Raw genomic sequence first — 56052 nt, 5'->3', positions numbered from 1 at the left:
CGTGCAGGAGCGCCTGCTCGCCCAAGCCACGCAGGCCGTGCGCCAGTACGTCGACCCGGCCTGGCAGGGCGAGGGCATGGACCTGCTCAACTCCGCCTTCCGCGGCGCGGAGCCGGCGGCCATCTTCGACCGGGCGCTGGCCCGCCTCACCCCCACCGAGGACACCGTCGCCTACTTCAAGGACCTGTTGGAGCGCTCCGACAATCAGGAGGTGCGCTGGCTCGCGCTGACCACCCTCATCGCCGCTGGCGCGCTGCCGCTGTCCGCGGCAGACGAGGAGCAGGACAACACCTCGGAGGGTGCCATTTCGAGGTTGCGCGCGAAAGCTGTCGTCGATAAGCGGTGGGCTTGGGACACGCTGGTCAACGAGGATCTGACCAACCTCGAAGCCCGCTACCTCATGGACGGGCTGACGTTTACTTACGACGGCCTCGAGGGACTCACCGACGAGTACTTCCGCGCCGCGCCCGCGCTGTGGGACCGCCTGACCAACGAGATGGCGCAGCGCACCCTCGAGGGCATGTACCCGAGGTGGGATGTGACCGCAGGTGCCGTCGACAAGGCGAATGAGCTTCTGCTTAGCGACGCCCCTGCCGGCCTCAAGCGCGTCGTCGCCGAGGGCCAGGACCGCATCGCCCGCGCGGTGCGCAACCGGGAGGTCGACGCCACGGCAAACTAGAGTTTCGCCAGCGCCTGCTCGAGGTCGGCGATCAAGTCAGCCTCCTCCTCAATGCCCACGGAGATGCGCACGAGCTCGCCCGGCACCTCGAGAGCGGAGCCCGCGACGGACACGTGGGTCATGGTGGCGGGGTGCTCAACCAGGCTCTCCACGCCGCCGAGGGATTCCGCCAGGCAGAACAGTGTGGTGGACTTACAGAATGCCTTAGCCTGCTCGGTGGTCTGGAACAGCACGGAGACCATGCCGCCGAAGCGGGTCATCTGCTTCTTGGCGGTCTCATGCCCCGGGTGGGACTCCAAGCCCGGGTAGCACACGCGCGCGACCTGCGGTTGGGCGTCCAGGAACGCTGCCACGGCCTCGGCGTTGTCGCAGTGCTTGTCCATGCGCACGGCGAGCGTTTTCAGGCCGCGGCCGGTGAGGTAGGTGTCGAACGGCGAGGGGTTCGCGCCCACCCAGCCGAAGAAGAAGCGCAGCTGCTCGTGGAAGCCGGGCACGCGCGCGTCGTCGCCGCAGACGATGCCGCCGACGACATCCGAGTGGCCGCCGATGTACTTCGTGGTGGAGTGCACCACTACGTCCGCCCCCAGGTCGAAGGGCTTTTGCAGGTACGGGGAGGCGAAGGTGTTGTCCACCACCAGCGTGGCCTGCTGCTTCACCCCGGCGATCGCTTCGATGTCCACGATGTCCAGCATCGGGTTCGTCGGTGTCTCCACCCAGATGACCTTGGTGTTGTCTTGCACCGCCGCGGCGACCTCGTCCGGGTTGGTCATGTCTACCACGGTGTTTTCCACGCCCCACTGGGTAAATACCTGCTGGATCAGGCGGTAGGTGCCGCCGTAGGCGTCGTTGGACACCACGATGTGGTCGCCGGGTTTGAGCAGGACGCGCAGGATAACGTCGATAGCCGCCATGCCCGAGGAGTACGCCACGGCGTACTCGGCGCCCTCGAGCGCTGCCACCGCCTTCTCCAGCGCGGTCACGGTGGGGTTCCCCACGCGGGTGTACTCGTAGCCGCCGCGCAGCTGCGCCAACCCGTCCTGGGCGAAGGTGGTGGAGGCGTAGATCGGCGTGTTGATCGGCCCGTAGAGGCTATCGGGGTCGTATCCGGCATGGATGGCGTCGGTGGCAAATCCAGTCATGCCCCCAGACAGTAGACCAAGCTGTCCATTCAGCGCGCATTTTTATGCACTAGACTCGTGCTCCGATGAATGCTCAAACCACACAAAAAGACACGACCGAGAAGGTCGATGAAGCCGTCACCGGTGTGACCAACTGGTGGAACAACCCTGACACGCATGAAATGTTCATCGAGCGCCCGTTGAAGATTCTGCTGATCCTCGTGGTCGCGCTGATCTTAAGTTGGCTGGCGCGCGGCATCATCCGCCGAGCTACCCGCCACGGCATCGAGCGCACTCCACTGCTCTCCACGGCGGCGGAGGACACCCCGCAATACCGCGCGCAGGAGGCTCGCCGCCAGCAGCGCATGAAGACCCTGGGCAACGTCGGCCGCTCCGTGGCCGCGATTGTGATCTGGACGTGGGCGGCGCTCGCCGTGCTGGACCAGCTCGGTGTGAACGTGGCCCCGCTCATCGCGTCGGCCGGTGTGGTCGGCGTGGCCATCGGTTTCGGCGCCCAGTCGCTGGTGAAGGACTTCTTCTCCGGCATGTTCATCCTCATTGAGAACCAGTTCGGCGTGGGCGACACCATCCAGGTCGGCGACGTCGTGGGCGACGTGGAGGAAATGTCGCTGCGCATCACCACCATCCGCGACATCGACGGCGCGCTGTGGCACGTCCGCAACGGCGACATCGACCTGGTGGGCAACCACTCCGCCCGCTTCTCCACGGCGCGGTTGCAGATCCCGGTGTCGCTCATGGCCAACCCGGACAAGGTCTCGCGCGTCATCGAGGATGCCGCCACCGCTGCGTGCCAGGACCCGGAGGTCCGCGACCTTGTCATGGGCACCCCGCAGATGCTGGGCCCCAGCGAGTTCAACCCGACCTACGTGTCCTTCCGCCTGGCCGTGCAGACGATGCCGGGCGAGCAGTGGACCGTGGCCCGCCACATGAATCACCGCATCCTCGCCGCGCTGCACCAGGAGAACGTGGTGCTCACGCCGATGGATTCCGTGCTGGTACAGAACATGGAGAACAATGGATAACGAGCACACGCTGTACGACGCCGTCGGTGGCGAGCCCTTCTTCCGCCGCCTCGTCGACGGGTTTTACACCCAAGTCAAACGCGACGACCTCATCGGCCCGATGTACCCGGACGACGACTGGGAGGGCGCGCAGAACCGCCTCCGCTGGTTCCTCGCCCAGTACTGGGGCGGGCCGCGCACCTACCAGGAGCAGCGCGGCAACCCGATGCTGCGGCGGCGCCACTTCCCCTTCCCCATCGGCGAGGCGGAGGCGGACCGCTGGTTGGAGCTCATGGGCAACTCCATGGAGCAGTTTTCTGACGACGAGCTGCCGCCCGCCTACCGCGCCCAGATGTGGAACCACATGCAGCGGGTTGCCTACATGATGATCAACCAGGGCCCGCGGGCTTACTAACTAGAACAGCAGGTTCGGCCTGCTACTGCGGTAGACCGAGCCGAACGGCGCGTCCAGGCGCACCCAGCTGCCCGCGGTGGCCACGCGCAGGTGGCGGGGAATCTCCGCGGGGGCCTCGAAGCCGGGGATGAGGCCGAGCACGGTGCAGGCGAAAATCATCCGCATGGGGATCTCCACCGGCTGGTTGCTGTCCGCGTCGGCGGTGAGCACCACCCCGTCGAGCAGGGATCGCGGCGGGCCGGCCGGGCCGGAGAACTGCCGGGCGAGGTTGCGCCCCTCGCCCGCTAGGCGCCGCGCAACCCCGATGGGGATATCTTCGCGGGCGGTGAACCCGCTCGCGGGCGGCAGCGCACCCGGCCAGGCGGCGTCGCGGGCCGGGCCCACCTCGGTGCGGCCGTCGCGCAGCGCCTCCAACATGTCCTGAGCTGAGACGGCGGCGCCGGGGTGGGTGGTGGAGCCCAAGGTACGTCGAGAAGCGATGGCGTCGAAGGGGGTGGTGACAAAGACGTCGAGCTGCCCCTCACCCACCTCCTGGATACGCGCGACGGCCTGGGTATCGAGCGCGAGGGCGCGCGTGAGCAGCGCGATCAGCCCGCGCGCACCCTCATCGATGTGAACTTCGACCACTTAATCCCCAGCAGTCTTGGAGAGGATGCCGATCTCTTTCTGCGTGATCTCGCGCGGAGAAGTCGTGGTGGTGTCCACCGTGACCTGCACGCAGTCGATGACGCAGCAGACCTTGCCCTGCGCATCCTTGATTTCCTGGCGGGTGGTGAACGACGTGTTGCCCACGTTGGCTACCTGCGTTTCCACCGTCACCTGCGTCGTGCTTGGCAGGATCGGGCGCACGTAGTCCACCTCGAGGCGGCGCACGAACACCACGAATTCGTGGCCCTGCGAGTAGAAAAACTCCTGCGCGAACGCCAGCCGCGCCTCCTGGGCGAGCTCGATGTACGCGGAATTGGTCACGTGCCCGTAGCGGTCGAAGTCGCCCCAGCGCACTGGGATCGTGTGGATGTGAACGTTGTCGGCCATGAGTGCTCCTAGCGGGTGAGCTTGCGGTGGGTGACGCGGGACGGCTTCGCCGCCTCCTCGCCGAGGCGCTCGATCTTGTTCGCCTCGTAGTCGCCGAAGTTACCCTCAAACCAGAACCACTTGCCTTCTTCCACGTTGCCCTCCCAGGCCAGGATGTGGGTGCACGTGCGGTCCAGGAACCAGCGGTCGTGCGAGATCACCACAGCGCAGCCCGGGAAGTTCTGCAGCGCGTTTTCCAGCGAGCCCAGCGTTTCCACGTCTAGGTCGTTGGTGGGCTCGTCCAGCAGGATCAGGTTGCCGCCCTGCTTCAGCGTCAGCGCCAGGTTCAGGCGGTTGCGTTCACCGCCGGAGAGTACCTTCGACGGCTTCTGCTGGTCCGGGCCCTTGAAGCCGAACGCGGACAGGTAGGCGCGCGAGGGCATCTCGTTCTGGCCGACGTGGATGTAGTCCAGGCCGTCGGAGACGACCTCCCAGACGGTCTGCTCCGGGTCGATGTTCTCGCGGTTCTGGTCCACGTACGAGATCTTCACCGTCTCGCCGACCTCCACGGAGCCGGAATCGGCCTCCTCCAGGCCCACGATGGTCTTGAACAGCGTGGACTTGCCCACACCGTTGGGGCCGATCACGCCGACGATGCCGTTGCGGGGCAGGGTGAACGACAGGTCGTCGATAAGCACGCGCCCGTCGAAGCCCTTGTCCAGGTTTTCTACCTCGACGACCTTGTTGCCCAGGCGCGGCGGGGTCGGGATCTGGATCTCCTCGAAGTCGAGCTTGCGGTACTGCTCGGCCTCTGCCGCCATCTCCTCGTAGCGCTCCAGGCGGGCCTTGTTCTTGGCCTGGCGGGCCTTCGGGGAGGAGCGGACCCAGTCCAGCTCCTTCTTCAGGCGCTTCTGCAGCTTCTGGTCCTTCTTGCCGGCGACCTCGAGGCGCTCAGCCTTCTTCTCCAGGTAGGTGGAGTAGTTGCCCTCGTACGGGTAGAGCTTGCCGCGGTCGACCTCGCAGATCCACTCCGCGACGTTGTCCAGGAAGTAGCGGTCGTGGGTAATGGCCAGCACCGCGCCCGGGTAGGTCTGCAGGTGCTTCTCCAGCCACAGCACACTCTCCGCGTCGAGGTGGTTAGTGGGCTCGTCCAGCAGCAGCAGGTCCGGCTCGCTCAGCAGCAGCTTCGCAAGCGCTACTCGACGCCGCTCGCCACCGGACAGGTTGGTCACCGGCGCGTCCGACGGCGGGCAGCGCAGCGCCTCCATAGCCTGCTCAATCTTGGAGTCGATCTCCCACGCGTCGGCGGCGTCCAGCTCCTCCTGGAGCTTGCCCATCTCGTCCATGAGCTCGTCGGAGTAGTTGGTCGCCATCTCCTCGGCGATCTCTTCGAAGCGCTGCTTCTTCTCAAACAGCTCGCCGAGGCCTTCCTCGACGTTGCCGCGCACGGTCTTCTCCTCGTTCAGCGGCGGCTCCTGCAGCAGGATGCCCACGGTCGCGCCCGGTTGGAGGAACGCCTCGCCGTTGTTCGGCTGGTCAATGCCCGCCATGATTTTGAGCAGCGACGACTTGCCGGCGCCGTTCGGGCCCACGACGCCGATCTTGGCGCCGGGGTAAAACGCCATGGTGACGTTGTCCAGGATGACCTTGTCGCCGATGGCCCGGCGGACGTTTTTCATCGTGTAGATGAACTCAGCCACTACGATTCCCCTTTGTTGGTGAGTGCGGAGGTAAATGCCGCACTTAGGGTACATCACGCGGGCAAGTGCCCCGCCGACTCCGAGGAAGCATTCGGCGCGGCGGGGTGCCCGTTCAGCAGGGGCGGTTTAGAAAGGGGCGCCGCGTTGAGCCGGAGCTCCGGCAAGCTCCTCCTCACCTGCCGAATCGGCGAAGCTCGGTGCGTCGTCGCCGCGGCGGAAGTCCTCGGCGCTCATGCGGCGCTCCTGCGCGGGATCCTCGGGCAGTGCGTTCCAGCCGTCCTGCGGCTCGGCGCTGCCGCGCCCCACGTTCTGGTTGGCGTTGTCGCCGTTGAGCTTCTTGTCCAGCGCTTCGGCGTCCATCACCTTGGGGGGTTCGTGGCCGTCGATCGCGTTGCTTGAGACGGTCGCTCGCACGGAGTTGACCTGGAAACGGGACATGTCGAAGCCGATGTGGCGGGCCTTCATTTTCACGCGCGAGCGCATGATCGGGCTGCCGTCGTCTGCCTTTTCCTCCCAGTAATCGTGGACGAGCTTGCCTACGACAACGACCGGGAATCCCTTGCGTAGCGACGCTCCGGCGTTGACCGCCAGAGCCCCCCAGCATTCGACGTCGACGTAGAACTGGTTGAAGTCCTCCCACTCTTCCTTCCCGTTGTTGTCGACTTTCCTGGTATCGGAGGTGGCGACGCGGAAGCGCAGCACGGTGCTGCCCGAGTCGAAACGCTTGAAAAACGGCTCTGCGGTGAGGTTGCCGATCACGGTGTAGTCAATATTGGCCATTGGTTCAGGCCCCTCTCTGTGAGTGTGCGTGTGGTGTTCAGGTGAGGGGGCGAAGCGGTCGTCGCTAAGCAAACGCCCCCTGCACGAGCAGAGTCGCACGAAACAAACAGAGAAAAAAGACCTCGGGCGAATTGTGGATAACTGAACCTGAGAAATTCACAATCCGCAGCTAGCGGCCCCTAAATTGCGCGAGCATCTCGTTGTACCGGCGCCATTCTTCGTCGTCGGATTCGTCCGCGAGACGGTCGGACTCAACCGTCTCCGCCTTGTCTTCGCGCCACCACCGCATGAACAGTTCGCCGAAGACGATCACGAGCGGGAACGAACCGGACGCCCAAGCGATGCCCCCACCCGCCTTTTGCACGTCCAGCAAATCCGGGTGCCACGGCAGGTCCAGGGAACGGTAGAACTCCTCCCCCATCACCGAGCCAAGCTGCATGAGGTAGACCCCCATGAACAGGTGGAACGGCATGGACACCCACAGCCAGAGCAGACGCACCTTGGCGCTCGGGCGGCCAGCAATCTCGTCGGGGCCGATGAGCTCCCAGAAGTAGAAGTACCCGGACAGGAGGAACACGGCGTTCATGATGACGTGGCCAGCGTGCTCCGAAATCATGAGCTCGTACAGCGGCTCGATGACGTACATGGCGTAGAAGAACACCAAAAACTGGATGGTGGACACCGGCGAGAACGTGACCACGCGTAAGAATTTCGAGCGCTGGAAACTCTCCGCCCACAGCCGCGGGTTGAACTCTCCGGCCGGGTAAGCCGCACGTACAAGGGTCAGCGGCGCGCCGAGCACCAAGAACACCGGCACGCCCATGGACAGGATCATGTGCACCGTCATGTGCGCGGAGTATGAGGCGGGCATATGCATGCCAACCCCGGAGCTCAGGGTGACAACAGTTGTTGCGCAGCCCAGCAGCCACCACACGGTTCGGCCCACAGGCCAGCCCTCCACCCGGCGCACCAGGTGCAGATAATAGACGGCCAACAACACCGCAATGGCGCTAAACAGCAGCTCCGGGCGCCACTGCGTGAGCCAGTTGGACCAGCTCAGCGGCTCGTGCAAGTTGTAGCCCATCTGGATCTGCATGCGGGTCAGGTTCGGGTCCAGCGGTGGCGGGGGCGGCGTGCGGCCGAGCGTGACAGCCAAGCCGGACACGGCCGCCATGAGCAGCACCTCCCCCGCGGCCAAACGCGTGAACGCACCTGAACGGGAGCCCAGCTGCGGGATGGTGCGCTCGCGGTGGATAAAGCCGATGAGGCCGAGGACGATAATGCCGGCGGTTTTGACAATCAGCACCCAGCCGTAGGCGTACTGCGTCAGATCCTCCAGGCGCACCCGCACCAGGGCGTTGATCACACCCGAAACCGCCATGGCCACGATGGCGAACAACGCTATCCGCGAGTACCGGCGGGTAGCGGCGGCAAGGCCGGGGCCACGTCGTAAAGCATGCGCCACCAGCGCCATTAGCCCGCCGACCCAGAGCAGCATGGCCACCAGGTGCCAGATCAGCGAATTCGTGCCGTAATCGTGGGCGCCGCCGGTCGCGGAGTGGCCGGTCAGCGCAATCGGCATGATGACCACGATCGAGCCGATGAACAGCGCCACCTGGGACCACCAGCTGGTCGCCGCGTAGCCGCCCACGGCAACAGCTGTGGCGAACGCGGCGACGATGAGCCACACCCGCGCGTCCGCCACCTGGTCTAACGCCTGCGACCACGCCGCGGCCTCGAAAAGAACCGTGCGCAGCGGCTGGCCGGAGACGTCGGAAAGCACCAGCGGGATCATCGCCAGGCCGATCAGCGCAACCCCCGCACTCGCGTGGGCGCCGGTGCGCGAGGCGATGTGCCCGTCCACAGTCAGGCGCGCGCCGTTGAGGTCGTCGCCCTGCTGCTTCGGCGGGATGAGGAAGGCGGTGAGCAGAAACGAGCCCGCCGCCAGCGCAATGAGCAGCCACGCCACACCACGCAGCGCCGGAAGCCCGAACGTGGTGGCTAGCCCGGGGTCCGGGATGCCCAGCTCCGCGAGCGAGCCGCCCGAGAACGCCTCTCCCACCGCCCCAGCCACCACGGCCGCGACGGCGAGCGCGGCCAGATACAGCGGCCACGCGGGGGAAACGGTGCGTTTGCTGGCAGGTGCAGTCATGTCGCTTACCCTACTTTCGCGCTGGGCCGAGCCATAACTACAATGAGCGGGCATTGCCTCCATAGCTCAGTGGATTAGAGCATCCGGTTTCTACCCGGCTGGTCGCGGGTTCGAATCCTGCTGGGGGCGCTTTCCATTTCCCTGGTCAGACGGGGTTTCAGCAAACTCGACCATACTCGCAACGTCGCCTGTTCGAGAACGCCAACCCATATGTCGGAGCTGGTTCCTATGCTGGCACCATCAAAGTTCACCCCAGTTGCACAACAACTATCAGGCACGCTAGCGTTGGCCATGGACGCACTATGGTGCTCCACTTCCGAGGCTCGTGCGAAAGCACGAGCTTTCGTGTTTGAGAGGCAGAATGTACATCGGCTACTTCGACGAGTTCGGCCACAACGGCGCCTACATCTCGCGAAACGACCCAAGCTATAAGACCCACCCTGTATTCGGGATAGGCGGATTCATCATTCCAGCCCACAACGTCCGTCAACTGTCAGGGACATTCCGCCACATCAAGGAGACAGGGCTCAAGGCCGAAATCGACGCCAAGGTCATTGCTAAGGGTAAGCGGGTCGAGGAGTGGGAGAAGAAAGGTGCGACTCTTCTCACCACACAAAACGTACAGCGATATACGGAGGTGCGATGGATGATCAACCGTCTCCTTCGCAAACTCGAAGACCTCGATGCCAAAATAGTGTTCTACGGGCAAGAGAAGCCACGCGGGTCGAACGATGCGACTGGAGAAAACGAATCTTCACGGTACGACCACGCTATGAAACAGCTCATCCAGCGCGTCAATTGGTCGCTACCCGAGCACGAACGGCACATTTTAATCCTGGACAAGCAGGGCCCCAAGGAGCGAATGGAAATCTTCGCAGCTTGCGCAGCCTTTATGTTCTCCCATCAAGATGCTGACAAGCTCCTCGAACCACCGCTGGAGGTGGAAAGCCACCTCTACCAAACGGTGCAGTGCGCCGACTGGATCTGTGCACTTCTTGGACGTATCGCCGGTTTCAAATATGACCCCGGCTTCGAAGAATTCCAGTGGGCTGTGAAGTACTTCGGCAACCGAATCGCACCAGTATGTAGCCCACATAGCAAAATCCGCGCTGCCGGCTCCGGCAAAGACGTCTATCCGAATCACCTCGGCAGCTTCCGCAAGTGCTTCGCTGCCGATGAGATCCCCGCCAGCGACCATGACTTGGACGCTCTAAAGGCCAAGTTCAACCGTTGACGCCACCCATCTGCACGGCCCTAATCCTGCTGGGGCGCTTTCGTTTCCCTGGTCAAGAGGGGTTTCCTGCAGCGGTTGTTCGATCGCACCTACAGTGGGACGTACACGTTTGTGAAGTAAGGAGGCCACACCATGGCTGAAGAGAAGAACTCCCCGGTCGACGAAGACAGCATCAACAACCTCTCCGACCCGGACGCTGACGCGTCCGTGCAGGAAACCGGCGAGGACAACGACTTTGAAAGGGACGGGAAGAACTAATGGCTGACAACATCGACAGCAACGTTTCCGACAGCACCGAGTCCGAGCTGGACAAGCTTATCGACGCCGGCACCGCCCGCATCGGCAACGCCCCGACCAACTTCAGCTCTGTGGACGACTTCGAAAACGCCGAGGACGAGACCCTTCAGACTGGCTCCGGCCACAAGGACGAGCACCCGAACACCGAAGAGCGCACCGACCAGGTAGAGGGCACCGTCCGCGACGGTGACGTCTCCGGCGAGTAGCCCGAACACGACGCGGACCTGCTCCTGCCTGCTCCTGCCGGCCTGCCAGGTTCCCACGGCCCTCCGCATCAAAGCGGCGGGCCGTTTTGCGTTCCGCGGGCGCTTTCTGTGGGCCGCTAGGCCCGGGTTTTGTACGAACTTACATAACCAGCCGCTTATAACCCCCTGACCAGCGGGTTCAATATCTGACATGCGTTCAAGTTGTTAACTTGCACAAAACGGCTCCGTCCCATAACCCGATTTGGAACGACCATCTCACTGTGTGATACATTCAATCCACTCAATGGGAGCCTCCTCCCACACAGTGGAACGCAAAGGACGGGACATGACAACGAGCGTCGAACACGGCTCAATACCCCAGCCGGCGGCACCGGCCGCGATTAGGGAAACCACTCCAGAGGAACGCCGTCGCGTCCGGCTTGCCTCCACCATCGGCACCACGATCGAGTTCTACGACTTCTACGTCTACGCCACCGCCGCCGTGGCCGTCTTCCCGTTCCTCTTCTTCCCCAAATCAGAATCCAGCACCGTCGCGCTGCTGTCCTCCTTCGCTACGTTCGGCCTCGCCTTCATCGCGCGCCCGCTGGGCTCGGTGCTGTTCGGCCACTTCGGAGACAAGGTGGGCCGCAAGGCGACCCTGGTCGGTGCGCTGCTGACCATGGGCATCGCCACATTCATCATCGGCCTGCTCCCCACGTACGCAACCGCCGGCATCTGGGCCCCGGCGCTGCTGGCGCTCATGCGCTTCTGCCAGGGACTGGGCCTAGGCGGCGAGTGGTCCGGCGCAGCGCTCCTTTCCACCGAGACCGCCGCGAAGGGCCGGCGCGCCTGGGCCGGCATGTGGCCGCAGCTCGGCGCACCGTTCGGCTTCTTGCTGGCTAACGGCCTATTCCTCATCCTGGTCACCACCCTCGGCCACACCACCGGCGACTTCGAGGGTGCGTTCATGCGCTGGGGTTGGCGCATCCCCTTCTTGCTGTCCGCCGTCATGGTCATCATCGGCCTGTGGGTGCGCCTGCAGGTGGAAGAGACGCCGGTGTTCCAGCACGTGGAGCAGAACGATCAGAAGGCGGCGTCCCCTCTTGCCGAGGTGTTTAAGACGGCCTGGAAGCCGCTGATCCAGGGCACGTTCATCATGGTCGGCTGCTACACGCTGTTTTACCTGGTCACCACCTGGTTCCTCTCCTACGGCATCGGCTCCGCGGAAGAGGGCGTCGGCCTGGGGATCGCCTACCCCACCTTCCTGAAGCTGCAGCTCGTCTGCATTTTCGGCTTCATGCTCGGCATCCCGGTCTCTGCGCACCTGGCGGACACCTACGGCCGCCGCCCGACGCTGGGGCTGACCTCCGCCGCGATCATCATCTACGGGCTGTGTTTCAAGTGGCTGCTCAACCCAGAGACGTACACCACGACCTCGCTCGGGATCTTTCTGTTTATCGGCATGATCCTGATGGGCTTCATCTTCGGCCCGATGTCCGCGATCCTGCCGGAGCTGTTCCCCTCCCGCGTGCGCTACACCGGCTCCGGCATCGCGTACAACGTCGCTTCCATCTTGGGCGCCGCCGTCGCGCCGTTCATTGCAACGGCCCTGAGCGCGAGATACGGGCCGCAGGCGGTGGGCTTCTACCTGGTCGTTGTCACCGTCATTTCCCTGGTGGCCATCATTTCCGCGCCGGAGACGAAGGACCAGGAGATGCACGAGATCTAAGGCCCGGCGCGCGCACGATTTCACATTAGCCAAAAGCAATACATCTCCTACCCGCGGGTTTATAGCTGCACGCCCGTCCGAAATGTCAAATCGTGCGCACCCCCTTGCTTTCCTCTCCGGAAAGTGCCACACTTGCCCATATGGCAAACAACCCGATCTCCCAAGAAGAGGCTCGCGCTGCCCTCGCGCAGATCGACGGGATCGAGCACGAAACCCAGCGCAAACACATCCCGACGTGGGTTTACGCGATCCTCGGCACCAGTGTCGGCATCATGTTCGCCGGCACGATCATCGGCTGGAAGTACTGGTGGGTGCTGTTCGTGCTCATTGTCATCGCCTGCATCGCGCTGGCCATCTGGGACAACAAACGCAACGTACGCCCGAGTATGAAGCAGCCGATCCAGGAGGATCCCAAAACCAACTGGGCCGCCGCTCTCGCCCCATTTCTCGCCATGTCGCCGATCTGGTTCGTCCCAGAAGGAAGCGTGGTCGGTGGGGTGATCGTCGGCGTGGTCGTCGCCATCGTGTTCACGGCCGTGATGGTCTACGGGGAAAAGCGCCGATGAACGCCTCTGCCATCGACCCCGTCATTCACCCCCTGGCCAGGTTGAAGATCTGCGCGGCGTTGTATCACGCTGGCGCCGTCGAGAAGCAAACCTCCCGCCATGAGATGCGCTTCGGAGCCCTGAAGGACAAGGTGGACCTGTCGGATTCGGCGCTGTCGAAGCAGCTGGACAGGCTGGAGGAGCACGGCTACATCACGCGCTTCCGCGAGTACGGCTCGTCCCGAGCGAAGGACACGGTGTGGGTCACGCTCACCGCAACCGGCGCGCAGGCGTTTGAAGGCCACACGGCCGCGCTGCGCGAGATCGCGGGCGGGTAGATTCGAGCCCATGAGTTTTCCCGCACCCGCACCCGGCTCATTCGCGCTGATCACCGGCGCGAGCCAAGGCATCGGCGAGGCGATCGCACGCCAGCTCGCCGCCGAGGGCCACAACCTCATCCTCGTAGCCAGGCGCCAGGAAGTGCTGCAGCAGCTTGGCGACGAGCTGTCGCACGCCCACGGCATCGATGTCGAAATCTTCGCTGGGGATTTGTCCAAGCAGCGCGACGTCGACGCGTTAGTGCAGCACATCCAAAACCGCACGGTGTCTATCTGCGTCAACTCAGCCGGTATCGCCAGCTTCGGCCCGTTCATGGCCCAGGACTGGGGGTACGAGACCAACCAGTTCAACCTCAACGCCACTGCGGTGTTCCGCATCACCAAGGCCGTGTTGGACCAGATGGTCCCGCGCGGCGAGGGGGCGCTGTGCAACGTCGGTTCCGCGGCCGGCAACCTGCCGATTCCGAACAACGCCACCTACGTGTTCACCAAAGCCGGGGTAAACATGTTCACCGAGGCATTGCACTACGAGCTGAAGGATTCCGGCGTGCACGTCACGCTGCTCGCCCCGGGCCCGGTGCGCGAGGCGTACATCCCGGAAGAAGAGCAGTCCATCGTGGATAAGGTCGTGCCGGATTTTCTGTGGACCACCTACGAGTCCTGCGCCGCCGACACCATCAACGCGATGCGCAAGAACCGCCGCCGCATCGTGCCCGGCCCGCTAGGAAAGGCCATGGATGTGGTCTCCAACTACGCCCCGCGCGGCGTGTTACCGCCGATCATGGGCAAGTTCTACGCACAGATGGGAGAGGAATAAATGGACATTCCCGCCAAAGACAACCGCATCGTCTGGGTGGACTTGGAGATGACGGGGCTCGACCCCGCCCGCCACGTCATCGTGGAGGTCGCTGCCCTGGTCACCGACGCCGAGCTGAACATCATCGACGAGGGCGTGGACCTGGTTGTCCACGCCACCGACGCCGAGCTCGCTGAGATGGACGATGTTGTCACGCAGATGCACTCCGACAACGGGCTGCTCGACGACATCAAGGCGTCCACCGTCAGTCTCGCGGAGGCGGAGGATGCGGTGCTCGCGCTCGTCGAGAAGCATTGCGACCCTGCGCATCCCGCGCCGCTGGCGGGCAACTCGATTGCCACAGACCGCACGTTCATCCGCGCGCAGATGCCGCGTCTCGACGCCGCGTTGCACTACCGCATGATCGACGTCTCCACGGTCAAGGAGCTGTCCCGCCGCTGGTTCCCCAAGGCCTACTACAACCAGCCGCAGAAGGGCATGGCGCACCGGGCGCTGGCGGATATTGTGGAGTCCATCCGCGAGCTGGACTACTACCGCCGCGCCGTCTTCGTGCCCGCCCCCGGGCCGGATTCTCAGACCGCTGCCGACGCCGCCTCAGGCGCAACCGACGCCTACCAGCCGTTTTTGTGAAAGCACCGTGAAGGGCTAAGGTAGATCCCGCTGCAAAGCAGCGATGGTGGCTGTAGTTCAGCTGGTAGAGCACCAGGTTGTGATCCTGGGTGTCGCGGGTTCGAGCCCCGTCAGCCACCCCAAAGATGCCCCGTAACCTGCCCAAACAGGTTGCGGGGTTCTTCCGTTCCGGCGGAATGCGCGGAATAGTTCGCGCGCCTTTCGCGTTGCGAGGCGCATGACTTCCGTCTTTAATTCCCTGGAACTCGGCCGCCTGACCCTGCAAAACCGCATCGTTATGGCTCCGCTAACGCGCTCGCGCGCGGGGCGCAACGGAGTGCCCACCCAGTTGCACGAGACGTATTACTCGCAGCGCGCCTCGTTCGGCCTCGTCGTCACCGAAGGTGTCTTCCCCACGGTCACCCGCCGGGCCTTCCCCGGTCAGACGGGCATCGACACCCCGGAGCAGATTGCCGGGTGGCGGCGCGTCGCCGATGCTGTGCACGAGGCCGGCGGGCGAATCTTCATGCAGGTGATGAACGCCGGGCGCCTGTCCCACGCCAGCCTGCAGGAGGGGACGCAGCCGGTCGCGCCGTCCGCGGTGGCGTCTGGCACGGCGGTGCGCGACTTCGAATCGCGTAAGGACTGCCCGGTGCCGCGCGCACTGGACACCGATGAGCTACCAGGCATTATCGACGAGTTCCGCCACGCCGCCCGAAACGCCATCGACGCCGGGATGGACGGCGTGGAAATCCACGGCGCGAACGGCTACCTGCTGCACGAGTTCTTGTCACCGAATTCGAACCTGCGGGAGGATGCCTACGGCGGGTCCCCCGAGAAGCGGTTCCGGCTCGTGGAAGAGATTGTGCGTGCGGTGGCGGACGAGATCGGGGCGGATCGCGTGGGTATCCGCCTCTCCCCGCAGAACAACATTCAGGGCATTGAGGAAGTGGATGCGGCCGACGTTGTAGCCACCTACGGCGGGCTGCTGGACGCCACCGCCGACCTCGGCCTCGCCTACGTCTCATTCATGCACGCAGAGCCCGCGGGGGAGGTGATGACCGATCTGATCGGTCGCGCCCGCGCGAACGGTCGCACGCGCGTCATCCTCAACCATGGCTTCGGCCACCTCACCGACCGTGAGGCGGCCGAGCGGCTGGTGCAGCACGGCGATGCCGCCGTAGTGGGCCGGCTGGCAATCTCGAACCCGGACCTGGTGCGCCGCTGGAAGGAGGGGCTGCCGGTGACCGCACCGGACGAGTCGACCTTCTACACCGGCGGGGAGAAGGGCTACACGGACTACCCCGTGTACACTGCCGAAACCCACGCTTAAGGGTAGAGCGGCTCCTCCGAACCACCGGAGCGCTGCTCCCAATCGAGGTTCCAGTACCCCAGGCCGTCGTAAGGCGTGAGCGTGCCGCCGGCGGTGTTCTTCACCACCACCGGGTCGCCGCGCTTGACGTAGTTCTGGAACCACTGGGCGTTGTCGTAGGACGCGTTGATGCAGCCGTGGGACTGGTTGTAGCTGCCCAGCGCGCCGATCGCCCACGGGGCGGAGTGGACGTAGATGCCGGAGTAGGACAGCTGCGTGGCGTAGTCCACGGGCGTGACGTAGCCGCCGGCGTCCAAGGCGAGGCCGTACGTGCGCGAGTCCATGGTCAGCTTCTCGTGCTCGTCGCCGACGACGTACGTGCCGCTCGGGGTGTCGTGGACGTTGTCGGTGCCAAGGGAGACGGGGAATTCCTTCACCAGCTCCCCGTTGGCGTAGACACGCAGCATCTTGTCGGCGTTGTCGATGACCGTTTCAACCTTGTCGCCGATGGTGAAGTTCGTCTCCGAATCCTGGGCCCCGTACAGGCCGTTGCCCAGTTTTTGGCCGTAGAGGTTGACCTTCACGCTGACGTCGGTGCCTGGCTCCCAATATTCCTTGGGCCGCCACCGCAGCTCGTACGGGTCAAGCCAGAAGAACGCGCCGTCGGTGTCGTTGGACGTTGTGACCTCAATGAGGTCCTCGACGGCCTTAGTGTCCTTGATGGCGCTGTCGAAACGGATAGTCACCGCTTGAGCGACGCCGACAGTGGCGCCGTCGAGCGGCCCAACGTACGCGTTCACCGTCGCGTCCGGCGAGAGGGTGGTGAACGTGGACACCACCTTCTGCCCCTCGGTGTCGCGGGCCTCCACAGTGTAGGTGCGCCCGTAGCCCAGCGGCTCGGTGGTGGTCCACTCGGATTTGTCCGCGTTAAACTCCGCCTCGACCTCTTTTCCGCTTTCGTTGGTCATGGTCACTGAGGCCAGCCCCGCGGATGACGACACTGTCACCGGATCGACGGGTTCCACACCCGTTTCCCCGTTGGCCACGTTGATCTGTGGCGGGCGCGGCATGTCCTTCTGCGTCGTGGTAGCCGAAGTGGTGTGGGCTGCGGGCTCGAGGCGCCCGCCGTCCCCAATCGTGCACGACGCCAGCAATGCCGCAACAGCTACCAGCGCGAAACCGCGCACCACTCGACGGTGACCCAATGCCTACCCCTCACATGACCAGGTACGTTCAATTCCCAACACTGTATCCCCTTAACGCCGAAAAACCACTATCCTCGCCAGGAGCCGTAACACCTCATGCTTCACGACGTTTTCTCGCCCCTGACCTGGCGATTTCACGCTGAGCAGCGTCGGTGCTAAAGTTTCTCCTCGTTGCCGAGAGCAACGGAAACAACCAAATACGCGCCATTAGCTCAATTGGCAGAGCAACTGACTCTTAATCAGTGGGTTCGGGGTTCGATTCCCTGATGGCGCACCAAAAGGCCCGGTCGGGGTGATATCGCAACCCCGACCGGGCTATTTTACGTTTGGTGGCCAAAAAATGGCCGAAAAGACATCGCCCCCCATCGAACACGTCACACGAAGTTGGACAATCACCCCACTCCACCCCGCCTGAGAGTAGGCTGAACCCTATGAATACAGCGCTTGTTATCGTGGACGTGCAGAACGATTTTTGCCCCGGCGGAACCCTGGCCACCGCGCGCGGCGACGAAGTGGCGTCGAAGATCGCCGAGCTCATATCCACCGCGGACAGTCGCACCCAAGAGTACGACTGCATCGTGGCCACCCAGGATTGGCACATCGATCCGGGCAGCCACTTCTCTGAGCAGCCGGATTTTGTCGATTCCTGGCCGGAGCACTGCGTGGCCGACTCATACGGCGCGCAGATTCGCGGTCCGGTGAAGACCGAGCTGATCGACCAGTTTTTCAAGAAAGGCCACTACTCTGCGGCTTACTCCGGCTTCGAGGGTGTCAACGAAGGCGACCAGGGGTTGGCTGAGTGGCTGCGCGAGCAGGGGATTACGCACCTCGACGTCTGCGGCATCGCGACCGACCACTGCGTGCGTGCGACGGTGCTGGACGCCCTGAAGGAGGGCTTCAAGGTGCGGGTGCTGCGCGGAATGTGCTCGCCTGTGGACGACAAGCGCGGCGCCGACGCCCTCCAGGAGATGATGGACGCGGGCGCCGAGCTGGTCTAGTTCGGCGTGTAGCCGAGCAGCTCTTCCATCTCCCCCATTTCGGCGGTCTGCACGTCAACCATTTCCTGCGCCATCTCCCGGAGCGGGGCGTAGGCTCCCCGGTCGATCTCATCCTGGGTCATGTTGATCACGTGCGCGTGGTGGAAGTGCATCATTTCGAGGAAGGCTGTGCGAAGCTCGTCGCCAGACAGCGAAGCAAACTCGTTGAGCTGCTCCGGGTGGAACATTCCGTTAGCGATGTGTTTGGAGTGGTGTTCCATATCTTCCTGGATGCCCCACTCGTCGGCCCAGGTGCGCATCTGCGTGTTCTCGCGCTCCTGGCCGTCCTTGATGCGCTGAGCGAGGTCGCGCACCTGCGCGTCGTCCACGTCCGAGGCCAGCAACACGTCCGACATCTCGATGGCCTGCTCGTGGTGCGGCACCATCATGCCGAGGAAGTGGACGTCGGTGTCGTTGTAGTCGGCTTCCGCGGAGGCTGCGGTTTCCTCGTGCGATGTTAGCGCTGCGCGTAGCGACGGCCCCGCGACCGTGAGGATCAATGCGAGCGCGGCGATGACAGCGAGTGCGATCCACAGAGGCTTCTTGCTGGGTCGCATCTCCTCAAGTTCATGGTCTGGTTGATGATCCACCATTGATATTCCCTTTCTTCTCAACGTGAGCGTACCCCGCCGGGCGCCCGCGCAATGGCATATCGACGAAAACCGGCGCCCCGCACACTGTGCAGGACGCCGGTAGGCATTCCGGTTCCTAGTACGCCGGCGCGTCGCCGTACTGCTCGCCGGAGCCGGGTTCCTGGGGCACCTGCGGTGCAGCCGGTGCCACCGGTTCAGCAATGGTGATGATGTTGTCGGCGTAGCCGAGCGCGCCACCGACAAACTGACCGCCGCAGGTGATCAGGACCAGGCGGTTGGGGCCGGTCGAGTCGTTGACCTCCGGCGGGAAGTCCGACCCCTTGGGCAGGCGGTAGGGCGCCTTGCTGACGCGGAAGGTCTGCGGTGTGCCGTCGATGTAGATCTCGAACTCGTCGCCGACGTTCATGTTCGCAAACCGCGCTGCGTAGCCGGCGCCCTGGCCCTGGTAGTTGATGTGGCCGGTGATCACAGAAGATCCGACGGCACCATCCGCGCCCGGCACTGCGGACGCCGAGTACCAGCCAAGGCGCGACACATCCGACGGCGGGATGAGCGCTCCGGTGTCAGTCAACTGGACCGGATCGACGGCGGCGATATCCCCGCCGACGCTCATCGCCATCCCCTCGAAACCGACAAACTGGCCCGGGGCGGGCTCGTACGGCACCTCCTGCGCGCCTTCGGGATCGACGTAGCCACCCTCCGTCGGTACAACCGGCCCGTCGGCTTTCGTGGACTCCGGGGCTTGAGACTCTTCCGGTGCGGTGGCTGAAGGTTCCTGCGCCGTCTCTTCCCTGTCGGAGTCGTTGCGGAAGTTGTAGATCGCCAACTGAACGAGCACGAGCGCGATCGCAAGCACTGCGATTGCAACCCACCACGGCCTGCGCTTGCGCTCTGCGGTCTCGTCGGCGACGTCGGCGTGAGATTCCAGCGCGTACTCGGAGTTGTCGGGCGTGTGCTCCGGATCCGGGTCCGAAGCGCCGGAGGGGACGATTGTGGACATCTAGGGGGTTCCTTAGGTCGTCGATTAGCGACGTGCCAGCAGCTTCTGCAGCTCCTTGAGCTCGCTCTTGCGCTTGCGGCCGTTGTAGGCCTTGATGCCGATCAGCGCAGCGACACCGACGACGATGCCGCCGATGACCTTCTGCACCTTCTCGTCCTGCAGCCAGCTGGCTGCCTGGTCCTTGGCATTGCCCGCGAGGTTCGACGGGTTGGTGCGGTCTGCGAGCTCATCGAGCGTGGATGCGAGCTGGCCGCGGGTGCGCTCGAGGTCGCGTTCGATGTCGTGGATGTCACGTGCCATTGGTGTAGTGCTCCTCTATCGGAAAGTTTGTCTTACTCGGCGTTTCACCGTCGGTGATCCAGCCTAGTGTAAAACGGGGTGGCATGACTGACTCCATTCGCCTTGAGACGGGCGACACCGCCCCCGCTTTTGAGCTGCTCACCGACCAACACGAAACCGTCTCCCTGGCCGATTTCAAAGGCTCGCGCGTGATCGTCTACTTCTACCCGCGCGCCAACACCCCGGGCTGCACCACCGAGGCGTGCGACTTCACAGAAAACTTCGATCAGTTCGACGGCGCCGGCGTGAAAGTCATCGGCATCAGCCCCGACAAACCGGAGGCACTGGCGAAGTTCCGCGCCGACCACGACCTTGGCGTGGAGCTCCTCTCCGACCCGACCAAGGACACGCTAGAGGCCTACGGCGCATTCGGCGAGAAGAAGAACTACGGCAAGGTCGTCCAGGGCGTGATCCGCTCGACGTTCCTCATCACTGTCGACGACGCCGGCCGCGGCACCGTCGAGCAGGCCCAGTACAACGTCAAGGCCACCGGCCACGTGGACCGCATCCTGCGCGACTGGGACATCTAGGAGCTATTGCTTAGCGACGCTCAAGGCCCCGCGCTCTCCCCTTCCACACGGAAGTTGAGAACGCGGGGCCTTAAGGTTTGCCCGCGCCACCGGGGGCGACGCGGGCGCGTTACTCGGCCTTAGATGTAGGCCGGCATATCCGCTTCAAGAGCGGTGCCGCCGGACGGGATCTGCTTGATCTCGCCACGCGGGCTGTCAGCCGGGACCGGCTGACCGGCCGGCTTCGGCGCCTGGCCCGCCGGGGCGGACGGCGCCGGGGCCGGAGCAGGCTTGGACGGGACCGGCTGCGGAGCAGGCTTCGGAGCCGGCTTCGAGGAGCCACCGCCACCGCCGAGCAGAGCCGGGATCAGACCCAAGCCCGGGATGAGCAGCAGCCACTTGAGCTTGTCCTTGTCCACGGAGCTGCCCTCGTCCGAAGTGCCGCCGTCGGACGGCACCGGAGTGGTGGTCGCCGGAGTGGTGGTCTCAGACGGCACCGGAGCCGGGGTGGTCTCCTCAGTGGAGGTACCCGGGGTCTCCTGCGACGTGGTCGGCGGGACGCCCTCGGAGGTCTTCACCGTCTGGTACGAGTCGTTGATGTCCTTGTGCTCAGCGATCTCGTTGTCGTCGGAGTAATCGTCCGGAGTGTTGCCACCCTTCGGGTTGTCCTTGCCGTTGCGGTCAACCTCGGTGGAGGTCAGCGTCTCGAAGGCAACTGCCGCAATTACAGCGCCCTCAGCGTTGGTCACCGGGATATCCACGTTGATCTCGCCGAAGGTGTTCTCCGGGGTGAAGGTCACGGACTGCGTACCCAGGACACGGCCCTCGGAGTACGGCGCCTTGTCCCCGACACGCTCGATCAGCTGTGCGGTTGCGGTGTAGGTCTTGCCCGGGACCAGGCCCCAGTACTTGACCGCGTCGCGGACAACCGCACCGTTGACTACCTCAGCGCCGTTGGCGAAATCTGCGTTGGTGGACACGCCCGGGTTCTGAGGAAGTTCGCTGCCTTCGCTGGTATTCGGGGAGATCACGGTCTGCGCGGCATCGTTGATGTCGCGGTGCTGTGCAATCTCGGCCGGAACACGGTTGCCTTCCGGCAGCTCGTTGCCCTGAACGTCGACCTCGGTCGAGGTGAGGCGCTCGAAGGCGACAGCGGCGTAGACAGGCTCCTTGACCCAGGAGGAAACGGTGATGTCGACATCGACCGCACCGAAGCCGTTCTCAGAAGCGGTGAACCGCTTCTCGCCCTGGCCGATCACGGCGCCGTTGTACTTGGCAACCAAATCCGCGGTCAGCGTGTAGGTCTTGCCCGGAACCAGGCCGGAGTAGCGGACGGTGTCAACGATCGTTGCGCCAGCGACGACCTCCTTCGAACCAGTTGCGAAGTTGGCGTTGGTGCCGATGGCCGGGGCGCCCTCGAAGACCGGCGGGGTACCCGGGGTCTTCGGGCTGCGCACCGTCTGGTTCTGGTCGTCGATGTTCTTGTGCTCAGCGATCTGGTTGTCGTCGGAGGTGTCACCCGGGGTCTCGCCACCCTGCGGGTTGTCCTGACCGTCGCGGTTCACCTCGGTGGAGGTCAGCGTCTCGAAAGCAACCGCGGCGCGAACCGGGGTGTCAATGCCCTCGTTGACTGCAATCTCCACGACAACGGAACCGTTGCCGGTCTCCGACGCGGTGAACGTCTTCGTGCCAGTACCGATAACGGACTCGCCGTAGGCGTTCTTGTCCGCCAGGTTGTTGAAGGCATCCTTGCTCACCAGCTCAGCGGTCAGCGTGTAGGTCTTGCCCGGGACGAGGCCCTGGTACTTGACCGTGTCGTTGACCACTACGCCGGACTTCACTTCCTTCGCACCGCCCGTGAAGTCCGCGGTAGTGCCGATCTGCGGGTTCGGGAACCACACCACCGGCGGCACGACCGGGGTGGTCGTGGACGACGGCACAGTCGGAGTGGTTTCCTTGGACGGCTTCTCCGTGGTCGACGGCTGCGCCGGGACAGTCTCGGTCGGCTGCGTCGGCTCGGTCGTCGGGGCCACAGGGGTCGTGGTCACGCAGTGCTCAGGCAGCGTGGTCGCCGGAACCGTGGACGGAGCAACCGTCGTACCCGGCGCCGTGGTCCCCGGCACCGTGGTGCCCGGAACGGTCGAACCCGGCGTCTCCGGGGTACCCGGGACCGTGGTCTCGGGAACCGTGGTGCCCGGGACAGTGGTCTCCGCAACGGTGGTACCCGGAACCGTGCTCACCGTGGTCACCGGCACGCACTTGTCCGGTGTGGTGGACGGCGCAACCGGGCTGGTCGGCGTGGTGGTCGGGGTCTTGACGACCTCGAATGTCTGCGCCTTATCCTTCGGATCCTTGTGCTCAACAACCTTGCGGTTGTCCTTCGACGGATCCTTCGGCTCACCATTCGGATCAGTCGTCGGCTGGTCGTTGCCGTCGAGCGGGATCGCCCGCTCGTACACGACGTACGTCGCACCCGGGATCAGCTCGGTCAGCGTGCCGAAGTCGACGCTCGCCGTACCATTGCCGTTCTCCGCAGCCACAACGTTGGTGGACTTCACCTCGGTCACCGGGGTGACCTTCACAACCTCGCCCGCCTCGTTGAACTCGACGTGCTGCAGCTGGCCCTCGAAGCGGTACTTGGTACCCGCGACAAGGCCGGAGTAGGTGATCTCGTCGGTCACCTTCAGGCCGTTGTTCACGTCCTGCTCGGTCACGGTCACCGGCTTGCCATCGACGATGGCCTGGCCGTTCACCGTCACCTTGGTGTCGATCTTGCCCTCAGGGTTCGACGGCACCAGCGGCACCACCGGGGTGCTGCTCGGAGCAGTCTCGCTTGTCGACGGCTCCGCCACCGGCGTCGTCGCCTCAGTCGTCCCCTCAGTGGTGGTTACCTCGGTGGTGGTCGTTTCGGTGGTCGATTCCTCGGACGTCGTCGGCGTCGGAGTGGTCACCGGACCCTCGACGGTCTGGTTGCCGTCGTTGATGTCCTTGTGCTCAGCGATCTTGTTGTCGTCGCTGCGGTCCTCCGGGGTGTTGCCACCCTGCGGGTTGTCCTTGCCACCACGGTTGACCTCAGTGGAGGTGAGCTCCTCGAACGCCACTGCGGCAGCGACGGGCGTGGTCACATCGTCGTTCACCGTGATGGTGACGTCGACGAAACCGTCGGTGGTCTTCGGAGTGAAGGTCTTGGTGCCCTCACCCAGGACGCGACCAGCCCGGTAGGAACCCGCCTCGCCGAGACGCTCCATCAGCTTCGCGGTGAGGGTGTATTCCTTGCCCGGAACCAGGCCCTTGTACTCAACAGTGTCTATGACCTTGTTGCCAGCGACAACCTCAGACGAGCCATTAGCAAACTTAGCGTTCGTCGCGATGCTCGGCTCGAACACCGTACGGACCGTCTGGGCCTCGTCGGCGATGTCCTCGTGCTTCGCGATGTCGTGCGACTTCTTGCCGTCGGTGTCCTCGCCCTGCGCGTTCACCTCGGTGGAGGTCAGGCGCTCGAACGCGACCGCAGCCTGGACCGGCTCCGTCACGTTCTCGTTCACGGCGATCTCAACCTTGACGGAGCCGTTCACCAGCTCGCCCTCGGTCCCTTCTGCCTTGAAGGTCACGGCACCGGTACCCAGGACGCGCTTCGCATCCTGCTTATCGACGAGCTTCGCGTCCAACGTGTAGTTCTTACCCGCAACCAGCCCGTAGTACGAGACCGTATCTACGACCGTGGCGCCAGCGATGACCTGCGACGCGCCGTCCTTGAACTCCGCACGGGTGCGGATCTCCGGGTTCGGCTTGAAGCCCTGCTTCACCGTGGTGGTCACGGTCTCAGTCGGGACAGTTGCCGTCGTCGTCGGGGTCTCCGTCACCGTGACGGTTGGAGCGGTGCTGGTGACCGTGGTACCCGGCTGCGTCTCAGTCACATCAGGCTGAGTCTCAGTCGTGGTCTTACCCGGCTGCGTCTCAGTCACATCAGGCTGAGTCTCAGTCGTGGTCTTACCCGGCTGCGTCTCAGTCACATCAGGCTGAGTCTCAGTCGTGGTCTTACCCGGCTGCGTCTCAGTCACATCAGGCTGAGTCTCAGTCGTGGTCTTACCCGGCTGCGTCTCAGTCACATCAGGCTGAGTCTCAGTCGTGGTCTTACCCGGCTGCGTCTCAGTCACATCAGGCTGAGTCTCAGTCGTGGTCTTACCCGGCTGCGTCTCAGTCACAGTTGTGGTATCTCCTGGGACAGTGGTGGTCACAGTCGGCGCGGTGACCGTAACAGTCGGAGTAACAGTTACTGACGTGACGGGTGGTTGAGGGGGAACGTCCGACGACGTAGGTGAACTAACGGGCGATGAAGAAGGCACCACCGTGGTTGGGGGCGGGTTGAGACCACCCCCGTTAGGCACGATAACGCGTTGGTAGTTGTCATTGAGGTACAACACTGAGTAGTTGACTGGGACTGATTTCGCCTTTTCTGCTCGGATGTAAGCAGCTAGGTCTTTACCGACGCGAGTATAAAAATCCCTTGAATCCGCATTGTCTGACCCCAGCACGCCCGAGGTCTGGCTTCTGATGTCAGGATACCCTGACAGCTCGAGTAGAGCGAGGTAGATGAAAGCCAGACCGTCGTTACCTGAAAAGTCATACTTATCGCCTTCATAATCCCGAGCAGGCAATTTTCCAGCCTTAAGGGCCTCGTCCGCAAGTGCGTTCGCCTGCTTCCTCAAGTCAGAGGGATTATCCGAGGTAAAGGTATTAACGATCCAACTGAGGGCTTGCTGGTTCTCCAGACTTACATCTGCCAGGAAAGTTGAATCAAGAGACCAATTGGCCTGCCTTTCAGCCTCTGTCCCCTCTGGGTTGTTCTTGTGGGGCTCCAGACAGAAGCCACCGAAGCCAACCTGGGTTTGCGCGTTCGCCCCCTTCTTCAAAGTGAAGCCAACTCCACCCGAGTTCGACATGATTGGAAAAAGGGAAGAGAGAGTGTTGGTCGGATATGCAGGGAACCCGATAGGCTCTCTAGCGCCACCGAAGGTTACTGATTGCGCTTCCGCCTTCGGCGCCGGCACCGCGATCATCGCGATTGCCAGCGCGATCGACGCGAGCAGGGAGACAAACACCCCCCACCACGATCTCGATTTACTTGCTGTCACCTGTCCGCCTTTCTCTCGGTGAGCGGCCCAACGCCGGCTCGGTTGATCACGTCAAGCACCACCCCCGCGACACGACTCGCAGGCAGGGATTTGCCAGTGCAAATATAAGACAACAACAGGGTGGGGGCAACCGCGAAATAGCAGGTCGCGGGCACACGTTGCCAAAACAGAGCAAACCTGTGCTTCTCTTACCTAGAGAAAGACAATTACCCCCTCTGCCCTGCATCAAACAGACAAGTCTTCGCTTATATGTTAAACCGCCCAAAAACTCTCAGGTACATATAAATAGGCCCGCTACCCCCAAGTGGTGCGCCCGGAGAGACTTGAACTCTCACGCCATAAGGCACTGGAACCTAAATCCAGCGCGTCTGCCAATTCCGCCACGGGCGCCTAGCTGTTGGATGGTACACGGCAGGATGCAAACTTCAGAAACTGAGAACACGCACGGTTATCCAACTTTCGTTTGGTTTGGTGGGCCCAGCGGGTACAGTGAGGCGTGTGACTGACACACCGAATGCTGGGGGTATTGGGCAGGAAGGGATGACGGAGCCGTCGAAACGCGAGCGCGTGCGCGTGCGCTGGTGGCACATCGTGTTGCTCATCGCGGCGGCGGTGACGTGCCTGCTGCTCGCGCGGTGGCAGTGGCACCGCTACCAGTCTGGCTCGGGGACGTTCCAAAATCTGGGTTACGCACTGCAGTGGCCCTGCTTCGCCGCCTTCTTCGTCTACGCTTACCGCGCAGGCTTGCGCATGGAAAACGAGAAAATCGACGCGGAGAACGCGGGCCTGACGATGGATGACCTGTACGAGGCGGACCTGGCCAAATACGGCAAACCCAAGGAGCACACAGAGATCGACGCGGACTTTCTGCCCTCCCGCCCCGAGATGGGCGTGGACGAGTTCAACGAGCTCGTCGCACCGCGCCGGAACACGAACACTGAAGGTACTGAAAGGTAAAAGTGAGTTAGCATGACGCAGCCCACCCCGCAGGCCCAGCCCAATCAAGCGCCGAAGATCCACCCCGAACGCCAGCGCCGCGTGAAGCAGGCGCTGCAGCTTTTCACCTTTGCCGCATGGCTCACCGGCGTGCTGTTTCTGCTGCTATGCCTTCGCATGATCATGCAGTACGGCTTCGACATGGATGTCAGCTACCTGTCCTGGGTTGCGCGCGTGCACGGGTTCGCTTTCATGGGGTTCCTGCTGGCGTCGTTGAACTTGGGGTCGAAGGCCCGCTGGTCCACCGCAACGTGGATCACCACCGCGATTTCCGGTGTGGTGCCGTTTATGTCCTTCGTTGTCGAGGCCAAACGCCGCAAGGAAGTGAAGGAAACGTTCCAGCTGTCCTAATGAACACGAAAAGGCCCGGCAGGTGCATCCTGCCGGGCCTTTGCTTTTGCTGCGCCTACTTCTCGCCCGTCTTGGTCAGCACCATCACGCCGACCTTCTCAGCCTGCCCGTTGTCCGGGCTCAAGGTGAGGGTGTCGCCGCTGCGCTCGGCGTTGTACTTCAGATCCTGGTGGGTCAGCGGATCCTCGAGCTTGAATTCTTTGTCGTCGCGCAGGCAGTTCGCCTCGTTGGTTTCACCGTCGGTCTCGGTCATCTGCCAGTCGCAGTCCTTGCCGTCGATAGTGATGGTGGCGTGGCCGCCACCCTTGCCCTCCTGGGTGGCGGTGATGTCGCCGGACCATGTGCCGTCAAAATCGCCCTTCTGGCCGCAGCCGGTCAAAAGCGCGCCGGAGGCGAGGACAGTTCCTACAAGTGCAATCGTTTTCTTCATTCTTCCACTGTAACGAATTGCGTCACTGCAGCGCAGCCAGGTGCGGAGCCAGCGCACGTAGCGCCTTGCCGCGGTGGGAGCGGGCGTTCTTCTCCTCGGCGGAAAGCTCCGCGGACGAGCGGCCGTCGGCGTCGGCGGGCTGGAACAGCGGATCATAGCCGAAGCCGTTCTCGCCGCGCGGCTCCCGCAGCAGCTCGCCCTCCCAGCGGCCCTCCGCGGTGTACTCCTCCCCTCCCGGGGTGGCCAGCACGCAGCAGGAGACGAACGCGGCGCGACGGTCGTTGATATCCGCCATCTGGGCGAGCAGAAGATCATTGTTGGCCTGGTCGTCGCCGTGGGTGCCGGACCAGCGCGCAGACAAGATGCCCGGCATGCCGTTGAGCGCTTTCACCGTCAGGCCCGAGTCGTCCGCCACGCACGGCAAGCCGGTGGCCTTTGCCCCGGCGCGGGCCTTGAGCAGTGCGTTTTCTGCGAAGGTTAGGCCGTCTTCGACGGGGTCGGGGTACGGCGGAGCGTCGTGAAGCGAGACCAGCTCCACGCCCTCAATGTTGAGCTCGCGCAGCACCTGCTCGAGCTCGCGGACCTTGCCCTGGTTCCGGGATGCGACGAGGATCTTTACCATCCCAGCGCCGCCTTCTGCGCCGCGATGAGCTCCTCGCAGCCCTTGGCGGCCACGTCCAGCATCTCGCCGAGCTGCTCGCGGCCGAATAGGCCGTGCTCGCCGGTGCCTTGGATCTCCACGAAGTTGCCGCCCTCCTGCATCACCACGTTGAGGTCCACCTCCGCGCGGGAGTCTTCCTCGTATGGCAGATCCAGGCACACGTGGCCGTCGATGATGCCGGCGGACACGGCGGCGATGGGCTTAAGCAGCGGCTCGCCGGGGACCACGCCGCGGTCTTTGAGCACCGCGACAGCATCCGCGAGCGCGACGTACGCGCCCGTGATCGAAGCGGTGCGGGTGCCGCCGTCGGCTTGGAGCACATCACAGTCGAGCTGGATGGTGTTTTCACCGAGCTGGCTCAAGTCCACCGCGGCGCGCAGCGAGCGGCCCACCAGGCGGGAGATCTCGTGGGTGCGGCCCTTGACCTTCCCCTTCATGGATTCGCGCGGCATGCGCTCGTGCGTAGCGGACGGCAGCATGGCGTACTCGGCGGTGAGCCAGCCCTCGCCAGAGTCCTTCTTAAAGCGGGGCACGCCTTCTTCCACGGAGGCGGTGCACATGACGCGGGTGTTGCCGAACTCCACGAGCACGCTGCCCGCCGGGTTGGAGGTGAAGCCGCGAGTGATGCGCACGGGGCGCAGTTCATCGAAGGCGCGGCCGTCAAGGCGCGAAAAATCAGTCATGCGCCCAAGGGTAACGCAACCGCTACACGTCGAAGGTGGCGCCGGCGACCCCGAGCACGATCTCGCCGTCGAACTCTGCCCGGGCCGCAGTGAGCACCTCTTGGGGGTCGATCCACGGTTGGATGTGCACCAAAACGAGCGTTCTCACGCCAGCTTCCCGCGCGATGCGGCCTGCTTCCCGGCCGGACAGGTGCATGCCTGCCGCCTTGCCCTCGGAAGTAGCGCCCCAGGCGGCTTCGCAGAGGAAAAGGTCGGCGTTGCGTGCGGCGTCGATAAGCGTGGGCGTCCACCCGGAGTCGCCGGAAAACGTCATCACCTTGCCGGCAGAGTCCTCCACGCGCAGCGCGTGCGACTCCTGCGCCGGGTGAACCACCTCGAACGGCGTGATCGTCAGTCCGCTCACGTGCTCCGGCTGCCCGGCGCGCCAAGCGGTGAACTCGAAGGTGTCGGAAATGTCGTCGACCTCGCCCGGCGCGTCCGCGCTCATGCGGCCGAAGTGCTCCGGCGCGTAGGAAGGCCCGATCAGGCGGTGGCGCTGCGCCGCCGGGGCTGTGGGGTGGTAGCGCCGCCACACCAGCAGCGACGGAAAATCGGAGCAGTGGTCCGCGTGGAGGTGGCTGAAGATAACGTGCGCAGCGGCGGGGTCGAACCGCTCCTGCATCGCCGCCAGCGCTCCCGGACCGAAATCCATCACAACGTCGGTTTCACCCGGCACGGAGATGACGTAGGAGGAAGCTGGGTTACCGGGCGCGGCGAGGCTCCCAGAACACCCGAGGATGGTCAACTGCATGGATTCACTCTGCCACGGATGGGCGGGAAATTCCTACTAAAAACGCCAACTACCCTACCCGCGGCCCACCGCGTGCACCGGCGGTGCCAGGAAGCGGCGGGCCAGCGCGTCGAAAGTATCGGGGTCGCCGGTGGATTCGAAGATGTGGGTGGGGGCGGAATCGCCGTCGTGAAGCATCTCGCGCTCGGTGAGCACCCGCAGCACATCCTTGGAGGTCTCCTCCGCAGACGACACGAGTGTGACCTCATCGCCCACCGCGATCTGGATGACGCCGGAGAGCAGCGGGTAGTGCGTGCAGCCGAGGACGAGCGTGTCCACGCCAGCGTCGCGCAGCGGCGAAACGTACCCACGGGCCACCTCGAGGACCTCCTTGCCGGAGGTCTTGCCCTGCTCCACAAAGGGCACAAACTCCGGGCACGCGGCGGCCGTGATCTCAAGGCCCGGATGGATGGAGAAGAGATCCTGGTACGCGCCCGAGTTGATGGTGCCTTGGGTGCCGATGACGCCGATCTTGCGGTTTCGCGTTGTGGCGATGGCGCGGCGCACCGCTGGCTGGATCACCTCGATGACCGGGATATCGTACCGCTCGCGGGCGTCGTGCAGGAACGCCGCGGTGGCGGTGTTGCACGCGATAACGAGCATTTTGCAGCCGCGTTCCACCAGCTCGTCGGCGATGCGCTGCGAGTGCGCCCGTACGTCCGCGATGGGTTGGGGGCCGTACGGCCCGTGGGCGGTGTCGCCGATGTAGATCAGGGATTCGCCCGGCAGCTGGTCCATCACTGCGCGGGCGACGGTCAGACCGCCGACCCCAGAGTCGAAGAGCCCGATGGGAGCGTTGTTGCCGGAGTGAGTATCCACGCCGGACATACTATCCCTGCCTGCGCGCCTGCTTCTCAAGCGCTTTGGCCTGCTTCTTCGCCACCAACTCCGGTGGGTCGTCTGACGTGATCATCATGCCTGCGATGAACCCGCCCACAGCCCCGAACAGGTGCGCCTGCCAGCTCACGCCCTCCGTGCCCGGGAGCACGCCGTAAATTAGGCCGGAGTAGAAAAAGCCGAGGGTGACGCCGGTGAGGATTTGGTTGAGCGAACGGTTGAAAAAGCCGCGCACAATCAGGTACGTCAACCACCCGTACACCAGCCCCGAAGCGCCGATGTGGTTCGTGCCCACCCCGCCCAGCAGCCAGGTGCCCAGGCCGCCGATGACGACCACCAGCGTGGTCACCTCCCAGAACACGCGCTTGCCGGAGTACCCCACCAGGTACGCAAACAGCGCGCCAGGCAGCGAGTTGGACACGATGTGCTCAAGGTTGGCGTGGAGCAGAGGCGAGGTGACAATGAACGGCAGACCAGAAGGATCGAGGGGGTGGATGCCGAACGCCTGCAGCCACGGGAAGAAGAATTCGAGGATGAACACCGCCCAGATGACGGCGAGGAAGCCGCCTGCGAAGCGCAGCCCCGTCTTGCGCTGGGCTTTTCTTTTCGACGTCCTCCGGCGCCCCTGCCCCTGGTCCTGCCCGTACGGTTGCGGCGTGGCGTACGGGTTATAGGGCTGCGGTCCGCCGAACGCCGGCGGTTGTTGATCCGGGTGGGAGAACGGGCGCTGGAAGGGTTTGCCGTACCCCGGTTGCCCGGTTTGGCCGTAGCCCCAGCCCTGCGGGGTGCTGTTCTGGTTGCTCATCGCCGTTGGAGTCTAGCCGGTCTGCCTCTACCGGGCGCAGCGGTAACGCCACCGAGCGCGGAGGGGGCCGAAGGAACGTCGATACGCCTTAGCCCATCAGGGCATCAAGTAGGGAATCCTGGCAGAACGCAAGCCAGTCGACGAGGCGCTGGCGGTCCTCGCGAGCGGCCTCGCTGCCGGAGTCGTCCGCGGAGGCGTAGAGGCGCATGTCGTTGAGCGCGGCGATGAATTGGTGCGCCTCGCCTTCCTCAATGGTTACCTCCACGCCGCCCGTGGGGCCGAGCGCAGCGTTGACCACCTGCAGATTCACCAGCTTGGCGCGAATGATGTCGTTCTCGTGCAAGCTGCGCAGCAGCCCGTTGTCGCCGTCGAACTCCTCGTCGCCCTCGCGCTCGAAATCGGGCAGCAACCTTGCCAGACGCGGATCCTGCGGCGCCTCGGTGTGGCCGGTGGCGACGCCGAGCATCTCCGCGAACTCGTCCTTCGGGGCGGACTGGGCGCGCGCGATGAGCGCCTCCGACACCGTGGCGGTCAGGTCGCCGATCACCTCCCGCTCCATCGGGTCGAAGACCGTGGTGTACTTCGGCGTCGAGCGCATCAGGCCCTTTTTCTTGCGCCAGGGCTGCATAAAACTCCCCCTACCCTGCCTGCTGCATCGTGGCCCACAGGCCTGCGGTGTGCAGCTTCTTCACGTCGGTTTCCACCTTGTCTTTCTCGCCCGAGGAGACCACGGCCTTGCCCTCGGTGTGGACCTGCATCATCAGCTCGGTGGCCCGCTTGCGGTCGTACCCCAGCACGGTCTGGAACACGTAGGTGACGTAGCTCATCAGATTCACCGGGTCGTCCCACACGATGCACAGCCACGGCAGGTTCTCGCTCGTGGCCACCTCGACGTCGACGGACTCATCCAACTCCGGGGTTGCCAGCGGCGAACCCATGCGCTGGGCGCGCTCGCCCGCAGGAAAATCGGCTGAGGAAAACATGTGCACCACCTTACCTTCTCGGGCCGGAAGGGTACGCTGTCTCACCATGAACGAGACTCTCACCCACTCCACCGGCACCCGTGGCTCGACCGCATTTTTCACGGATATGTACGAGCTGACCATGCTCGACGCTGCGATCAAAGACGGCACCGCACAACGCAATTGTATCTTCGAGGTCTTCGGCCGCCGCATGCCCAACGAGCGCCGCTACGGCGTGGTCGCGGGCACGGAGCGGGTGTTGGATGCGATTACGAAATTCCGTTTCACCCAGGACCAGCTGGATTCAGCGGAATTCCTATCGCCCGAGGCGCGTGAGTACCTGGAAAACTACAGGTTCTCCGGCCAGGTCGACGGCTACCGCGAGGGCGAGCTGTACTTCCCGTATTCGCCCCTTATGACGGTGCGCGGCACGTTCGCGGAGTGCGTGATCTTGGAGACGGTCATTCTGTCCATCCTCAACTCGGACTCCGCCGTCGCATCGGCGGCGTCACGCATCGTCTCCGCCGCGGATGGGCGCCCGATCATCGAGATGGGGTCGCGCCGCACCAACGAGCAGTCCGCCGTCTCCTCGGCGCGCGCGACCTACATCGCCGGTTTCAACGCCACCTCGAACATGGAGGCCTCGCTGCGCTACGGCATCCCCGCCTCAGGCACATCCGCGCACTCGTGGACGTTGCTGCACGTGGACGAGGACGGCAACCCCGACGAAAAGGCCGCCTTCCGCGGCCAGATCGAATCCTTGGGCGTGGACACCACCTTACTGGTGGATACGTACGACATCACCAAGGGCGTGGAGAACGCGCTCGAGGTCGCCGGCACCGAGCTGGGCGGCGTGCGCATCGATTCGGGCGATCTGGGCATCGTGTCGCGCCGCGTGCGCAAGCAGCTGGACGAGGCCGGCGCGTTCAACACCCGCATCATCGTCTCCTCAGACCTGGACGAGTTCGCCATCGCGGGCCTGCGCGGAGACCCGGTGGACGGCTTCGGCGTGGGCACCTCCGTAGTCACCGGCTCCGGCGCCCCCACCGCGGGCCTGGTGTACAAGCTGGTGGAGGTGGACGGCCACCCGGTGGCGAAGCGCTCCTCCGGCAAGGTCACATACGGCGGGGGCAAGTCTGCTCTCCGCGCCTACCGCTCCTCCGGCGTTGCAGTCGGCGAAGTGGTGCACCCCCTCGGCCTGGACGTGCCGCGCAAACCGAACCTGGACTACCGCGAGATGACGGTGCCGCTGATTCGGGACGGCGAGATCGTGGACGGCCAACCCAGCATCGAGGAGATCCGGGAGCTGCACGCCGCCGCCCGCCGCACCCTTCCGTGGGAGGGTCTCGCGCTCTCGCGTGGCGAAGTGGCCATCCCCACCAAGTTCGTCGGCTTTCCGGAGCCCACCGAGTAGGCCGTGGCTACAGACGAACCTCTGAGCCAGTCCACCGCCGACCTGCTGGAGGCTGCCGTCGACGCGCTCGGCGGCGCCCGCCGCCCCGGCCAGGTGAAGATGGCCGAGGCCGTGACCGCAGCGCTCGACTCGGAGCGCCACCTCGCCGTGCAGGCGGGCACCGGCACCGGCAAGTCGCTTGCGTACCTTGTCCCGGCCATCCGCCACGCGCAGGCGAACGGCACCACCGTGGTGGTGTCCACGGCGACGATCGCGCTGCAGCGTCAGCTCGTCGATAGGGATTTGCCCCGGCTCGCCGACGCGCTCGAGCCGCTCTTGCCTCAGCGCCCCACCTTTGCCATTCAAAAGGGCCGCAACAATTACGTGTGCCTGCACAAGCTCATGCTTGACGACGCACCTTCGGAATCCCTCATCGAGGAAGAAGACCTATCCTGGCTGGGCAAACACGTCAAGCGCGTGGCCGAGTGGGCGCAGGACACCGAGACCGGCGACCGGGACGATCTGGTGCCTGGCGTGCCCGATATGGCGTGGCGCCAGGTGTCCGTGACCTCCAACGAGTGCCTCGGCGCCGCACGCTGCCCGCACGGGGAGGAGTGCTTCGCGGAGATCGCCCGGGAGCGCACGAAAGACGTGGACGTGGTGGTGACGAACCACGCGCTGCTGGCCATCGACGCGCTGGCGGACGTGGCTGTGCTGCCCGAACACGACGCGGTGATCATCGACGAGGCGCACGAGCTCGACGGCCGGATCACCTCCGTGGCGACCTCGGAGATTTCCGCCCGCGCGCTGGCTATGGCCGCCCGCCGCGCCGACAAGTTGGGGCCGGCCCGCGAAACCTTGGAGGACGTCATCGACGACTTCACGGCCGCAATCGACCTGGAAGCACCGGGCCGCTGGGAGACGATTTCGGAGCCTGCACGCGGGGCGTTCGCCGCGCTTCGCGACGCGCTGTGGAAGACCCGCACGGGCATCGCCGACGCCCCACCAGGCGAGTCCGAAAACGACCCTGAGAGGTTCGCCGAACGAGCAAACCTGAAAAACCACCTGGAGGACCTGCACGACGCGGTGGTGCGCATCCTCGAGGTGTTCGACGAGCCAGACCCCGCCAAACACCACGACGTGGTGTGGCTGACCCGCTCGGAGCGCTATGGGGACTCCGTCTCCGTCGCACCGCTGTCCGTGGCGGGCCTGCTGCACGAGAAGCTCTTCGGCGAACACACCGTCGTGCTCACCTCCGCCACCCTTACCGTAGGCGGCAACTTCAACGCTATGGCGGCGTCGTGGGGCCTGCCCAAGGGCAGCTGGGACGGGCTGGATGCCGGCACGCCCTTTGACCCTGCGAAAGCTGGGATCCTGTACACCGCCAAGCACCTGCCTACCCCGGGGCGCGACGGCTTGCCGGCGGAAACGCTCAACGAGATCGAGGAGCTGATCACCGCCGCCGGCGGCCGGACACTCGGCTTGTTCTCTTCGCGCCGCGCCGCCGAGCAGGCCGCCGAGGCGATGCGTGCCCGCCTCCCCTTCGACATTCTGCTGCAAGGCGAGGACTCCACCGGCGCGCTCGTGGACGCGTTTGCGAAGAACGAAAACTCCTGCCTCTTTGGCACCCTCACCCTCTGGCAGGGAGTGGATGTCCCGGGCAGTGCGTGCTCGTTGGTCATCATCGACCGCATACCGTTCCCCCGCCCAGACGACCCACTGTTGCAGGCCCGTTCGAACGCCGCAGACGCTGCGGGCCGCTCCGGGTTTATGGAGGTCTCCGCCACGCACGCGGCGCTGCTTATGGCCCAGGGCGCCGGCCGTCTCCTGCGTTCGGTCACCGACCGCGGCGTTGTCGCCGTATTGGATAACCGGCTGGTAACCAAACGCTACGGCTCATTTATCCGCCGCAGTTTGCCGCCGTTCTGGGACACCACGGACCCCCAGGTGGTGCGCGGGGCGTTGCGCAGGCTGGTGGCTAAGCGATAGCGACGGCGGTGGTGGAGCCTGGTGCAACCTCAGTGAACCCTGCATCGCGGACTGCTACCGCCCCTGGCCTCGCCGCAAGCGCGGCAAATTCGGCGTTGGGCAACTCCCGGACGTTCAGCGGGTACCCCGACTCCGCCCAGTGGTACCCCCAATCGGTATCCCGGGCCGCCGCGAGCAGCATTGACGCGTGCCCCACTTGCGCTGCGGCCTTGCCGGCGGACATGCCAAGGGAGGCATCTAGCGCGATTAACGGCTCGCCGTCGACAATGGGCAGCTCCTCCCCCGGCTCAAGCTCCGTGCCTTTTATCTGGAGCTTGGCTATCTCGTGCGGCACCTCAGATACCGCCGATGGAACAAATGCGCGTACGGCGCCAACCGTCACGCCGGGTAGCGCCTGGACGTCGTCCCACGCCTTATTACGGGCGCGACGAGCCACTTTCCTAATACGGTGCGAGTACCACTGATCCAGCGCCTCGCGCCAGAACCCGTCCTCCCCGGCCCGCGGATCAAGGCAGACTGCTACAGCGGCCCGGGCCGCGTCGCTGAGGACTTGGTTGCGCAGCGGCGGGTCCTGCTTTGGCAGGTTGATCGCCAGCTGCATCGCTTGAACAGTCTGGGGGTCCTGCGGATCCTCCGTGCGCGCTTTGTAGTCCCCCGACACGCGTAGGCGGAGCAGCTCGTGCGCAGATGCGAAATTTTGGTCAACCACCGCGCCCACGCTACTCCTCCGGCAAACCCCGAGGAAGAAGAAAACCCCCGCCGGAGCGGGGGTGTCCTTCAGGAGGCCAGTGAGGCGCAACTAGCTCGTGGTGCGAGCGTTGCCCTCTGCGGCGGCGAACTCGTGGTTGCCTGCCTTGCCGGAGTCGTGGTGGCCAGCGTGCGCCTCGCGGCGCAGGGTCTCCACCATGTGCGGGTAGTGCAGCTCGAACGCAGGGCGCTCGGAGCGGATGCGCGGCAGGGCGGTGAAGTTGTGGCGCGGCGGCGGGCAAGACGTTGCCCACTCGAGGGAGTTGCCGTAGCCCCACGGATCATCAACAGTGACGATCTCGCCGTAGCGCCAGGACTTGAACACGTTCCAGATGAACGGCAGGAAGCCGATGCCCAGGATGAACGCGCCAACCGTGGAGACCTGGTTCAGCAGCGTGAAGCCGTCGGTGTCCAGGTAGTCAGCGTAGCGGCGCGGCATACCCATGTTGCCCAGCCAGTGCTGGACCAGGAAGGTCATATTGAAGCCGACGACGGTGAACCAGAAGTGGATCTTGCCCAGCTTCTCGTCCAGCATGCGGCCCGTCATCTTCGGGAACCAGAAGTACACGCCAGCGGTGGAGGCGAACACCACGGTGCCGAAGAGGGTGTAGTGGAAGTGCGCAACCACGAAGTAGGAGTCGTGCAGGTGGAAGTCCAGCGGCGGGGAGGCCAGCATGATGCCGGTCAGACCACCGAAGAGGAAGGTGAACAGGAAGCCCGTGGCCCACAGCATCGGGGTCTCGAACGTGAGGTGGCCGTTCCACATGGTGCCCAGCCAGTTGAAGAACTTCACGCCGGTCGGGACGGCGATCAGGAACGTCATGAAAGAGAAGAACGGCAGCAGAATCGCACCGGTGGCGAACATGTGGTGCGCCCACACAGCCATGGACAGACCAGCGATGGCGAGGGTTGCAAACACCAGGCCGATGTAGCCGAAGACCGGCTTACGGGAGAACACCGGGACGATCTCGGAGATCACGCCGAAGAACGGCAGGGCCAGAACGTACACCTCGGGGTGGCCGAAGAACCAGAACAGGTGCTGCCACAGAATGGTGCCGCCGTTAGCGGTGTCGTAGATGTGGCCGCCCAGCAGACGGTCGTAGAGCACACCCATCGCCGCAGCGGTCAGCAGCGGGAAGATCATCAGGGCGATGATGGAGGTGACGAAGACGGTCCAAGTGAACACCGGCAGACGGAACATGGTCATGCCCGGTGCGCGCATGGTGATCACGGTGGTCAGCATGTTCACCGCGGAGGCGATGGTGCCGACACCGGTAGCGCCCACGCCGACAACCCAGAGGTTCGCCGACACGGACGGGGTGTGGACTGCGTCAGCGAGCGGCATGTACATGGTCCAGCCGAAGTCGGCCGCGCCGCCCGGGGTGACAAAGCCGAGGAGCATCGCGACGACGCCGACGGTGGTCACCCAGAAGCCGAACGCGTTCAGACGCGGGAAGGCCACGTCCGGAGCGCCGATCTGCAGCGGCAGCACGTAGTTGGCAAAGCCCCAGACAATCGGGGTACCGAACGCAAGCAGCATCACGGTGCCGTGCATGGTGAACAGCTGGTTGAACTGCTCGTTGGACAAGAACTGCAGGCCCGGGCTGAAAAGCTCGGCGCGGATGAGCAGCGCCATCAATCCGGCCACGAAGAACCAGATGAAGGACATGATGATGTACATGATGCCCAGTTCTTTGTGGTCGGTCGTGGTGAGCTGCTTGTAAATTTTCGAGCCCTTGCGGGCGTTGCCCGTGGGCTCAGGGCGTGTCGGCGGGACGTAGTTGTCCAGCCGCGGTGCCACAGCGGTCATCTGATCCTCCTGACTACAGCAACCGCACCTCCTCCAGCGCAGGCTGATGGGAGGCACAGTTGCCACGAGTGATACCGGATCAGCATAACGCTCCACACATTGTTTTTCCAGCCTCTCGCCATGGTGCCCCCGTGCGGGGTCAAAGCACCCCGCGCCGGCACTCGTGTGACGCGTGAGCATGCGTGTGGTCACGGCACCAGCGAACACACGCAAGCCCCGGCTCGTCGGGGCGAGCCGGGGCTTGGATAGCCGGATGGACGTTGAGAAGCTATCGCCTAGAAGTCCCAGTCGTCGTCCTGGGTGTCCTCCGCGCGTCCGATCACGTAGGACGAACCGGAGCCGGAGAAGAAGTCGTGGTTTTCGTCGGCGTTCGGCGACAGTGACGCGAGGATGGCAGGCGACACCTTGGTCTCATCCACCGGGAACAACCCCTCGTAGCCGAGGTTGTTCAGCGCCTTATTCGCGTTGTAGCGCAGGAAGCGCTTCACGTCCTCGGTCCAGCCGAGTGCATCGTAGATGTCCTCGGTGTACTGGTTTTCGTTCTCGTACAGGTCGTAGAGCAGCTCAAAGGCGTAGTCTTTCAGCTCTTCCTTGCGCTCCTCGCTCTCGCCGCGCAGCGCCACCTGGTACTTGTAGCCGATGTAGTAGCCGTGCACCGCCTCGTCTCGGATGATCAGGCGGATGATATCGGCGGTGTTGGTCAGCTTGGAATGCACCGACCAGTTCAGCGGCAGGTAGAACCCCGAGTAGAAGAGGAAAGACTCGAGCATCACGGAGGCGATCTTGCGCTTCAGCGGATCGTCACCCGCGTAGTAGCTCATGATGATCTTCGCTTTGCGCTGCAGGTACTCGTTTTCCTCGGACCAGCGGAAGGCGTCGTTGATCGCCGGGGTGTCCGCAAGTGTCATGAAGATGTTGCTGTACGACTTCGCGTGCACGGACTCCATGAACGCGATGTTGGTCAGCACCGCCTCCTCGTGCAGGGAGGTCGCATCCGGCAGCAGGGACACGGCACCAACCGTGCCCTGGATGGTGTCCAGCAGCGTCAGGCCGGTGAACACGCGCATGGTGGCCTGCTTCTCCTCGTCCGTGAGGGTGTTCCAACTCGGAATGTCGTTGGACACCGGGATCTTCTCCGGCAACCAAAAGTTGCCCGTCAGGCGCTCCCACACCTCTAGGTCCTTGTCGTCCGGGACGCTATTCCAGTTGATAGCTTTCACCGGTTTTGTGTGGGACTCCAGGTAACGCGCGTAATCCTCAGTCATGGCGACCATCCTACTTCCGTGTCAACCAACACGGCGCCCGTGGAGGGCCGCCCGCGAGCAATGACATAGAGGCGTTCAGGCATGGCCTACACTACCCCGGTACACACGCAACCGTCGTTTTATAAAGGAGGTCTCGCCGTGGCTGATGCGAGCGGTCATCGGTCCTCTGAGCCCTTGCTGTCCTCGATCTTGGACACCCTCGGCGAGGAGATCGTCTCCGGAAAGCAACCTGAGGGCCATACGTTTACGTTGCACGACCTGTCGGAGCGATTCGGCATCTCCCGCACTGTGGCCCGGGAGGCCATGCGGGCGCTGGAGCAACTTGGCCTGGTGTCTTCGTCGCGGCGCGTGGGTCTGCGGGTCCTGCCGCAAAGCGAGTGGAACGTCTTCGACCACTCGGTCATCTCCTGGCGTCTGCGCAGCGAAGAGCAGCGTCCGGCGCAGCTGGCGTCGCTTCGCGATCTGCGCGATGCCATCGAGCCCGGCGCCGCCCGACTGGCCGCCACCAACGCCACCGAGGAGCAGGCTCGCCGCCTGGAGCAGCTCGCAGACCGCATCGTGGAGCTAGCCGGCCAGGATGCGGGAAACTCCGACGCCTTCCAGGAGGCGGATTTGGAATTTCACGCGGTCATGCTGGAGGCGTCCCGCAACGAGATGTTCATCGCGCTGACCCAGCCGATCATGGACATCATGAGCGGGCGTGCGCTCTACGGCATCATGCCGGACGACCCGCACGTGGACACCATGCAGATTCACGTGGACCTCGCCGCCGCGATCTCGCGCGGCGACGCGGATGCAGCAGAAGACGCTTCTCGACGTCTCCTTCGGGGCGTGAACGACTTCATGGAGATGTAACCCGCGCGCCAACTGTGGGCACACCGGCCGCCACTGCCCTACAGCATGCAGGAAACGCAGCCGTCGATCTCCGTGCCCTCCAGCGCCATCTGGCGCAGGCGGATGTAGTACAAGGTCTTGATGCCCTTGCGCCACGCGTAGATCTGCGCGCGGTTGATGTCGCGGGTGGTCACCGTGTCCTTGAAGAACAGGGTCAAAGACAGGCCCTGGTCGACGTACTTCGTAGCCACCGCGTACGTGTCGATGATCTTTTCAAAGCCGATCTCGTAGGCGTCTTTGAAGTAGTCGATGTTCTCGTTGTCCATGTGCGGCGCCGGGTAGTAGACGCGGCCGATCTTGCCTTCCTTGCGGATCTCAATCTTGGACGCGATCGGGTGGATCGACGACGTGGAGTTGTTGATGTAGGAAATCGATCCGGTGGGCGGCACCGCCTGCAGGTAGCGGTTGTAAATACCGTCGCGGGCGATGTCTTCTTTCAGCTGCGCCCACTCCTGTGCCGTGGGTACCGCGATATCGGAATTCGCAAACAGCTCTTTGACCTTGTCGGTCTTCGGCTGGAAGTCCTCCGGGTCATACCGGTCGAAGAACTCGCCGGTGGCGTACTCGGACTGCCCGAAGTCGGCGAACGCGGTGCCCTTTTCCACAGCGATCTTGTGCGAGGCGCGGAGGCATTGGTACATCACGGCGGCGAAGTACGCGTTGGTGAAGTCCAGGCCTTCCTCCGAGCCGTACTCGATGTGCTCGCGCCCCAAGTACCCGTGCAGGTTCATCTGGCCGAGGCCGATAGCGTGGGAGGCGTTGTTGCCGTCGCGCACCGGCGGCACGGATTCGATGGAGGTCTTGTCCGCCACCGCGGTCAGCGCGCGGATGGCGGATTCCACCGTGCGCGCGAAGTTGTCGGAATCCATTGCCATGGCGATGTTCAGCGAGCCCAGGTTGCACGAGATGTCGTGGCCGGTCTCGGCGTACGTCAGGTCTTCGTTCAGCACGGACGGCGAGTTGACCTGCAGGATCTCCGAGCACAGGTTGGACATGTTGATGCGACCGGTCTTCACCGGGTTCGCGCGGTTCGCCGTGTCCTCGAACATGATGTACGGGTAGCCGGACTCGAACTGGATCTCAGCGATGGTCTGGAAGAACGTGCGCGCGTTGATCTTGGACTTGCGGATGCGCGGGTCTTCCACCATCTCCTCGTACTTTTCCGTCACCGAGATGTCTGCAAACGGCACGCCGTAGACGCGCTCCACGTCGTACGGGGAGAACAGGTACATGTCGTCGTTGCGCTTGGCCAGCTCGAAGGTGATATCCGGGATGACCACGCCGAGCGAGAGGGTCTTGATACGGATCTTCTCGTCGGCGTTCTCGCGCTTGGTGTCCAGAAAGCGCATGATGTCCGGGTGGTGGGCGTTGAGGTACACCGCACCGGCGCCCTGGCGCGCACCCAGCTGGTTGGCGTAGGAGAACGAATCCTCCAGCAGCTTCATCACGGGGATCACACCGGAGGACTGGTTCTCAATGTGCTTGATGGGCGCGCCGGATTCGCGGATGTTGGACAGCAGCAGCGCGACGCCGCCACCGCGCTTGGACAGCTGCAGCGAGGAGTTGATGGCGCGGCCGATGGACTCCATGTTGTCCTCGATACGCAGCAGGAAACAGGACACGAGCTCTCCGCGCTGCGCCTTGCCCGCGTTGAGGAACGTTGGCGTGGCCGGCTGGAAACGGCCGGTCATGATCTCGTCCACGAGCGCGGACGCGAGCTCCTCGTTGCCGTCCGCGAGGAAGAGTGCGGTCATGGACACGCGGTCTTCGAAACGCTCGAGGTAGCGGCGCCCGTCGAAGGTCTTCAGCGTGTAGGAGGTGTAGTACTTGTACGCGCCGAGGAAGGACTTGAAGCGGAACTTGTAGGAGTACGCGCGTTTGAACGTGTCCTTAATAAAGGACCAGTCGTACTTCTCAATGGTGTCCGGCTCGTAGTACTTGTTGGTGACCAGGTAGTCGATCTTTTCTTCCAGGTCGTGGAAATACACCGTGTTCTGGTTGACGTGCTGGAGAAAGAACTGGTTCGCGGCTTCGCGGTCTTTGTCGAACTGGATCTGCCCGTTTTCGTCGTAGAGGTTCAAAAGCGCGTTCAGCGCGTGGTAGTCCAGCTGGTCATGCTCGTTGACCGGCGCCGGGACATTCTTACCCAGGGTCTGGCTTGTCACTTTGTGTCCTTCGAGATTGTTCGTTTGTATTTACCGGAGTATTTCTCGCGCAGTCTGGCTAGCCGCTCGGCTTCGTCCGGGGTGCCACGCCTATCGACGACCTCCGGTCCCCCACGCAGCCCCAACCGCCCAGCGTGTTGGGTGAGTTGGCCGCGCACGTGCGCAACGTCCTCGGCCGAGCCCATGAGCTCGAACCTGTACAGATACGGGACTTTACACTTGTCGGCGATAACCTTCCCGGCAAGGCAAAAATCGGCACCGAAGTTGGAGTTTCCGGCGGCGATGACACCGCGGATCAAGCTCCGGTTCCCCTCGTTGTTGAGGAAGCGGATCACTTGCCCGGGAACCGGCCGCGAGTTGCCGCCACTTACACTCGCGCCGCCGCCGTACGTGGGGCAGATGAGGACGTACGGCTCGTCGACGGCGAGTTCGGGGTCTGCCCTGCGCAATGGGATGCGCCGGGACGGGAGGCCGAGCTTCTCCACAAACCGCTTCGTGTTTTCCGTCGCGGAAGAGAAGTAGACCACCAGCATGGCCGCTGCCTTTCTTCGTGTTGAGTTTTCGAGCGTGGGGCGCCGCCCCCACTGCGGGCGCGGCGCTTACGCGGCAGCGACGAGCCCCTTGATGCGGTCCGGACGGAAACCGGACCAGTGCTCGCCGTTGGCTTCCACGACCGGGGCCTGCACGTAGCCGAGGGCCATCACGTAATCGCGGGCTTCGTCGTCGAGGGAGATGTCGACCGTGGTGAACTCCAGCCCGGCCTTGGTCAAAGCCTTCTCGGTCGCCTTGCACTGCATGCAGGCCGGCTTGCTGTAAAGGGTGATCGACATGGTTCTCGCGCTCTTTCTCTACGGGTTTCCGATGGGGATTCAGAGGATTTCTTTTCGTCCTCGGCTCCCCCGGGGCAACACCAAGAAACACTATACCTTGGGGGAAATATCGGCAACCGCTACTACATGTAGTAGTTACACGGCTGGTATTCCCAGGATAAGGTCCGGGAATGACCTACATGTAGTTCAAACGTAAACACCGCCCTGCTCCCACCGGTGTAATTCGGGGAACGTGAGCGGGAGGGCGAAGCTGGCGTCGAAAAGCGAAAAGCCCCGCCACCAACCGGTGACGGGGCAGGATTCGCGCTTAGCCCTGGCGAGCCTTGAAGCGGGGATCCTTCTTGTTGATCACGTAAACCTTGCCGTTGCGACGCACAACCTGGGCGCCCGGCTTGTTCTTCAGCGACCGAAGCGACTTGCGGACCTTCATCGGGCGCTCCTTTCTGCTCGGATTACCTGCAATTAGCGACGCACGGCGGGCTGCCGGGTCGCAACACGGGGGTAAATGTTACACACCACCCGCCCTGAATCAAAACCTCCTACCATGATCGCCATGCAGTCTGACATCATCGCCGCCCTCGGCGTGGCACCGACCATTGACCCGGACACCGAGATCGCCCGGCGGGTGCAGTTTCTCGTGGACTACCTGGACACCACCGGCGCGAAAGGCTACGTGCTGGGCATCTCCGGCGGGCAGGACTCCACGCTCGCCGGGCGCCTGGCGCAGCTGGCGGTGGAAAAGCGCCGCGCGGGCGGGGGCGACGCAACGTTTGTGGCGGTGCGCCTACCCCACGGCGTGCAGGCCGACGAGGACGACGCACAGCTGGCGCTGCATTTCATCCAGCCCGATGAGACGGTCACGGTGGACATCGAGCCAGCCACTACCGCCATGGCGGGGGCTGTGGCGGACGCGCTGAAAACGGACGGCCTCGGCGACTTCAACAAGGGCAACGTCAAGGCGCGGATGCGCATGATCGCCCAGTACGCCATCGCCGGCGAGCGCGGCCTGCTGGTGGTGGGCACGGACCACGCGGCGGAGAACGTCACCGGGTTCTTTACCAAACACGGCGACGGCGCCGCCGACCTCGTGCCGCTGGCCGGGTTGAACAAGCGCCAGGGCGCCGCGCTGCTCGCGCACCTCGGCGCCGACCCGCGCCTCTGGGAGAAGGTCCCCACCGCGGACCTGGAGGAGGACCGCCCGGCGCTTCCCGACGAAGACGCGCTCGGCATCACCTACGCCCACATCGACGACTACCTGGAAGGCAAGCAGATCCCCGCAGAGGCCGCCGAACGCCTCGAGCACCTGTGGCGCATCGGGCAGCACAAGCGCCACCTGCCGCCGGGCCCGAACGACACCTGGTGGCGCTAGCCCACCCCCCGCAGGGTCTCCTCAGCCGCGCGCACAAGCGCCGAGCCGTAGGACGGGCCGTGCGTCCACGCGTGCACCGCCAGCGGGTGCAGCTGGTGCACCGCGATGCGCCGCTGCCAGTCGCGGCCGAGCGATCCCCCGGCGTCGAGATAGCCGTCGACAATCGCGCTGAGGTGCGGAGCGCCGAATAGTTCCAGCATCGCGATGTCGGTCAGCGGGTGGCCGCCGTGCGCCGCCGGGTCGATAAACCGCGGGCCGTCCGGGCTGAACAAAAGGTTGCCGGCCCACAGGTCGCCGTGGATGCGGGCGAGCGGCGCGTCCTCGTCTTCTTCCACAAGCGCATCGCACGCCTGCTTGACCGCGTCGAAACCGCCCCCACCCAAGTTCCCCGCCTTCACCGCGTGTTCGGCGAAGGGAAGCACGCGCTGCTCCACGTAGAACGGCGCCCAGTGCCGCATTGGCCGGCACTCCTGCCGCCGCGTCCCGATGAAGTTCGGACCATCCCACCCGTGCGCCGGGGCGCCGAACGCATCCGCGCCCATGGCGTGGATAGCCGCCAGCTCGCGCCCGGCGGCGCGCGCGGCCTCCACGGTCGGGCGGGCGGACTCCACCCGCTCGATGGTCAGGGTGTTCGCGTCCTCGTCCACATCGATCACCTCCACCACCGCATTCGACCCTTCGCGCAGCCAACGCAGGTACGCCGCCTCGGCCGCCGCAGCCCCGGGCGCGCTGCCATGCTTCACAAACACCTCAGACATCGATGCCCTCCAATTCCAACAAGTAGCGTTTCGCCTGAACACCGCCACGGTAGCCGCCGAGCTGCCCGTCGCTGCGCAGCACCCGGTGGCACGGAATGAACAGGGGCAGCGGATTAGTCGCGCACGCGCTGCCCACCGCGCGCACGGCCTTCGGGTTACCCACCGCCCGGGCCAGTTCTGCGTAAGTGGTGGTCCGCCCGTACGGCACCTTCGCCAGCTCACGCAGCACCAAGCCGCGGAACGCCGTGACGCCGCGCAGGTCTAGCGGAACGGTAAAATCCCTGCGCTCGCCTGCGAAATACTCGGCCAGCTGCTGGGCGGCTGCGGGGTAGTCCGAAGGTGCGTCGATAGGCAGGGGCTCCCCTGCAAAGCACACCCGAGAAACGCCCGCGCCACCACCCACGACGCGTAGTGCCCCAATTGGTGAATCCATGCCACCCCACGATACGAAAAACTGCCCGGCATATGCGGCCGGGCAGTGTTCATTGGTGGAGCTAACGGGATTCGAACCCGTGACCCCCACACTGCCAGTGTGGTGCGCTACCAACTGCGCCATAGCCCCGTTGCGGCGGCTGCGCCACCACAAAGAATATGTAGTTGTTAAGTGGAGCTAACGGGATTCGAACCCGTGACCCCCACACTGCCAGTGTGGTGCGCTACCAACTGCGCCATAGCCCCTTGGATAACTCACGTAAATATACAGCCGAGGACGAGGGCCTCCAAATCCCCAGCGATTGTGCGCGGTACCACGCAAAACCGCCCCATCCCTTACTGCGGGATGAGGCGGCGGGTAACTCAAGCGTTAGAGCTGGGAGAGGGTCTCCGGCCAGTCGTCGCGCTTGCCCTGGATGTCCTCGATGTCCTTGCCGTCCACGAGCACACGCGGGGTCCACGCCTCGCCGGTGTTGTCTTCCTGGTACTTGCGGTTGTTGTCGCCCATGCGCTTGGCGGTATCCACGTACTTGCCGTCGCGAATGTCCTGCACCGCTTCCTTCGACGCGCCGTACTCGGCCGCCATGTCGGCGAAGCCGTCGTTGTCGTACTTGTTGTACGCGGACTGCTGGTTCTGGAACAGGTAGTCGCGGATAGTGAATGCCTGCGCGATGTCGCCGTGGGCGAACATCGCAAGCTCAGCGGCGAGAGCCTCGGTGGAGTGGCCGACCTGACCGTTATCCAGTGCGGTCATCGGGCGCAGGTCCACGTTGATCTGGCCCGCCTTGAGCTTTTCCATCATTGCCTCATCGGAGGCGATGTGCAGGTCCGCACAGTGGGTGCACGAAAAGTCCTCGAACAGTTCGGCGGTCTTCGCGTCCTTGTTGTCGCCGGTGAGGTGGATGATGTCCTCGTCCTCGTTCCATGCGACGTTGATGCCTGTGGTGTCGAACAGCTCTTCCTGCTTCGCGGCGCTGCGGTTCTCGCGGCCGTTGAAGACGATGAGGCCGATCACCAACAGAGCGATGGCAATGACAGCGACGACGGCCCAGATGAAGGCCGCGCTACCCTTCTTGTTCGGATTCTCCACTTTGCGTGTGGTCACAGTTATCTCCTGTTGTGCGTGCCGGGAGGCATGTCGGATGCTGCTTACCCAGCCAAGTTTAGGGGTAGACAGCGAACTTCTTAAACGGGCGCCACATCATAAACCCTGTGATTGCGATGTAGAGCACGTCACGCGCCACCGTGACGAGCAGGTTAGTCTCCCCCTCCCCTGCGGCGGAGGGGTCGAAGCAACCACAGTCAATGACCAGGCCGCGTTGCCACGCTGACAGCATGCCGATGATGAACAACACTAAAACGATGATGGAGACCTTGCCGGACCAGCGCAGCTTGATCCCCAACAGCAGCAGCAGTCCGCCCGCCAACTCCAGCGGGCCGATGATGTGCGCCAGCAGGTAGGACCAGTCGGGGGTGAAGATCTCGTAGGCCTCGATGGTCTTGGTCACGTCGAGCGGGACGCCGATTTTCGAAGTGCCGGCGTCGATCCACACGTACGCCATATAGAAGCGCGCAAGGGCTGAGAGGATATCCAGCACCAGCGCTTTGGTGTCGCGCGCCGGGGCTGGAGTCGTCGTAGTGCTCATTACCAGAACATTAGTCCACTTACTGCCCCAGCACGTCCGCGACGAGCGCTTGGGCCTCCTCCTGCACCTGCTTCACGTGCTGCTCGCCCTTGAAAGATTCCGCGTAGATCTTGTACTTGTCCTCGGTGCCAGAGGGGCGCGCCGCGAACCACGCGTTTTCCGTGGTCACTTTCAAGCCGCCGATGGCTGCGCCGTTGCCAGGAGCTTCCGTCAGCTTTGCGACGATCGCTTCGCCCGCCAACGTATCCGCCGTGACCTGCTCCGCCGACAGCGCCTTCAACTTCGCCTTTTCTTCGCGGCCCGCCGGGGCGTCGATACGCGCGTACGCCGGCGAGCCGAACTGCCGCTCCAGCTCCGCGTAACGCTGGGACGGGGTTGCGCCGGTCACGGTGGTGATCTCCGCGGCCAGCAGGTCCATGATCAGCCCGTCCTTGTCGGTGGACCACACCGTGCCGTCCTTGCGCAGGAAGGACGCGCCGGCGGATTCTTCGCCGCCGAACCCGATGGTGCCGTCGATAAGCCCCGGCACAAACCACTTGAACCCGACTGGCACCTCCACCAACTCGCGGCCGAGCGAGGCCACCACGCGGTCGATCATGGAAGACGACACCAGCGTCTTGCCCACCGCAGTCCCCGCGGCCCAGCCGTCGCGGTGGCTGAACAGGTACTCGATGGCCACGGCGAGGTAGTGGTTCGGGTTCATCAGCCCCGCGTCCGGGGTGACAATGCCGTGGCGGTCTGCGTCCGCATCGTTGCCGGTTGCCAGGTCGAACTTGTCGCGGTTATGCACAAGCGAGGCCATGGAGTTCGGGCTGGAGCAGTCCATCCGGATCTTGCCGTCGGTGTCCAGGGTCATAAACCGCCACGTAGCGTCCACGTTCGGGTTGACCACCTCGAGGTTCAGCCCGTAGCGCTCCCCGATCGCACCCCAGTAGTCCACGGACGCCCCACCCATGGGGTCGGCGCCGATATGCAGGCCGGACGCCTTGATCGCGTCCAGGTCCACCACGTTGCCCAGGTCGGACACATAGTGGTCGAGGTAGTCGAACTTCCCGGCGCGTGCGTCCAGCACGCCGCTTACCGACGTCCTCCGGACCCCCTCCAGCCCCGCCTTGATGTACTCGTTCGCGCGGGCGGCGATCCAATCGGTCGCCTCAGCCGGGGCCGGCCCGCCGGTGGGCGGGTTGTATTTGAAGCCGCCGTCGCGCGGCGGGTTGTGGGACGGGGTGACCACAATGCCGTCGGCCGTCCCATCCTTGTGGGTCAGGATGGCGTGGGAGACGGCCGGGGTGGGGGTGTAGCGGCCGGAGGCGTCGACAAGCACCGGCACCTCGTTTGCGATGAGCACCTCGAGTGCGGAGAGCATCGCAGGCTCCGACAGGGCGTGGGTGTCGCGGCCGATGTAGACCGGGCCGTCGATGCCCTCGCCGCGGCGGTAGTCCACGATCGCCTGCGTGGTGGCGAGGATGTGCGCTTCGTTGAACGCGTTGTCCAGGGAGGATCCGCGGTGGCCGGAGGTGCCGAACGCGACCTGCTGGTCCGGATTGTCCGGGTCGATGTCGCGGGTGTAGTAGGCGGCAACCACCTCCGCGATGTCGATGAGGTCTTCGCTGCGTGCGGGTTGGCCGGCGCGCTCGTGTGCCATAGTCGTTCTCCTTTGCGGTCAAGCGGGCGTTTACCACCATCATCGCGCGTGAATGTAAATCTCGCCACCTTAATACTATTCGTTTTGTCGTATGTTTTACTGCTGGGCATGCTCGACACCATGAACGACTTCCTCAGCGCCGTCTCCTCCTTCGTCTGGGGCCCGTTCCTGCTTATCCCCCTGCTACTCGGCACCGGCCTGTTCCTCACCATCCGCCTGCGCGGCATCCAGTTCCGCACACTCGGACGCGCCGCGCGTCACGCGTTTGTCGATAAGGCGGAAGAAGGCGCCGGAGACATCTCCAACTACCAGGCGCTCACCACCGCCCTGGCCGCCACGGTAGGCACCGGCAACATCGTCGGCGTGGCCACCGCGATCTCCATCGGCGGGCCCGGCGCACTGTTTTGGATCTGGGTCACCGGCATTGTCGGCATGGCGTCGAAGTACTCCGAGGCCTATTTAGGGGTGCGCTTCCGCACCACCGACAAGAAGGGCAAGCAGCAAGGCGGCCCGCACGAGTACCTGAAACGGGGTGTGGGCGGCGGCTTCGGCAAATTCCTCGCCGCGGCGTTCACGCTGTTTACTATCTTCGCGTCCTTCGGCATCGGCAACCTCGCCCAGGGCAACTCCATCGCCGCAGGCATGAACGACGCCTTCGGCATCAGCCCCAACGTCGCCGGGGTGATCATCTTCTTCGCCGTGGGCGCTGCCGTGCTCGGCGGCATCGAGGGCATCGGCAAAATCACCGCCGCGTTCGTGCCGCTAATGATTGTCATCTACGTCGGCGGCGGCATCACCGCGCTAGTTCTGATGGCGGACCGCGTCCCGGATGCGATCGCCACCATCTTCACCGACGCATTCACCGGCACCGCCGCAACAGGCGGCTTCGTGGGCTCTGGCATCATGCTAGCCATCCAGTTCGGTGTGGCCCGCGGCATCTTCTCCAACGAGTCCGGCATGGGCTCGGCGGCGATCGCCGCCGCGGCCGCGAAGACGCAGCACCCGGCGCGCCAGGCGCTGGTGTCCATGACGCAGACGTTCATCGACACCATCATCGTGGTCACCATCACCGGCCTGGTCATCGTCACCGCCGGCACGTGGGACATGGGCCGCGACCAGGCCGCGATCATGACCGCCTCCGCGTTCGGCCAGGCTCTGCCCGGCGAGTGGGGCAGCCTCATCGTCTCAGTCGCCCTGATCTTCTTCGCGTTTTCCACCATCTTGGGCTGGTCCTACTACGGCGAGCGCGCCATCGTGGCGCTCGTGGGCGACTGGGCCTCCATCCCCTACCGCATGTTCTTCACCGCCCTGTCTTTTGTCGGCGCCGTAGCGTCGCTGGAGCTGGCGTGGACGTTCTCCGACCTGTCCAACGGCCTGATGGCCATTCCCAACCTCATCGGTCTGCTCATCCTGTCCGGTCTGGTGGTGCGTGAAACCCGCGAGTACCTGGACTGGGACCCGAAGCTGACAAAGTCGCCGGACGAGGTCGCCGGCTTCGTCGCACGCCAGAAGATGAACTGGCGTTAGACTCTGCGCCGTGGAAAATCTCCGGACTGCACTGCTGATCGGCTTCGGGGCGGGTCTCGGGGCCGTCGCGAGGCACCTTGTGCTTCTTAGCGCCGCCCCGGGGTCCGCGTCTGCACTTGCGTTGACGTTCGCTGTCAACATCGCCGGATGCTTCGCCATGGGCGCCTTCAAGCCGGGGCCGGTGTGGGGCACGGGCTTCCTCGGCGGGTTGACCACCTTTTCCGCTATCTCGGTCGCGGCGATGCAGTCCGAGGCCCTCCACGCCCTGGTCCTTGTGGTGCTCAGCTTTGCGACGTCTATAGCCGCCTACCTTCTTGGCGACACCCTCCGGGAGCGGCGCCATGTCTCCTAGCTGGTTCGGATTGGCGCTCACCATGGCCGTCGTATTCACGGGCGGTGTCCTCGGCGGCATGGCGCGCTACGGGCTGACCCGGCTGATTCACAACACCCACGCCGCCACGTTCGCCGCGAACGTAGCAGCCTCCACCGTCGCGGGCTTCGCCGTGGCCTGCCCTGTGCCATGGCAGCTCGCGCTCGGCGCCGGATTCGCCGGCGCGTTGTCCACCTGGTCCACCTTTTCGCGCGAACTCGGGGACATGATCACGGCCGGTAAGCGCCAGCAGGCCCTGCGCTACGCACTGCGCACAGCCGTGCTGGGTATCGTCGGAGCCTGGTTCGGCATGCGCTGGGGCCTTCGCGCGTTCAGCGGGTAGGGGGGCTACACTGGACGAATGTGCAGTTCGACGACCTGGAAACCGGCCTTACCGTAGCGCTCGGTGCGGGGCTTGGGGCTGTCGCACGCTACCTGGTGCTTGTGTGGGTGAGTCCCGCTTCCCCCGAAGCTTTGGTTCTGGCGGTGACGTTCGCTGTGAACCTGCTCGCGTGTTTTGCCATGGGGCTTTTCCGCCCCGGGGCGTTTTGGGGAGTCGGCTTCCTCGGGGGGTTTAGCACCCTGTCCGCCGTCGCGCTCGCCGCCACCTCGAACTCACCGTTGTGGGCGGTGTTCATCATCGTGCTCAGTCTGTCCACCGCCACCCTAGCGTGGTTGGGTGGCGACGCAGCCAGAGAGCGCCACCATGTTTAGCCTCATCCCCGTGATAACAACGGTCGCCGCTGTCTTCGGCGGCGGCGTTGCGGGTGGCTTCACCCGCTGGTTCCTCATGCGTGAGATCCACCACCCGCTGGCGTCCACGTTCGCGGCCAACGTCGCCGCGTCCGCCATCATCGGTTTCTCGGTGGCGGCGCCAGGGGCGTGGCGCACCGCCGTGGGCGTCGGGTACGCCGGAGCGCTGTCCACCCTGTCCATGCTCGCGCGCCAGTTGGGCGAGATGGTCAAGAGCGGCGAATACGCCCTCGCTCTGAAGTACGGGTTGGGCACCGCGCTCGGGGCGGTGGCGGCCGCGGCCGTGGGCGCGCAGTGGGCCACCGTAGGCTTCGGCTAGGGCGCTACTCCGCGATCGCGTCCAGAGGCGGAGTCCGCGCTGCCCTGCCCGCCGGCCATACCGCCGCTAGTAGGCCCACCAGGAACGACCCGGCAAGGACGGCCATGATGAGGGGCCACGGAACGACAATCGTCGTCAATCCCTTCGCCTCGAGGACGGTGAGAAACGCCCACCCGAGCCCCAAGCCGAGTAACACCCCGAGCGCAGCGCCGTACACGGTCATCTGCACAGACTCCAGGGTGATCATCGTGCGGATTTGGCGGCGCTGCGTGCCCACCGCGCGGAGCATGCCGATCTCCTGTCGCCGCTCGATCACGGATAGCGTCAGCGTGTTCACAATGCCCAGCACGGCGATGACCACCGCCAGCGAGAGCAGCGCGTAGAGGATGAACAGCATCTGGTCGATCATCGCCGAGACCTCACCGGTCATGTCCCCGGTGGACCGGACCTGAACCACGATATCGTGGCGCACCGCATCCTCCAGGTTCTCGCGCAACTGCGCCTCGTCGACCGAGCCGTCGTTATTCACGCCAATCATCAGGATGCGGCCCGCACCCCGCGCCCCCGTGGCCGCGGCTACCTCGTCCGAGACCACGAACGACTGCAGGATGTTAGAGCCCCGGAACAGGCCGCCGAGTGTGGCTTCCGCCGCCGCACCGGTAGGCCCCGCCACCTGCAAGGTGTCGCCCACCCGCCAGCCGCGCTGCCGTGCGATCTCCTCCGGCGCGATGACCGTACTGCCGGTCAGGCTCGAGTTGCCCTCCACCATGTCCAGCGAAATCAGGTCGGCCGGGTCGCCGCGCAGGACATCCGTCAGCCCCACCGGCCCGAGCTGGTAGCTAAACTCGCCATCCACCGTAATTGGCGCTTGCGTGTAGCTGACTGTCTCGCCCACGCCGCGGACGCTGGTAAGGCGCTCCGGCAAATCCTCGGGCAGCGGGAACACACCGTTCTGCGGGCCGGACAGCACGAAATCGGCGCTCACCTCAGTCGTGGCGACATCATCGACGGAGCGTTTCATCGACGCACCCAGCATGCCGATGACGGTCACTAACGCGATGCCCAGCATGAGGGCGAACGCCGTTGTGGCAGTGCGTCGCGGATTGCGACGAGTGTTTGTAGACGCCAGCTTGCCCACCGCCCCAAACGGCGCGCCAATGACGCGCCCGAGGGGCGGCACGACCGGCAGGCTTAACGCGGGACCAGCCAGGAACAACCCGCAAATCGCCGCTAACGCAGCGACGCCAACCAGGGCTGCGCGCCGCCCGGTTGCCCCCTCGACCCAACACATCGCGTACGTTGCCGCGCCCACGCCGAGAGCTACAAGCGCCAACCCCGCCACGGTGCGCCAGCGCAGCGGCTGGGGCGCGGAGGCTTCGCCGGAGCGCATCGCTTCCACCGGGCGCACCTGCCCGGCTCGTCGCGCCGGCGCGAGAGCGGACAGTACGGTGACCACGGTTCCCACCACTATCGGCACCACAACCGCACGGGTGGATAATCCCGTGCCCGCCTCGGGCAACGCCATGCCGTACGAGTTCATGCCTGCTCTGATCAGCGCCACCAACCCCACACCGCCGGCGACACCCAGGGCGGATCCGATGAGACCCACCAGCGCGGACTCGAACGCCACCGAGCGGGTGATCTGCCCCCGCGCGGCGCCGAGGGCCCGCAGCAGCGCGAACTCCCGCGTACGCTGTGCCACGATCATGGAGAACGTGTTCGCGATGAGGAATGTCCCCACCAGCAGGCCAACCAGGCCGAACGCCACGAGGAAGTAGCTGACAAAGCTCAGCGCATCGCGGATTTGCTGAGAGATCTCCTCGGCCACCTCAGTACCCGCGCGCACCTGTAAGTCCGGAAACTGCGCCCTCAGCCTATCGACGACCTCCGGTCCCCCACCCACCGTCAACGCCGGAACCGTGGACCCATCCGTATAGGCGTCAAGGAAGCCCCGCTCCCCCACCCGCAACACGAGCGACGTCTCCTGCGTCAGCGGGTCGTCGTAGAGCCCCGCCACCGTAAGCTCGTTGCGGCCGTCCTTATCCACCACGATCAGCTTCTCGCGCATCGCAATGCCGTAGTGGCGCGCACCGTTCGCGTTGATGGCGACTTCCCCGGGGGCGGTCGGCGCGGAGCCGTCGATAAGTACAGGCGTGTCACCGACCGCCTCCTCCCGGCCGTAATACGGCATCAGACGCGAGGTGCCGAGCTGCGTCTGAATCGCCACTTCGTCCTGCTTAGCCACGACCACAGGAACATCTGCGAACACATTCACCCGCTCCACGCCGTCTTCGGCCCTGATGGCGTCGAACGTCGCGTTGTCGATGCCGCCCTCGCCCTCGGCCGGCCGCACAACCGCATCCACGTCATCGAGCGCGGTATCCACCGCCGAATCGAAGGTGGATGACAGCATGTTGGTGAACATCAGCGCACCCGACAGAAACGCGGTGCCCAACACAACAGCAAGAACCGTCAGTGCCAAACGGAGCTTGTGCGCCGCGACATTGCGCAGCGAGACCCTACCCAGCGTGTTCCCCATCAGCCCTCCATGCCAGCCATAACACGAAGGATCGCGTCCATATCCGGATCGCGCATCTCATCGACAATATTGCCGTCCCGCAGAAACACCACCCTGTCGGCGTAGGAGGCGGCGCGGGCGTCATGGGTGACGATGACCACCGTCTGCCCGTCCTTATCCACCGCTGTGCGGAGAATGTCCAAAACCTCGCGGGAGGCGTTGGAATCCAGGTTGCCGGTAGGCTCGTCACCGAAAATAAGCTCAGGGCGGCTCACCAGCGCGCGGGCGCAGGCGACACGCTGCTGCTGGCCGCCAGACAACTCCGCCGGCCGGTGATCCAACCGCTGAGACAATCCAAGGCGATTCGTGACCTCCTCAAACCAACCCTGGTCAACCCGCTTGCCGGCAATATTCGTCGGCAGCGTGATGTTCTCCGAAGCGGTCAGCGTGGGGACAAGGTTAAAGCTCTGAAAGATGAAGCCGAGCCGGTCCCGCCGAAGCGCCGTGAGTTCCTTGTCACCGAGCCCCGAAAGGTCCGTCTCGCCGATGAAAGTGGACCCCGAGGTCGACGAATCAAGCCCCGCCATCACGTGCATGAGCGTCGACTTACCAGACCCTGACGGGCCCATGATGGCCGTGAACTCGTTCCTCCCGAACTCAACATCTACGCCGTCCAGCGCCTTGACCTCCGTGTCACCCCGCCCGTACGTCTTTACCAGGCCCACCGCCCGCGCCGCTGCCTCAACCATCTCGGTTCATCCTTCCTCGTTGGAGAGCGACGAAGCCCTCCCATCTACCTCCCGGGACTATACGCACCCCGTCGACATGACGATTACGCCACCGGTGCTTGGCGGGGCCAGGTTTGCAGCGCCTGGTGGCGGGCTGTTCCGACATCGGCAGAGAAAAACCGAACAGTCGAACCGTGTGGAGCGAAAACCTGCGCGATGGGTTCCCGTTTAAGCGGGGTTGTGTGCGGTGTGTGCGCATGATGTGACATATCATCAATGGCGACCAGGGGGAACACGGCCTGATTCTGGGCCCAGTGTCAGATCGTGCGCGGGTGGTGGTGCGGGCCGCTGTGTCGGGTGGCGGAGGTCGAGTAGTGGAGGTCGAGTTCATAAGCTATGCGGGGGTGTGCTCGACCTGGGGTACTCGACTTTCGCCACTGTGGGCGTCATCGTGGGTGCGGATACTGCCACCGCGGCGTATGTGGCCTCCTGTCGATAGGTAGAGCCCCGCTGTTGATTGCGGTGTGGTGGTGCGGGTTGTGGTTGTCGAGTAGGGCCCGGGGGTGGGGGTGTGTT

57 protein-coding genes, 6 tRNA genes and 1 pseudogene (1 of these 64 only partly in view) are annotated in these 56052 nt (G+C 64.4%); 28 read left to right on the top strand and 36 right to left on the bottom strand.

Annotation, left to right across the window (positions count from 1 at the left end):
- On the top strand, positions 1–679 hold the end of the coding sequence (gene pepN, locus HMA55_RS08585; RefSeq protein WP_181192636.1) for an aminopeptidase N. The gene continues 1739 nt to the left of window position 1, outside the view; the window shows 679 of its 2418 coding nt (coding positions 1740–2418); its start codon lies off the left edge, out of view; its stop codon occupies positions 677–679.
- Here the strand turns inward: pepN and HMA55_RS08580 are convergent.
- Positions 676–1818, bottom strand: coding sequence for a cystathionine gamma-synthase (locus tag HMA55_RS08580; RefSeq protein WP_181192635.1), 1143 nt, complete (start codon positions 1816–1818; stop codon positions 676–678). The genes pepN and HMA55_RS08580 overlap by 4 nt on opposite strands.
- Before the next feature lie 65 nt (positions 1819–1883).
- Here HMA55_RS08580 and HMA55_RS08575 point away from each other — a divergent pair, with 65 nt between their 5' ends.
- Together HMA55_RS08575 and HMA55_RS08570 are read left to right on the top strand one after the other, a co-directional pair.
- On the top strand, positions 1884–2840 hold the full coding sequence (locus HMA55_RS08575; protein ID WP_181192634.1) for a mechanosensitive ion channel family protein: 957 nt from the start codon (positions 1884–1886) through the stop codon (positions 2838–2840).
- Complete coding sequence (locus HMA55_RS08570) at positions 2833–3234, top strand: globin (RefSeq protein ID WP_181192633.1); 402 nt, start codon at positions 2833–2835, stop codon at positions 3232–3234. Before HMA55_RS08575 ends, HMA55_RS08570 begins: the two co-directional genes overlap by 8 nt.
- On the opposite strand, the gene HMA55_RS08565 is transcribed toward HMA55_RS08570, so the two are convergent.
- From HMA55_RS08565 to HMA55_RS08545, 5 genes are all read right to left on the bottom strand, one after another.
- A complete protein-coding gene (locus HMA55_RS08565; RefSeq protein ID WP_181192632.1) occupies positions 3235–3861 on the bottom strand; it encodes a hypothetical protein in 627 nt (208 codons plus the stop codon).
- The gene (locus tag HMA55_RS08560) at positions 3862–4269 is read right to left on the bottom strand and encodes an acyl-CoA thioesterase (RefSeq protein ID WP_181192631.1); all 408 of its coding nucleotides are present in this window, start codon (positions 4267–4269) and stop codon (positions 3862–3864) included.
- A gap of 8 nt (positions 4270–4277) precedes the next feature.
- Positions 4278–5948 carry an energy-dependent translational throttle protein EttA gene (ettA, locus tag HMA55_RS08555; protein WP_181192630.1) on the bottom strand — a complete coding sequence of 557 codons (1671 nt, stop codon included), beginning with the start codon at positions 5946–5948 and terminating at the stop codon, positions 4278–4280.
- A gap of 126 nt (positions 5949–6074) precedes the next feature.
- The gene (locus HMA55_RS08550; protein WP_181192629.1) at positions 6075–6728 is read right to left on the bottom strand and encodes a single-stranded DNA-binding protein; all 654 of its coding nucleotides are present in this window, start codon (positions 6726–6728) and stop codon (positions 6075–6077) included.
- A 169-nt stretch (positions 6729–6897) separates the two neighbouring features.
- Complete coding sequence (locus HMA55_RS08545; RefSeq protein ID WP_181192628.1) at positions 6898–8880, bottom strand: cytochrome c oxidase assembly protein; 1983 nt, start codon at positions 8878–8880, stop codon at positions 6898–6900.
- Positions 8881–8935: 55 nt separating this feature from the next.
- Between HMA55_RS08545 and HMA55_RS08540 the strand changes: the two genes are divergently transcribed.
- The 11 genes from HMA55_RS08540 (at position 8936) to HMA55_RS08495 (ending at position 15967) form a co-directional block, all read left to right on the top strand.
- Positions 8936–9009, top strand: a tRNA-Arg gene (locus HMA55_RS08540).
- 232 nt (positions 9010–9241) lie between these two features.
- On the top strand, positions 9242–10114 hold the full coding sequence (locus HMA55_RS08535; RefSeq protein ID WP_181192627.1) for a DUF3800 domain-containing protein: 873 nt from the start codon (positions 9242–9244) through the stop codon (positions 10112–10114).
- Positions 10115–10246: 132 nt separating this feature from the next.
- On the top strand, positions 10247–10372 hold the full coding sequence (locus HMA55_RS11445) for a hypothetical protein (RefSeq protein ID WP_255714079.1): 126 nt from the start codon (positions 10247–10249) through the stop codon (positions 10370–10372).
- Positions 10372–10617 carry a hypothetical protein gene (locus tag HMA55_RS08530; RefSeq protein ID WP_181192626.1) on the top strand — a complete coding sequence of 82 codons (246 nt, stop codon included), beginning with the start codon at positions 10372–10374 and terminating at the stop codon, positions 10615–10617. Before HMA55_RS11445 ends, HMA55_RS08530 begins: the two co-directional genes overlap by 1 nt.
- Positions 10618–10942: 325 nt before the next feature.
- Complete coding sequence (locus HMA55_RS08525; protein ID WP_181192625.1) at positions 10943–12325, top strand: MFS transporter; 1383 nt, start codon at positions 10943–10945, stop codon at positions 12323–12325.
- Between the two features lie 140 nt (positions 12326–12465).
- Complete coding sequence (locus HMA55_RS08520; protein WP_181192624.1) at positions 12466–12891, top strand: hypothetical protein; 426 nt, start codon at positions 12466–12468, stop codon at positions 12889–12891.
- The gene (locus tag HMA55_RS08515) at positions 12888–13208 is read left to right on the top strand and encodes a transcriptional regulator (protein WP_181192623.1); all 321 of its coding nucleotides are present in this window, start codon (positions 12888–12890) and stop codon (positions 13206–13208) included. Before HMA55_RS08520 ends, HMA55_RS08515 begins: the two co-directional genes overlap by 4 nt.
- 10 nt (positions 13209–13218) lie before the next feature.
- Positions 13219–14025, top strand: a complete 807-nt coding sequence (cmrA, locus tag HMA55_RS08510; protein WP_181192622.1) for a mycolate reductase — start codon at positions 13219–13221, stop codon at positions 14023–14025.
- On the top strand, positions 14026–14655 hold the full coding sequence (gene orn, locus HMA55_RS08505; protein ID WP_181192621.1) for an oligoribonuclease: 630 nt from the start codon (positions 14026–14028) through the stop codon (positions 14653–14655). It abuts the gene before it with no gap.
- A 46-nt stretch (positions 14656–14701) separates the two neighbouring features.
- Positions 14702–14777, top strand: a tRNA-His gene (locus HMA55_RS08500).
- Positions 14778–14872: 95 nt separating this feature from the next.
- Positions 14873–15967, top strand: coding sequence for an alkene reductase (locus tag HMA55_RS08495; RefSeq protein WP_181192620.1), 1095 nt, complete (start codon positions 14873–14875; stop codon positions 15965–15967).
- On the opposite strand, the gene HMA55_RS08490 is transcribed toward HMA55_RS08495, so the two are convergent.
- A complete protein-coding gene (locus tag HMA55_RS08490) occupies positions 15964–17151 on the bottom strand; it encodes a L,D-transpeptidase (RefSeq protein ID WP_235961890.1) in 1188 nt (395 codons plus the stop codon). The two genes, HMA55_RS08495 and HMA55_RS08490, sit on opposite strands and share 4 nt — an antisense overlap.
- Before the next feature lie 201 nt (positions 17152–17352).
- Here HMA55_RS08490 and HMA55_RS08485 point away from each other — a divergent pair.
- Together HMA55_RS08485 and HMA55_RS08480 are read left to right on the top strand one after the other, a co-directional pair.
- A tRNA-Lys gene (locus tag HMA55_RS08485) sits at positions 17353–17428 on the top strand.
- 154 nt (positions 17429–17582) lie between these two features.
- Positions 17583–18149 (top strand): nicotinamidase, encoded by a 567-nt coding sequence (locus HMA55_RS08480; RefSeq protein WP_181192619.1) that lies wholly within the window; start codon positions 17583–17585, stop codon positions 18147–18149.
- Here the strand turns inward: HMA55_RS08480 and HMA55_RS08475 are convergent.
- The 3 genes from HMA55_RS08475 to HMA55_RS08465 all read right to left on the bottom strand — a co-directional run bounded on the left by HMA55_RS08475 (position 18146) and on the right by HMA55_RS08465 (position 20081).
- Positions 18146–18745, bottom strand: coding sequence for a DUF305 domain-containing protein (locus tag HMA55_RS08475; protein ID WP_181192618.1), 600 nt, complete (start codon positions 18743–18745; stop codon positions 18146–18148). The two genes, HMA55_RS08480 and HMA55_RS08475, sit on opposite strands and share 4 nt — an antisense overlap.
- A 151-nt stretch (positions 18746–18896) precedes the next feature.
- Positions 18897–19781 (bottom strand): class F sortase, encoded by an 885-nt coding sequence (locus tag HMA55_RS08470; protein WP_181192617.1) that lies wholly within the window; start codon positions 19779–19781, stop codon positions 18897–18899.
- 24 nt (positions 19782–19805) lie between these two features.
- Entirely contained in the window at positions 19806–20081 is a 276-nt protein-coding gene (locus tag HMA55_RS08465; RefSeq protein ID WP_181192616.1) for a DUF3618 domain-containing protein, read from the bottom strand.
- An 83-nt stretch (positions 20082–20164) separates the two neighbouring features.
- On the opposite strand from HMA55_RS08465, the gene bcp reads away from it, so the two are divergent.
- Positions 20165–20650 (top strand): thioredoxin-dependent thiol peroxidase, encoded by a 486-nt coding sequence (bcp, locus tag HMA55_RS08460; RefSeq protein ID WP_181192615.1) that lies wholly within the window; start codon positions 20165–20167, stop codon positions 20648–20650.
- Between the two features lie 119 nt (positions 20651–20769).
- Here bcp and HMA55_RS08455 read toward each other — a convergent pair whose 3' ends face one another.
- Complete coding sequence (locus tag HMA55_RS08455; protein WP_181192614.1) at positions 20770–24834, bottom strand: VaFE repeat-containing surface-anchored protein; 4065 nt, start codon at positions 24832–24834, stop codon at positions 20770–20772.
- 1235 nt (positions 24835–26069) lie between these two features.
- Positions 26070–26154: transfer RNA gene (locus HMA55_RS08450), tRNA-Leu, on the bottom strand.
- A gap of 108 nt (positions 26155–26262) precedes the next feature.
- Here HMA55_RS08450 and HMA55_RS08445 point away from each other — a divergent pair.
- Together HMA55_RS08445 and HMA55_RS08440 are read left to right on the top strand one after the other, a co-directional pair.
- Entirely contained in the window at positions 26263–26721 is a 459-nt protein-coding gene (locus tag HMA55_RS08445) for a hypothetical protein (RefSeq protein WP_374680608.1), read from the top strand.
- A gap of 12 nt (positions 26722–26733) precedes the next feature.
- Entirely contained in the window at positions 26734–27111 is a 378-nt protein-coding gene (locus HMA55_RS08440) for a DUF3817 domain-containing protein (RefSeq protein ID WP_181192613.1), read from the top strand.
- Between the two features lie 55 nt (positions 27112–27166).
- Here HMA55_RS08440 and lptM read toward each other — a convergent pair whose 3' ends face one another.
- The 8 genes from lptM to clpS form a co-directional block, all read right to left on the bottom strand.
- Entirely contained in the window at positions 27167–27541 is a 375-nt protein-coding gene (lptM, locus tag HMA55_RS08435) for an LPS translocon maturation chaperone LptM (protein ID WP_181192612.1), read from the bottom strand.
- A 22-nt stretch (positions 27542–27563) separates the two neighbouring features.
- Positions 27564–28163, bottom strand: coding sequence for an RdgB/HAM1 family non-canonical purine NTP pyrophosphatase (gene rdgB / locus HMA55_RS08430; RefSeq protein WP_181192611.1), 600 nt, complete (start codon positions 28161–28163; stop codon positions 27564–27566).
- Positions 28157–28885 (bottom strand): ribonuclease PH, encoded by a 729-nt coding sequence (gene rph / locus HMA55_RS08425; RefSeq protein ID WP_181192610.1) that lies wholly within the window; start codon positions 28883–28885, stop codon positions 28157–28159. The genes rdgB and rph overlap by 7 nt, the downstream gene beginning before the upstream one ends.
- Positions 28886–28907: 22 nt before the next feature.
- Positions 28908–29675, bottom strand: a complete 768-nt coding sequence (locus HMA55_RS08420; RefSeq protein WP_181192609.1) for an MBL fold metallo-hydrolase — start codon at positions 29673–29675, stop codon at positions 28908–28910.
- Positions 29676–29729: 54 nt separating this feature from the next.
- On the bottom strand, positions 29730–30533 hold the full coding sequence (murI, locus tag HMA55_RS08415; RefSeq protein ID WP_257802545.1) for a glutamate racemase: 804 nt from the start codon (positions 30531–30533) through the stop codon (positions 29730–29732).
- A gap of 10 nt (positions 30534–30543) precedes the next feature.
- Positions 30544–31356, bottom strand: coding sequence for a rhomboid family intramembrane serine protease (locus HMA55_RS08410; RefSeq protein WP_181192607.1), 813 nt, complete (start codon positions 31354–31356; stop codon positions 30544–30546).
- An 88-nt stretch (positions 31357–31444) separates the two neighbouring features.
- Positions 31445–31984, bottom strand: coding sequence for a DUF2017 domain-containing protein (locus tag HMA55_RS08405; RefSeq protein WP_181192606.1), 540 nt, complete (start codon positions 31982–31984; stop codon positions 31445–31447).
- Between the two features lie 10 nt (positions 31985–31994).
- Positions 31995–32294: an ATP-dependent Clp protease adapter ClpS gene (gene clpS / locus HMA55_RS08400; protein WP_181192740.1), complete on the bottom strand. Its 300-nt coding sequence runs from the start codon at positions 32292–32294 to the stop codon at positions 31995–31997.
- Between the two features lie 91 nt (positions 32295–32385).
- Between clpS and HMA55_RS08395 the strand changes: the two genes are divergently transcribed.
- Together HMA55_RS08395 and HMA55_RS08390 are read left to right on the top strand one after the other, a co-directional pair.
- Positions 32386–33732 (top strand): nicotinate phosphoribosyltransferase, encoded by a 1347-nt coding sequence (locus tag HMA55_RS08395; RefSeq protein WP_181192605.1) that lies wholly within the window; start codon positions 32386–32388, stop codon positions 33730–33732.
- A 3-nt stretch (positions 33733–33735) separates the two neighbouring features.
- A complete protein-coding gene (locus tag HMA55_RS08390; RefSeq protein WP_181192604.1) occupies positions 33736–35700 on the top strand; it encodes an ATP-dependent DNA helicase in 1965 nt (654 codons plus the stop codon).
- Here the strand turns inward: HMA55_RS08390 and HMA55_RS08385 are convergent.
- From HMA55_RS08385 to nrdF, 3 genes are all read right to left on the bottom strand, one after another.
- Positions 35690–36409 (bottom strand): peptidyl-tRNA hydrolase, encoded by a 720-nt coding sequence (locus HMA55_RS08385; protein ID WP_257802546.1) that lies wholly within the window; start codon positions 36407–36409, stop codon positions 35690–35692. The two genes, HMA55_RS08390 and HMA55_RS08385, sit on opposite strands and share 11 nt — an antisense overlap.
- 90 nt (positions 36410–36499) lie before the next feature.
- The gene (ctaD, locus tag HMA55_RS08380) at positions 36500–38257 is read right to left on the bottom strand and encodes an aa3-type cytochrome oxidase subunit I (protein WP_235961886.1); all 1758 of its coding nucleotides are present in this window, start codon (positions 38255–38257) and stop codon (positions 36500–36502) included.
- A gap of 275 nt (positions 38258–38532) precedes the next feature.
- Positions 38533–39522, bottom strand: coding sequence for a class 1b ribonucleoside-diphosphate reductase subunit beta (gene nrdF, locus HMA55_RS08375; RefSeq protein WP_181192603.1), 990 nt, complete (start codon positions 39520–39522; stop codon positions 38533–38535).
- A gap of 138 nt (positions 39523–39660) precedes the next feature.
- On the opposite strand from nrdF, the gene HMA55_RS08370 reads away from it, so the two are divergent.
- On the top strand, positions 39661–40377 hold the full coding sequence (locus HMA55_RS08370) for a FadR/GntR family transcriptional regulator (protein ID WP_257802547.1): 717 nt from the start codon (positions 39661–39663) through the stop codon (positions 40375–40377).
- A 38-nt stretch (positions 40378–40415) separates the two neighbouring features.
- On the opposite strand, the gene nrdE is transcribed toward HMA55_RS08370, so the two are convergent.
- The 4 genes and pseudogenes from nrdE to ykgO form a co-directional block, all read right to left on the bottom strand.
- The gene (gene nrdE / locus HMA55_RS08365) at positions 40416–42581 is read right to left on the bottom strand and encodes a class 1b ribonucleoside-diphosphate reductase subunit alpha (protein WP_181192601.1); all 2166 of its coding nucleotides are present in this window, start codon (positions 42579–42581) and stop codon (positions 40416–40418) included.
- A 113-nt stretch (positions 42582–42694) separates the two neighbouring features.
- Positions 42695–43114: pseudogene (nrdI, locus tag HMA55_RS08360) on the bottom strand (class Ib ribonucleoside-diphosphate reductase assembly flavoprotein NrdI); the annotation flags it as partial.
- A gap of 66 nt (positions 43115–43180) precedes the next feature.
- Positions 43181–43411, bottom strand: coding sequence for a glutaredoxin-like protein NrdH (nrdH, locus tag HMA55_RS08355; RefSeq protein WP_181192599.1), 231 nt, complete (start codon positions 43409–43411; stop codon positions 43181–43183).
- A gap of 307 nt (positions 43412–43718) precedes the next feature.
- The gene (gene ykgO, locus HMA55_RS08350; protein WP_038612879.1) at positions 43719–43841 is read right to left on the bottom strand and encodes a type B 50S ribosomal protein L36; all 123 of its coding nucleotides are present in this window, start codon (positions 43839–43841) and stop codon (positions 43719–43721) included.
- 123 nt (positions 43842–43964) lie between these two features.
- On the opposite strand from ykgO, the gene nadE reads away from it, so the two are divergent.
- The gene (gene nadE / locus HMA55_RS08345; RefSeq protein WP_308239992.1) at positions 43965–44780 is read left to right on the top strand and encodes an ammonia-dependent NAD(+) synthetase; all 816 of its coding nucleotides are present in this window, start codon (positions 43965–43967) and stop codon (positions 44778–44780) included.
- Here nadE and HMA55_RS08340 read toward each other — a convergent pair.
- From HMA55_RS08340 to pgm, 7 genes are all read right to left on the bottom strand, one after another.
- Positions 44777–45538 carry a fructosamine kinase family protein gene (locus HMA55_RS08340; protein WP_181192598.1) on the bottom strand — a complete coding sequence of 254 codons (762 nt, stop codon included), beginning with the start codon at positions 45536–45538 and terminating at the stop codon, positions 44777–44779. The genes nadE and HMA55_RS08340 overlap by 4 nt on opposite strands.
- Positions 45531–45971, bottom strand: coding sequence for a methylated-DNA--[protein]-cysteine S-methyltransferase (locus tag HMA55_RS08335; RefSeq protein WP_181192597.1), 441 nt, complete (start codon positions 45969–45971; stop codon positions 45531–45533). Before HMA55_RS08335 ends, HMA55_RS08340 begins: the two co-directional genes overlap by 8 nt.
- 53 nt (positions 45972–46024) lie before the next feature.
- Positions 46025–46100: transfer RNA gene (locus tag HMA55_RS08330), tRNA-Ala, on the bottom strand.
- 43 nt (positions 46101–46143) lie between these two features.
- A tRNA-Ala gene (locus tag HMA55_RS08325) sits at positions 46144–46216 on the bottom strand.
- 124 nt (positions 46217–46340) lie between these two features.
- Complete coding sequence (locus HMA55_RS08320; RefSeq protein ID WP_181192596.1) at positions 46341–47075, bottom strand: DsbA family protein; 735 nt, start codon at positions 47073–47075, stop codon at positions 46341–46343.
- 58 nt (positions 47076–47133) lie between these two features.
- Positions 47134–47616, bottom strand: coding sequence for a MauE/DoxX family redox-associated membrane protein (locus tag HMA55_RS08315; RefSeq protein WP_181192595.1), 483 nt, complete (start codon positions 47614–47616; stop codon positions 47134–47136).
- A gap of 19 nt (positions 47617–47635) precedes the next feature.
- The gene (gene pgm / locus HMA55_RS08310; RefSeq protein WP_181192594.1) at positions 47636–49261 is read right to left on the bottom strand and encodes a phosphoglucomutase (alpha-D-glucose-1,6-bisphosphate-dependent); all 1626 of its coding nucleotides are present in this window, start codon (positions 49259–49261) and stop codon (positions 47636–47638) included.
- Between the two features lie 108 nt (positions 49262–49369).
- On the opposite strand from pgm, the gene HMA55_RS08305 reads away from it, so the two are divergent.
- Genes HMA55_RS08305 through HMA55_RS08285 form a run of 5 tightly spaced genes read left to right on the top strand, consistent with a single transcriptional unit; the run spans position 49370 to position 52230 of the window.
- Positions 49370–50788, top strand: a complete 1419-nt coding sequence (locus tag HMA55_RS08305) for an alanine/glycine:cation symporter family protein (protein WP_181192593.1) — start codon at positions 49370–49372, stop codon at positions 50786–50788.
- A 10-nt stretch (positions 50789–50798) separates the two neighbouring features.
- Positions 50799–51140, top strand: coding sequence for a CrcB family protein (locus HMA55_RS08300; protein WP_181192592.1), 342 nt, complete (start codon positions 50799–50801; stop codon positions 51138–51140).
- Positions 51130–51501, top strand: a complete 372-nt coding sequence (locus HMA55_RS08295; protein ID WP_235961884.1) for a fluoride efflux transporter FluC — start codon at positions 51130–51132, stop codon at positions 51499–51501. The genes HMA55_RS08300 and HMA55_RS08295 overlap by 11 nt, the downstream gene beginning before the upstream one ends.
- Before the next feature lie 20 nt (positions 51502–51521).
- Positions 51522–51872: a CrcB family protein gene (locus HMA55_RS08290; protein WP_257802551.1), complete on the top strand. Its 351-nt coding sequence runs from the start codon at positions 51522–51524 to the stop codon at positions 51870–51872.
- Between the two features lie 10 nt (positions 51873–51882).
- On the top strand, positions 51883–52230 hold the full coding sequence (locus tag HMA55_RS08285) for a FluC/FEX family fluoride channel (protein ID WP_181192591.1): 348 nt from the start codon (positions 51883–51885) through the stop codon (positions 52228–52230).
- A 4-nt stretch (positions 52231–52234) separates the two neighbouring features.
- Here the strand turns inward: HMA55_RS08285 and HMA55_RS08280 are convergent, their stop codons facing one another.
- Together HMA55_RS08280 and HMA55_RS08275 are read right to left on the bottom strand one after the other, a co-directional pair.
- The gene (locus tag HMA55_RS08280; RefSeq protein WP_181192590.1) at positions 52235–54769 is read right to left on the bottom strand and encodes an ABC transporter permease; all 2535 of its coding nucleotides are present in this window, start codon (positions 54767–54769) and stop codon (positions 52235–52237) included.
- Entirely contained in the window at positions 54769–55497 is a 729-nt protein-coding gene (locus HMA55_RS08275) for an ABC transporter ATP-binding protein (RefSeq protein WP_181192589.1), read from the bottom strand. The genes HMA55_RS08280 and HMA55_RS08275 overlap by 1 nt, the downstream gene beginning before the upstream one ends.
- Between the last annotated feature and the right edge of the window lie 555 nt (positions 55498–56052).

This window comes from Corynebacterium wankanglinii (assembly GCF_013601005.1).
Lineage (GTDB): Bacteria > Actinomycetota > Actinomycetes > Mycobacteriales > Mycobacteriaceae > Corynebacterium > Corynebacterium wankanglinii.
Note: the sequence above shows the minus strand (reverse complement) of the source record. Positions and strands in the feature narration are given on the sequence as shown.

Bases quoted from the DNA above. Each gene is read 5' to 3' on its own strand.
- HMA55_RS08335 (WP_181192597.1), bottom strand. From the start codon at position 45,971: ATGGATTCACCAATTGGGGCACTACGCGTCGTGGGTGGTGGCGCGGGC.
- lptM (WP_181192612.1), bottom strand. From the start codon at position 27,541: ATGAAGAAAACGATTGCACTTGTAGGAACTGTCCTCGCCTCCGGCGCG.
- HMA55_RS08480 (WP_181192619.1), top strand. From the start codon at position 17,583: ATGAATACAGCGCTTGTTATCGTGGACGTGCAGAACGATTTTTGCCCC.
- bcp (WP_181192615.1), top strand. From the start codon at position 20,165: ATGACTGACTCCATTCGCCTTGAGACGGGCGACACCGCCCCCGCTTTT.
- nrdH (WP_181192599.1), bottom strand. From the start codon at position 43,411: ATGTCGATCACCCTTTACAGCAAGCCGGCCTGCATGCAGTGCAAGGCG.
- nrdF (WP_181192603.1), bottom strand. From the start codon at position 39,522: ATGACTGAGGATTACGCGCGTTACCTGGAGTCCCACACAAAACCGGTG.
- HMA55_RS08440 (WP_181192613.1), top strand. From the start codon at position 26,734: ATGACGCAGCCCACCCCGCAGGCCCAGCCCAATCAAGCGCCGAAGATC.
- HMA55_RS08295 (WP_235961884.1), top strand. From the start codon at position 51,130: ATGTCTCCTAGCTGGTTCGGATTGGCGCTCACCATGGCCGTCGTATTC.
- HMA55_RS08530 (WP_181192626.1), top strand. From the start codon at position 10,372: ATGGCTGACAACATCGACAGCAACGTTTCCGACAGCACCGAGTCCGAG.
- HMA55_RS08575 (WP_181192634.1), top strand. From the start codon at position 1,884: ATGAATGCTCAAACCACACAAAAAGACACGACCGAGAAGGTCGATGAA.
- HMA55_RS08475 (WP_181192618.1), bottom strand. From the start codon at position 18,745: ATGCGACCCAGCAAGAAGCCTCTGTGGATCGCACTCGCTGTCATCGCC.
- orn (WP_181192621.1), top strand. From the start codon at position 14,026: ATGGACATTCCCGCCAAAGACAACCGCATCGTCTGGGTGGACTTGGAG.
- ctaD (WP_235961886.1), bottom strand. From the start codon at position 38,257: ATGACCGCTGTGGCACCGCGGCTGGACAACTACGTCCCGCCGACACGC.
- HMA55_RS08470 (WP_181192617.1), bottom strand. From the start codon at position 19,781: ATGTCCACAATCGTCCCCTCCGGCGCTTCGGACCCGGATCCGGAGCAC.
- HMA55_RS08315 (WP_181192595.1), bottom strand. From the start codon at position 47,616: ATGAGCACTACGACGACTCCAGCCCCGGCGCGCGACACCAAAGCGCTG.
- HMA55_RS08525 (WP_181192625.1), top strand. From the start codon at position 10,943: ATGACAACGAGCGTCGAACACGGCTCAATACCCCAGCCGGCGGCACCG.
- HMA55_RS08395 (WP_181192605.1), top strand. From the start codon at position 32,386: ATGAACGAGACTCTCACCCACTCCACCGGCACCCGTGGCTCGACCGCA.
- cmrA (WP_181192622.1), top strand. From the start codon at position 13,219: ATGAGTTTTCCCGCACCCGCACCCGGCTCATTCGCGCTGATCACCGGC.
- HMA55_RS08340 (WP_181192598.1), bottom strand. From the start codon at position 45,538: ATGTCTGAGGTGTTTGTGAAGCATGGCAGCGCGCCCGGGGCTGCGGCG.
- HMA55_RS08580 (WP_181192635.1), bottom strand. From the start codon at position 1,818: ATGACTGGATTTGCCACCGACGCCATCCATGCCGGATACGACCCCGAT.
- nadE (WP_308239992.1), top strand. From the start codon at position 43,965: ATGCAGTCTGACATCATCGCCGCCCTCGGCGTGGCACCGACCATTGAC.
- rph (WP_181192610.1), bottom strand. From the start codon at position 28,885: ATGACTGATTTTTCGCGCCTTGACGGCCGCGCCTTCGATGAACTGCGC.
- HMA55_RS08280 (WP_181192590.1), bottom strand. From the start codon at position 54,769: ATGGGGAACACGCTGGGTAGGGTCTCGCTGCGCAATGTCGCGGCGCAC.
- HMA55_RS08560 (WP_181192631.1), bottom strand. From the start codon at position 4,269: ATGGCCGACAACGTTCACATCCACACGATCCCAGTGCGCTGGGGCGAC.
- rdgB (WP_181192611.1), bottom strand. From the start codon at position 28,163: ATGGTAAAGATCCTCGTCGCATCCCGGAACCAGGGCAAGGTCCGCGAG.
- HMA55_RS08545 (WP_181192628.1), bottom strand. From the start codon at position 8,880: ATGACTGCACCTGCCAGCAAACGCACCGTTTCCCCCGCGTGGCCGCTG.
- clpS (WP_181192740.1), bottom strand. From the start codon at position 32,294: ATGGGTTCGCCGCTGGCAACCCCGGAGTTGGATGAGTCCGTCGACGTC.
- HMA55_RS08515 (WP_181192623.1), top strand. From the start codon at position 12,888: ATGAACGCCTCTGCCATCGACCCCGTCATTCACCCCCTGGCCAGGTTG.
- HMA55_RS08405 (WP_181192606.1), bottom strand. From the start codon at position 31,984: ATGCAGCCCTGGCGCAAGAAAAAGGGCCTGATGCGCTCGACGCCGAAG.
- HMA55_RS08520 (WP_181192624.1), top strand. From the start codon at position 12,466: ATGGCAAACAACCCGATCTCCCAAGAAGAGGCTCGCGCTGCCCTCGCG.
- HMA55_RS08420 (WP_181192609.1), bottom strand. From the start codon at position 29,675: ATGCAGTTGACCATCCTCGGGTGTTCTGGGAGCCTCGCCGCGCCCGGT.
- HMA55_RS08465 (WP_181192616.1), bottom strand. From the start codon at position 20,081: ATGGCACGTGACATCCACGACATCGAACGCGACCTCGAGCGCACCCGC.
- HMA55_RS08305 (WP_181192593.1), top strand. From the start codon at position 49,370: ATGCTCGACACCATGAACGACTTCCTCAGCGCCGTCTCCTCCTTCGTC.
- HMA55_RS08535 (WP_181192627.1), top strand. From the start codon at position 9,242: ATGTACATCGGCTACTTCGACGAGTTCGGCCACAACGGCGCCTACATC.
- HMA55_RS08570 (WP_181192633.1), top strand. From the start codon at position 2,833: ATGGATAACGAGCACACGCTGTACGACGCCGTCGGTGGCGAGCCCTTC.
- HMA55_RS08495 (WP_181192620.1), top strand. From the start codon at position 14,873: ATGACTTCCGTCTTTAATTCCCTGGAACTCGGCCGCCTGACCCTGCAA.
- HMA55_RS08410 (WP_181192607.1), bottom strand. From the start codon at position 31,356: ATGAGCAACCAGAACAGCACCCCGCAGGGCTGGGGCTACGGCCAAACC.
- HMA55_RS08550 (WP_181192629.1), bottom strand. From the start codon at position 6,728: ATGGCCAATATTGACTACACCGTGATCGGCAACCTCACCGCAGAGCCG.
- HMA55_RS08275 (WP_181192589.1), bottom strand. From the start codon at position 55,497: ATGGTTGAGGCAGCGGCGCGGGCGGTGGGCCTGGTAAAGACGTACGGG.
- ykgO (WP_038612879.1), bottom strand. From the start codon at position 43,841: ATGAAGGTCCGCAAGTCGCTTCGGTCGCTGAAGAACAAGCCGGGCGCC.
- HMA55_RS11445 (WP_255714079.1), top strand. From the start codon at position 10,247: ATGGCTGAAGAGAAGAACTCCCCGGTCGACGAAGACAGCATCAACAAC.
- pgm (WP_181192594.1), bottom strand. From the start codon at position 49,261: ATGGCACACGAGCGCGCCGGCCAACCCGCACGCAGCGAAGACCTCATC.